Source organism: Streptomyces sp. NPDC054932, assembly GCF_053610205.1.
Window position 1 is genome coordinate 1 of record NZ_JBSGXU010000063.1, and the last position, 40497, is coordinate 40497.

The window sequence follows — 40497 nt, forward strand, 5'->3', positions numbered from 1 at the left end:
CTGCTGGGCAGGTTGCTGGGCCTGCCGCTGAACCCCTTCCGCCGGCCGCACGCACGGCCGGCGGAAGCGGGGACGAGGTGGTCACGCCCGGCGCAGCACCGTCGAGAGGACCTTGCGCAGTGTCGCCGGGGCGTCGGCCACGGCGCCCTCCGAGCGCCAGGCCACGAACCCGTCCGGCCGTACCAGCACGGCGCCCTCGGCGCTCATCGCGTGGACCTCGGCCCAGTCGGACCGCCCGTCCTGGACCAGGTCCACTCCTGGTCCGGAGCCGATGGTGTAGGCGTCCAGGCGCATCGACAGCTGGTCGGCGACCCGCTTGGCGGCCTCCTGCCAGGGCGTTTCCGCGCCGCTGAGCAGCACGAAGGAGCGCTCGTACAGGTCCAGGGTGGAGATCCGCTCACCGGCCCTGGACACCCACATGTGCGGGGCCCTGGTCCCGGTGTCGCCCACCAGTCGCAGTGTCTGCGGGATGACGGGCCGTCCGGGCTCGCCGCCGACGAGCGCGCCCCGGGGGTAGCAGTAGCCCATGGCCGTGGTGAGGACCCCGCTGCCCGGTCCGCCGCCCATGGTGGGCGGCGGTGCGTACCCCGGGTGGCTGTGTTCCGCCGAACGGGCCGACGCCCGCTCGCTCGTGGCCCTGGCCACCGGCAGCCGCTCGGCCTCGTAGGTCTCGAGCAGCTCGATGCCGGCCGAGCCGTCCAGTACCGCCGCGATCTTCCACGCCAGGTTGTGCGCGTCCTGGATGCCCGTGTTGGACCCGAACGCGCCCGTGGGGGACATCTCGTGGGCCGCGTCGCCGGCCAGGAACACCCGACCGGACGAATAGTGCTCCGCCACCCGTTCGGCGGCATGCCACGGTGCCTTGCCGCCGATCTTCACGTCCAGGTCGGGTACGCCGATCGCGTCGCGGATCTGATCCACGCACCGCTCGTCGGTGAAGTCCTCCAGCGTCTCGCCCTGCTCCGGGTGCCACGGCGCGTGGAAGACCCACTGCGTCTTGTTGTCCACCGGCAGCAGCGCCCCGTCCGCACCCGGGCGCGTCAGATAGCAGACGATGAAGCGCAGGTCGCCCAGCACCTCGACGAGCTTCTCCGAGCGGAAGGTGACGCTCACGTTGTGGAAGAGCTCGCCATTGCCCGTCTGGGGGATCCGCAGCTGTTCCCTGACGGGGCTGCGCGGTCCGTCCGCCGCGATCAGGAAGTCGGCGCGCACCGTGATGTGCTCGCCCGTCTCCCGGTCCTTCACCACGGCGTTCACCCCCGTGGCGTCCTGGTCGAAACTCATCAGCTCGGTGGCGAACCGGACGTCTGCGCCCAGGTCACGGCTCTGTTCGGCCAGCACCGGCTCAATGTTGTTCTGGCTGCACAGACACCAGCCGGTCGGACTGAACCGGGCCAGCGCCCCGGCCGGGTCGATCGACTTGACCAGCCAGTTGTGGTCGCCGTCGGTCAGCGACCGGGCCTGCAGAATGCCCTGATTTCCCTCCAGTACGGACGCCGCCCGGCGGATCGCGCGCTCCGCCCCTGCCGTGCGGAACAGCTCCATCGTCCGGGCGTTGATGCCACGGCCCCGCGGGTGTGCGGAGGTACCGGAGTGCTTCTCGACCAGCAGGTGCCTCACTCCGTGGCGGCTCAGGAAAAGCGAGGTGGACAGGCCCACGAGGGAGCCGCCCACGACGAGAACCGGTACGCGAACATCGGCGTTGTCTTCCATCAGCTGCGGGCTCCTGTTTTCTGTGTGGGGGAGTGGAGTCTTTATGCCCCCGATCCGCGATGAGGCCCAGTTGATTCGCCGGTTGTCACCCGCTTGATCCGGACATGTAGCGGTACGTCCCCACCCGGATGACGATGAGCGACAGCGGCTCCCCCTGAGACGCGCCGGCCTGCCGTTCCCCACCGAGGCGGCCGCCGGCCCGGGCGGACGCCACCGGTGACGGACGAGGGGTCCGTACGCGATGGATCTCCACCCCCTCATGAAGGAGTGAGTAGATGACAACCACCCTGTCCGAACGGGTGTCGCAGTCAGCCTTCGACGGCTCCATGCTCCGGGTCGTCCTGCTGATGGATCTCCACGAGGGGACCCAGCAGCAGTTCTTCGAGGCGTACGAACAGCTCCGCCACGACATCGCGTCGGTTCCGGGCCACATCAGCGACCAGCTGTGCCAGTCCTTCGAGAATCCCTCCCAATGGCTCATCACCAGCGAGTGGGAGAGCGCCCCGCAGTACCTCGCATGGGTCAACAGCGAGCACCACGCCGAACAGGTGAAGCCGCTCGGCGCGTGCGCCCGCGCCATGCGGCCGCTCAAGTTCACCGTTCTGCGGGAGACCGGCCGGGGCTACGACCAGGCGGCCCGCCCGGCCACGGCGCGCCTGCAGAGCACACCCCGGCTGGGCGCCGGCATCGTGCGCCACGCCCTCACCTTCACCGTCAAGCCGGGCAGTGAGAAGGACGTCGCGTCGATCCTCTCGAGCTACTCCTCCCCGGCGGCCCGGGTCGACGACCACACCCGTCTCTGCCGCACCTCGCTGTTCATGCACGGCAACCGCGTCGTGCGGACGGTCGAGGTCCAGGGCGACCTGATGGCGGCCCTGCGGCACGTGTCCGAGCAGCCCGAGGTGCGCGCCGTCGAGGAGGCCATCAACCCCTACCTCGAAAAGGACCGGAACCTGAACGACCCGGAATCCGCGCGCATGTTCTTCATGCGCGCCGCGCTTCCGGCGGTCCACCACATCGCCGCACCCGAGCCCGAATCCGCCGAGGTGGAGCGGCACGCGCTCTTCTACCCGGCCAAGCCCGGCTGCGGGGCGGCGCTCGCCAAGTTCCTGGCCCGCCAGGACGAGGCGGCCGCACACCACCCGGGCAGCCCCGTTCGGAGCAGCAGCATCTTCCAGCGTGACGACATCGTCGTCCGCCTCATCGACGTGCGGGGCCCGCTCGACGCCGAGCCCGAGACGACCTTCGGCGTCCGGGGACCGCGCAAGGCGGCGGTGCTCGACCGGCTGACGGCCCGCTTCGGCAGGCGGGTCCGGGCCGCGGACCACACCATGAAGCTGATCACCGACCGCCGGGCATCCGCGGAGTCCTGACCTCCCCGGCCCACCGGCCCGCCCGTTCCACCCCCACCCCATCCGCAGCTCGGCTCTGCCCACACGCAGGAGGAACCCGCCATGACCCAACAGCGCCCACGCATCGTGGACCTCAGCGAGACGCCCCCCAACCGCCGGCGCGGCGGAGACCTGAGGGCGGTGCTCACCCCGACCTCGGTGGGTTCCACCAGCGGCTTCATGGGCCTGGCGATCATGGCTCCCGGGGAGTCGATCGCCGAGCACTACCACCCGTACTCCGAGGAGTTCGTGTACGTGGTCAGCGGCCGCCTCGAAGTGGACCTCGACGGTGAGGCCCACCCGCTGCGGACCGACCAGGGGCTGCTGGTCCCGCTGAACGTGCGCCACCGCTTCCGGAACGTGGGGGACACCGAGGCCCGCATGGTCTTCCACCTCGGACCGCTGGCCCCGCGACCCGAGCTCGGGCACGTGGACACCGAGCAGGCCCCGCACCCGGAGAGCACCGCCTGGGAGCAGCCGCCGGACCGTACCGGAGCGGTCTCGTGACCCCCCGGCGGGTGGCCGTCACCGGAGTCGGCGTCGTCGCGCCCGGCGGGATCGGCGTCCGCGACTTCTGGGACCTGCTCTCCAACGGCCGAACGGCGACACGCGGAATCAGCCTCTTCGACCCGACCGGATTCCGCTCCCGGATAGCCGCGGAGGTCGACTTCGACCCTGCCGCGCACGGCCTCGAACCGGGCGATGCGGACCGGGCGGACCGGTACATCCAGTTCGCCCTGGTCGCCGCCCGGGAGGCGGTGAAGGACGCGGGGCTCGACCTCACCACCGACGAGGCCTGGCGGACCGGTGTCTCCCTCGGCACGGCCGTCGGCGGCACCACCCGTCTGGAGCACGACTACGTCGCCGTGAGCCAGTCCGGCTCCTGGTGGGACGTGGACCACAAGCGGGCCGGCCCGTTCCTGCACCGGGCGTTCACCCCCGCCACCCTGGCCTCCGCCGTCGCGGAGCAGACGGGTGCGAGGGGCCCGGTCCAGACGGTGTCCACCGGCTGCACCTCAGGGCTCGACGCCATCGGGTACGCCGTCCACTCCATCGCCGAGGGCCGGATGGACGTGTGCATCGCCGGCGCGTCCGACTCACCCATATCGCCGATCACGGTGGCCTGTTTCGACGCCATCAAGGCGACCTCGCCGAACAACGACGACGCGGCCCACGCCTCCCGGCCGTTCGACGCCGACCGCGACGGGTTCGTCCTCGGCGAGGGCGGCGCCGTCCTCGTACTCGAAGAGCTGGAACACGCCCGCGCCCGCGGTGCGACCGTCTACTGCGAGATCGGCGGCTACGCCACCTTCGGCAACGCCCACCACATGACCGGGCTGACCGCCGAGGGCCTGGAGATGGCCCGGGCCATCGAAACCGCCCTCGCCCAGGCCGGCGTCGCCGCCGACGAGATCGACTACGTCAACGCGCACGGCTCCGGCACCAAGCAGAACGACCGCCACGAGACGGCGGCGGTCAAGCGGGTCCTGGGCGACCACGCCTACAAGACGCCGATGACCTCCATCAAATCCATGGTGGGGCACTCCCTCGGCGCGATCGGCGCGATCGAACTCGCGGCCTGCGTGCTCGCCATGACCCATCAGGTGGTACCGCCGACCGCGAACTACGAGACGCCCGACCCCGAGTGCGACCTGGACTACGTACCGCGCGTCGCACGCGGCCGGAAACTGCGCAACGTGCTCTCGGTCGGCAGCGGCTTCGGCGGCTTCCAGTCCGCCGTGGTCATGACCCGGCCGAAGGAGGAGGTCTCGTGACCAGCCGTACGGTCATCACGGGCATCGGGGTCGTCGCGCCCAACGGCGTGGGCGCCGATGCCTTCTGGAAGGCGACCCAGTCCGGCCTCAGCGTGCTGGACCGCGTCACCCGGGCGGGCTGCGAGCACCTGCCGCTGCGCGTCGCCGGCGAGGTCCGGGGCTTCGACCCGGGCGCCATGGTCGAGGACCGCTTCCTCGTCCAGACCGACCGCTTCACCCACCACGCCCTGGTCGCGGCCGACCTCGCCCTGGAGGACGCCCGGCTCGGCCGGGCCGACTACGAGGGCGACCCCTTCTCCGTGGGCGTCGTCACGGCCGCCGGGTCCGGCGGCGGCGAATTCGGGCAGCGCGAGCTGCAGCACCTCTGGGAGCAGGGACCGCGCTTCGTGGGCCCCTACCAGTCGATCGCCTGGTTCTACGCCGCGAGCACCGGCCAGATCTCCATCCGGCGCGGGCTGAAGGGCCCTTGCGGGGTCGTGGCCAGCGACGAGGCGGGCGGACTGGACGCCTTCGCGTACGCCGTCCGGGCGATCCGCCAGGGCAGCCGGGCCATGCTGGTCGGGGCGACGGAGGCGCCCCTCGCGCCGTACTCCATCGTCTGCCAGCTGGAGTACGAGGGACTGAGCACCCAGGACGACCCCGAGCGCGCCTACCGGCCGTTCACCGACAAGGCCTGCGGGTTCGTCCCCGCCGAGGGCGGCGCGATGTTCGTCGTCGAGGACGAGGACGAGGCCCGCCGCCGCGGCGCCACCGTACGGGCCGTCCTGGCCGGCCACGCCGCGACCTTCAGCGGCACCCGGCGGCGGGACGAGTCCGGCGAAGGGCTGGCCCACGCCATCCGCGGCGCCCTGCGGGAGGCCGACTGCGCGCCGGAGGAGATCGACGTGGTCTTCGCCGACGCCATGGGGACCCCGGCGGCCGACGCCGCCGAGGCGGCCGCCCTCGCCGACGCCCTCGGCGCGTACGGGCAGAAGGTGCCGGTCACGGCGCCCAAGTCCGGTACCGGCAGGGCCTACTGCGCGGCACCCGCCCTCGACACGGCGGCCGCGGTACTGGCCCTGGAGCACGGCATCGTCCCGCCGACCCCGAACGTCTACGAGGTCTGCCACGACCTCGACGTGGTGACCGGCAGCGCCCGGACCGCGGAGCTGCGCACCGCGCTGGTGCTGAGCCGCGGCCGGATGGGATCGAACTCCGCGCTCGTCGTCCGCAAGGCCTCGTAGAGGAAAGGGAGAAGGACCCCCGGGGAATCCCCCGACACCGTCAACCACAGCCTGATGAACGGAGCTTGAGATGCCAGGACACACCGAGAACGAGATCACCGTCAACGCGCCCGTCGACGTCGTGTGGGAGATGACCAACGATCTCCCCAGCTGGCCGCAGCTGTTCAGCGAATACGCGTCCCTCGAGATCCTCGAGGAGCAGGGCGACACCACCCGCTTCCGCCTGACCATGCACCCCGACGAGAACGGCAAGGTGTGGAGCTGGGTGTCGGAGCGGACCGTCGACCGCAAGGGCCTCACGGTCCGGGCCCGGCGGGTGGAAACCGGCCCGTTCGCGCACATGGACATCCACTGGCAGTACTTCAAGGTGCCCGGCGGCACCCGGATGAAGTGGACCCAGGACTTCGCGATGAAGCCGGACGCGCCGGTGGACGACGCGTGGATGACCGACAACATCAACCGCAACTCCCCGATCCAGATGGCGCTCATCCGGGACAAGATCGAGAAGCGTCAGCGCGAGGGCCGCGCCCCCGCCGTCAGCCGAGTCTGAGACGAAAGGCGAGCACCCGGATGAACCAGACCCACCGCGCTCTCATCGTCGCCCGGATGGCGCCGGGATCGGCGCCGGACATCGCGGACCTCTTCGCCGGCTCGGACGCGGGTGAACTCCCGCACCTGGTGGGCGTCACGCGCCGCAGCCTGTTCCAGTTCGGCGACGTCTACCTGCACCTGATCGAGTCGGACCGGCCGCCCGGCCCGGCCATCGCGAAGGTCACCGACCACCCGGAATTCCGGGATCTCAGCGACCGGCTGACGGCCTACATCAGCCCGCACAACCCGGACACCTGGCGCAGCCCGAAGGACGCCATGGCCCACGAGTTCTACCGCTGGGAGAACCCCGGCGCGAAGTGACCCGCGGCCCGGACGGGACCCGCACACCGAGTGTGCGGGTCCCGCCGTGCGTGGCCGGTCCGCAGCCGGAGCCGAAGCGGGCAGAGAGCAGGAAGAGAGCAGGAGAAGACGGCATGAACCCGACCGACACCGACCACTTCCCCGCGGATCCGGCCCGCCCGCACGACGGCGACCCGGCCCGCAACTCCCTGCGCGTGCTCGTCCTGTCCGGGTCCTCCCGCACCGGATCGGTCAACACGCGCCTCGGCTCCCTGGTCGCCGCCCTGGTGGCCCGGGCCGGCGCCACCGCGCAGGCCGTGACGCTCGGCGACTTCCCCATGCCGCCGTACGACGGCGACGCCGAGGCCGACGAGGGGCTGCCCGCGGGGGCCCTTGACCTGTGCGGGCGGATCGAGGCCGCGCAGGCCCTGATCATCGCCTCGCCCGAGTACAACGCCTCCGTCCCGGGGGTGCTGAAGAACGCCATCGACTGGGTGTCCCGCTACCGCCCGCAGCCGTTCAAGGACAAGCAGACCCTGCTGGTCTCTGCCTCGCCCTCGATGGTCGGCGGCAACCGCGGACTGTGGGCCCTGCGCGTACCGCTGGAGCACCTCGGCGCACGCGTCTACCCCGACATGTTCAGTCTGGCGGGCGCGCACCAGGCGTTCACCGAGGACGGCGCCCTCGCCGACCGGGGCCTCGGCGAGCGGCTCACCACGACGATCGGTTCCTTCCTCGACCTCGTCGAGGCCGACACCCGCTACCTGTGCCTGCAGCGCCGCTGGTACGAGTTCCTGGGCGACCGCACCGACGCCCCGGTGACCTCCCGCGCCCAGGACTGATCATCATCGGCCACAGGGCGTGAGCTATGTTGGAGCGTGAGTGACATGAGCTAGGGAGGCCCTCGAGTGTCATCGGGGCAGCAGGCACGCGCACAAGCGGCTGCGATCACACGCGGGAGTCAGTCGTCCGAAGAGGTCCGTCCTCCGGCCGACCGGCTCCTCGCGCTCTTCGACGGCCGCCGCCTGTCACCGGGCCAGCGCCGCATCGCCCAGTACCTGATCGACCACCTCACCGAGGCCGCGTTCCTCTCGATCACCGAACTCGCCGAACGGGTGGGCGTGAGCCAGCCCTCCGTGACCCGCTTCGCCTCCTCCCTGGGCTTCAGCGGCTACCCGGCCCTGCGCGACGTGCTGCAGCCGATCGCGCTCAGCGCGGTCGCCGGCGCCACCGACACCCGCGCGCAGATCCGCCGCAACGAGCTGCAGGAAGCCGTCGACGCCGAGATCCAGAACCTGGAGAACGTCCGCAGGCTGCTCGCCGACACCGACCAGGTGCTGGACATCGGCCGCGAGCTGGCCGCCTCGGTGCCGCTGACCATCCTGGGCCTGCGGATCTCGGTCTCGCTCGCCGAGTACTTCGCCTACGCGGCCCGGCGCATCCACCCCGACGTGCGCCTGGTGACCCGCGGCGGCAGCGTCGCCTTCGACGCGCTGCTGCAGTCCAGGGCGGCCGGTGGGACCTGGGTGCTGGCCTTCGCCATGCCGCGGCACGCCAAGGAGACGCTGGCCGCCATCCGCGCCGCCCGCAGTACGGGGCTGCGCGTGGTCCTGATCACGGATCCGACCCTGGGGCCGCTGGTGGACGAGGCGGACGTGGCCCTGACGGCGGGTACCGGGTCGCGGCTGGTCTTCGACTCGTACGCGGCGCCCGGGATGCTCTCCGCGGCCCTGCTGCAGGCGATGGCCGATGCGGACCCGGAACGGACCCAGGCGCGTCTGGAGGGCTACGAGCACGTGGCCGACCAGCACGGTTTCTTCCTTTAGTCCCGTTCTGCGCGCTCCACCAGGCGATATTCAGCCTTCGCGGTGCATGAAATTTTTCATACGCTTGCTTACTCGACGGTATATATGTTTACTGGCGACGGCGCTCCGGATCCACCAGATGCCAAGGAGGACCCCCATGTCCTCCCGAACGCACGCGCGGCACGACGAACCTCCTCACGTCGCGACCGCGTGTCGGGTCCAGGCTTTGGATCCCTGCAGAGCGCCCATGGCGGCCTCGGTCAACCCCTGGGCCGAGGCCGCCCCCCAGAACGTCTCGATCAGAGTTCGACACCACTCGGAAGTGACGAGAATGCCTCAGACGGCCACGTTTACCCTCAGCCCTGACTGGCCCATGCAGGTCAAGGCGCCCGGTACGCACGACTGGGAGCGCACGGCCACGCGCTGGCTGCGGGACCTGCTCCCGGCCCGCTACGGCGGCTACCTGACGCTCACCCGTCACCACGCACTGCTGGCCCGGCACGTCCAGCTCCAGCTGCAGCACGAGATGCGCGCGGTGCGGACGGCCCTGCAGACCAGCCGCGCCGAGCTGCCCACCATGGGCATCGCCGAGTCGGTCATCGAGAACTCCATCAGGATGTACGCCGTCGAGCTGGAGCAGCTGGGCCGGCTCGCCCGCGGCGCGCGCCTGGTGTCCGACGCGCTCCTCGTCGGCACCCCCGCCCAGCGCAGGCGCTGACCGGGCCCGGACGCGCTCCTCAGGGCTTCCACGAGCGGAGCCTGGCGGCTACGTCGAAGACGGTGGCGCGCAGCATGCGGATATCGGTGATGAGGTCGCGCCACTGGGCGTAAGTGGCGTCCACCGTCTCGCCGGAGGCCTCGATGTAGGCGACGGCGACCCCGTAGGCGAAGTACTCGTTGGAGTCGGGGAGCGGCCGGAGCAGCACGATCGCGTCCAGCAGGGCGGCCGCACGCCAATAGGCGTCGGGGTCGTCCACTTCCAGACTGGGCGTGTTCACCCGGTGCCGGGCCACGGCGGCGACCAGCGCGGAGTGGTCGGCCACCGCCACGTCCTTGAACAGCGCCTCCTGCCGCTCCAGCAGCCAGCGGTGATCGATGTGCAGTTCCACGTGTCCGAGTATCCCCGCCCGAGGCCCGGCCGTGGGGCTTTTCGGGTCGGGCGGGGACGCGCTCGGGGCTACGGCTTGGGCAGCGTGCAGCCGGGGCGGTTCAGGTCGATCTTGTTGCCGGGGGCTATGCAGGGGACGACGATGTACGTCTGCTGTGCGTAGTTGATGCCCCGGCGGACCGTCACGTTGCCGTTCTGGTCGACCTCGCAGGGGTTGTTCACCGTGCAGCGGCCGCCGTCCTCGTTGCCCGTGTTGTTGACGGCGACGACCTTGCCGGTCGCCGTGTCGATCACCGGCGAGCCGGAGGTGCCACCGATGGTGTTGCAGGCGGAGGTGTAGCGGACCGAGTCCTTCCAGGTCCAGTCGCCCTCCTGGAGGCGGTAGGCGAAGCCGTCCACGTTGCAGCTGTAGATCCGCTTCCAGTAGCCGGAGACCACCTTGATCGCCGAGCCCTGGGCCGGGCGCACGTCGTTGAGGGTCAGCGCGGTGATGCCGTACTGGCTCTGGATCTGGGCGTAGGTCCGGGTCAGCTGGTAGATGGAGATGTCGGTGTCGGTCATCGTCGCGTACGCGATCTTGTTGGCCCGGAGCGTACCGACCTTCGATCCGGCGGAGTTGAGCAGCGAGAACGAGCGGGTGGACGCGCGGTCCTCGATGACCTCGCCGGCCGCCGGGAAGCCCGATTCCAGGCAGTGCCCGTTGGACAGGACGAGCGCGGGGTCGTTCGGCCGGGAGCCGGGCGCGCGGACGACGGAGCCGGAACAGTTGCTGAGGGCGACGGTGCCTGCGAAGTCGACCGCGGCGGCGGCCTCGGGGGTGGTGGGTGCGGTGGGTGCGGTGGGTGCGGTGGGTGTCACGGGTGCGGCGGGCGCGGCCACGGCGGGGGTGACCGCCGCTCCCAGCAGGAGCAGGGAGAGTAACGCGCCGACGAGAGGCTTGTTCATGTGGGGGTCCCCTCTGATGACCATGCGACCGGAGGTCTTCCGGTTGTCATGTGCATTGTTGGGAGGCCCGCGTCAAGTCGCAAGGGTGCATGGGCAGTTGGTGCCAGGCTCGGCAGGGGGGTCCCGAGTCCGGTGCAGGGCCCCGGATCCGACCCCCGCACAGGTGTTCCGCCCCGGTGGCTTTGCCTCCTACGGTCTGTGCAGCACAGTTCCGGACCAGGAGGCAGCGTGAAGCGCGACATCGACATCGACATCGACCAGCTCGTGACGGCGATGAAGGCGGTCGACGAGGCGGGGCGGCTCTTCGAGGAGGCGCGCGCCGTGTACGAGGCGCGCGGCCTCAAGAGGGTCAGTGACGACTTCAAAGTGGCGGGCGGGTCGGTCCAGACCCTGCAGGGAGCCGAGGAGATGGCCCTCGGGGCCCGCAAGTACCTCGCCGAACTCGCGACCGTCGCCGGCTATGCCGCCGCCGGTCTTCAGGAGCGCGCGGGAGAGAGACCTGTGACCGCCCGGGCCGGTTTCCCGGGCATCGCGGGCGGCGGCGCCCGGATGGCCCGCCCGCTGCTCGATCCGACCCTGGAGGGGCTGCGGCTGCTGCTGGCCGTCGACTTCTTCGAGTCGGAGTTCAAGGCGGCGATCGAGGACGTCGTGCGGGCGGAGAAGGCGACCTACCCCGATCCCGCCACGTTCCGCATCCCCACGAGGGGCGGCCGCCCCGCCAAGGCCGGCCGTACTCCCTGAGGCCCTGTGGGGGGCCGATCGGGCCCGGCCGGCGTCGCCCGGGGTGCCGGGCCGGCCCGACGGGGTGAGGCTGGGGGTATGCATCATGCACCCGTCGTCGTGCACCGGATCTTCCCGTCGGGAGGCCGTCAGGTGACCCTGCGGACCTCGAACAGGGAGGAGTCCCTGGGCCTCGCCCGCTCCGACGAGGACGTCATCGAGTTCCTGCGCCGGGCCGGCATGCCGGACCCCGACGACGTGGTCCTCGGCGGCACCGAGCTGCTGGACTGGGAGGGTGACACCCCCCACGTGTACGAGGCCGACCCGCCGACCGACGACCTGCCCTGAGCGCCCGGGCGCCCGGTGCCGGAGCGCCGGGTGCCGGGTGCCGGGTGCCGGTGGGACGGAGGGCCGACCGGACCGGTCAGCCGTGGTGCAGGGCCTCCAGTACGGCCAGCTCCTTCCCGGACAGACGCAGAGCGCCGGCGGCCACGTTCGCCTCCAGGTGCTCCGGATCGCCCGTACCGGGAATGGCCAGCACGTGCGGCCCCCGCTGGAGCGTCCATGCCAGCCGTACCTGCGCCGGGCTCGCCAGGTGCGCCAGGGCGACGGCGAGCACCTCTTCGCTCTCGGTGCCGCCCGCGCCGCCCTCCCGCCGGGTGCCCGCGATGGAGTAGAAGGGCACGAAGGCGATTCCCAGCTCACCGCAGGCACGCACCAGGGCGTCCTGCTCGGGCCGCACCCCGATCCCGTACATGTTCTGCACGCAGACCACCGGTGCGATGGTGCGGGCCTCGGCAAGGTGCTCGGGGGTGACGTTGGAGATGCCCAGGTGGCGGATGAGTCCGGCGTCGCGGAGCTCGGCCAGCGCGCCGAAGCGCTCGGCGATGGAACCGGTGCCGACGATGCGCAGGTTCACCACGTCGAGGTGGTCCCGGCCGAGCTGGCGCAGGTTCTCCTCGACCTGGCCGCGCAGCTGCCCGGGGGTGGCGTGGCTCCACACCCCGGACGGGTCGCGGCCCGGTCCGACCTTGGTGGTGATCACGAGGTCCTCCGGGTAGGGGCGGAGCGCCGCATTGACCAGTTCGTTGGCGGAGCGCAGCGGCGAGAAGTAGAACGCCGCGGTGTCGATGTGGTTCACCCCGAGCTCGACCGCCCGGCGCAGCACGCCGATCGCCTGCTCGCGGTCCCTCGGTGCGGCGTCCTCCGCGAACGCCGCGCCGGTCTGGGGCAGGCGCATCGTGCCGAATCCGATCCGGTTGACCGTCAGGTCGCCGAGGTTCCAAGTGCCCGCAGCTGCCGCGGACATCGTCTGTGAGGTCATGCCCGGATGATCTCCACAGGGTAGGCTGCCAGGCCATTGATTAGGGCATGACTGAATCCTCGGGGTGGCCGTGCTGGCGGAACTGGCGTTCTCCGTGAGCGACCTGGCGCAGATGCGCTTCGCCGTCGCCCCGATGTGGGAGGTCGGGCCCAGCTACCGGCTGCTGGCCTCCGGATCCACGCCCCTCGTGCACCGGCCCTGGATCGAGCAGGTGCGGCCACGGCTGACGGCGGCCGGCCTCGACCGGGGCTGGCTCGCCGAGCTGATCCCGCCCTCGGGATACGTACCCGACTTCCTCAACCCGGCGCCGACCGGGCCGGCTCCCTCCCTGGACGAGGAACTGGCCAGGATCCGGGCCGCGTCCCCCGCCCGGATCCGCCAGGACCTCGACCGCCTGGGGCAGGAGCAGGGAGGTCTCGGTCCGCGCTCACGGACCCTGTACGCCGAGCCGCAGGCCAGGCTGGTCCGGGTCGTGGAAGAGATCGAGACCTACTGGGGGCTGGCCCTGGCCCCGTACTGGGCACGGATCCGCGCGGTACTCGACGCCGACGTCTTCCACCGGGCCCGGCAGGCCGCCGAGCACGGAGCGGGCCGTCTCTTCAACGACCTGCACCCCTCGGTGAGCTGGGGCGACAGCGCGCTCCGACTGGCACACCGGCACCGCCCCCTGTCCCGCGGGACGGCGGGCTCCGGGCTGCTGCTGATCCCCTCGGTCTTCGTCCGGCCCGTCCCGTTCACCCGCGTGACGCCCCCGGAGCCGCCCCAGCTCGCCTACCCCGCACGGGGCACCGGCTCGCTGTGGGAGCCGCGGCCCAGGGCCAGGACCGAGGCCCTGGCCGCCGTACTCGGCCGCTCCCGGACCCGGCTGCTGACCGAACTGGAAACCCCCGCCTCCACCACCGAACTGGCCCGCCGGACGGGGCTCTCGGCCGCCGGAGTGTCCCAGTACCTCACCGCGCTGCGCGACGCGGGCCTGGTCAGCGCCCACCGGGCCGGCCGCTCCGTGCTCTACGCCCGCACCTCCGTCGCCGAGTCCCTCCTCGTTGCCTACACTCCAGGCGTCGAGCGGAGACGATCACCGGGAGGGGCACCGTGAACGAGCGCCAATGGAGCCTGGAGGAGCACATCGTGGTGGACGCCGCTCCGGCGGACGTCCACCGGATGGTGTCCGACCTGCGGAACATGGGCCGTTGGAGCCCGGAATGCCGCCGAGTGTGGGTGCCCCGGCCGCCGGCCCGCCCCGGCAGCCGTTTCGTGGGGCTCAACCGGAGAGGACCGTTCATCTGGGTCACCGTGGGCCGGATCAAGGCCCTGCGCGCACCGGCGACATCGCCGGACGGGTCGGGCGGGTTCACCTTCGACGTCGGCATCTTCGGCCTGCCGATCGCGCGGTGGGGCTACCGGTTCGAGCCGGAGGGTGCGGGCACGCGCGTCACGGAGACCTGGCAGGACCTGCGCGCCGGGCGCGGTGCCCGCCTGACCGTGCTGCTCGGCACGGTGTTCGCCGGCACCGGCCCGGAACACCGCATCGCGGTCAACCGCGCCGGGATGCGCACGACCCTGGACCGCCTGGCGGCCGCATGCGCCGGGCGCGGCGGCCGAAGCGCGGCCTGAGGATCAGGCCGCGCCGTCCTTGCGGGAACGGCCGAACTGTTCGTCCAGGACGGACAGCCGCCGCCAGTACTCGTCCTCGTCGATCTCCCCGGCGGCGAAGCGCCGCCCCAGGATCGCGATCGGCGACCGCTCGCCGTACGCCACCGCCCCGCGGCGCCCGCGCCACACGGTACGGCGCAGCAGGGTGACGACGCCGACGACGACCGCGGCCCAGATCAGCGGAAGGAACAGGATCCACGGGCCGGGCCCGTCGTGGGCGAGGGTGGTGAAGGTATCCATCGCGGTTCATCTCCTCGGAAGCACGGACGTTTCGTCTCACCCCGAGACTCCCTCCGAGGGGCACCCCACGTCGTCGTACGGAGGGCTGCGCCCCGTGTACTTCCGCGGTAGTACGGCCGGACCGTCCGCAAGGGAAGGGGCGCACGCCGGCGGAGTGTTCGGTCGCGGGTGTCACCCGCACCCTGCAAAAGAATTGGTGCTGCTCCGAGACGTCTGCCAGGCTTTCCGGCATGCCGGATGATCTTGAGATGGGCGAGGACGAGGTGGCGGTCGCGGAGCGCTGTTGGCTCGAGGCCGACCCACTGATCCTGGCCGGTCGGACGCTGCCGGCCATGGTGAAGATCCGGAACGCCTTCGGCGTCGACATCCGCGACGGGCTGGACCTTCTGAACGAGCGGTACGACAAGCTCCAGCGCGAACAGCCGGAGAACTTCGCATCGGGCCCCTGGGCGTACTACCGCGGCCGCTAGGCCGTCTCTTTCGGACCTTGCCGGGCCCGGCCTGCCCGGCCCGCCCTGCACGGCGCCCCGCCGCGTTGTCGAAGCGCTCTCCGGATCACCCCGACGGGGCGCGACCGGTGCATGCCGGGGCGGCGGTGGTGTCAGGCGCGGGCGATGACCAGCAGGGTGAACGCGGCGACGATGACGGCGACGCGGATGTAGTGGTAGCGGCCCCAGCGGTGCAGCTGCTCCTTCCAGTCGGCGGGGCGGTTCTCCGGGGTCCAGGTCTTGTTTCGGTTGTTGATCGGGACGAGCAGCAGGATCGACATGACCACGCTGAGGATCAGCAGTCCGGCGGCGGTGACGACGAGTCCGGCGCCGTGGTGGTCCCATCCGGCGACGGCCCAGATCGCGCTGAGGACGAGCGAGCCCACGTACCAGAACGGCATCAGGGCACCGAGCATCCGGCCGCCGTGGGCGTGGCCGAGCTGGCCGCTGTCCTCGGGAAGGGCGTCCAGGATCCGGTTCATGATGAAGGCGACGGAGAACTCCACCCCCACCATCAGGCCGACCACGACGACGGTGACGACCTCGAGTGCATTGAGCATGGCGATCCCTCCGGTCTAGCGTTGCTAGATGATGGGGCAACGCTAGTACTGCTAACGCTCGAATGTCTAGCGATGCTAGGATCAATTCATGTCGGTACAGGAACGCAAGCAGCGCGAAAGGGCGGACCGCGAGCGCCTCATCGTGGCGACGGCCCGCGAACTCGCCGAGCAGCAGGGCTGGGACGCAGTCACCACCCGCCGGCTCGCCGAGCGCATCGAATACAGCCAGCCCGTCCTCTACAGCCACTTCCGCGGCAAGCGCGAGATCATCGGCGCCGTCGCCCTGGAAGGCGCCGCCGAGCTGGCCGCAGCGGTGCGTGCCGCGGCCTCCGGAGCGAACAGCCCGCGCGAGCGGGTCGCCGCCCTCGCCCGCTCGTACCTCGACTTCGCCGAGCACAACCCGGCGGTCTACGACGCCTTGTTCCAGCTCGACGGCGGCCTGGCGTACGCGCAGGAGGACACCCCCGAGCCGCTGAAGGACGCCTTCGCCGCCCTGCTCGAGTGCCTCGCCGAGGTCGCCGGCGACGGCGTCCACCCGGGGCTGTTCACCGAGGTGTTCTGGGCGGCGCTGCACGGCCTGGCCACCCTGACCCGAGCGGGCCGTCTGCTGCCCGAGGAAGCCGGGTCGAGGGTGGAGCTGCTGGTGGACCGGCTCGCCATGGTCTGACACACCGTCCCGCCGCTGCCCGCCTGAGGCAACGCTTCCGGTCACTCGCACCCACACGGCGCAGCCGCAGACCGCGGGGCCCCGCACCCCGGACGGGGCACACACCCCGAAGGCTGCGATGATCGTCGATCACGACCCGCTGCACGCCCAGGACCGCATGCGTTCGCGGAGGGGCCGTCAGCTGAGCCAGCCGGGGCGGACCAGGCCGGACTCGTAGGCGAGGACGACCAGTTGGGCGCGGTCGCGGGCGCCGAGTTTGACCATGGTGCGGCTGACATGTGTCTTCGCGGTGAGCGGGCTGACGACCAGGCGCCGGGCGATCTCCTCATTGGACAGGCCCATGCCCACCAGGGCCATCACCTCCCGTTCCCGGTCGGTGAGCCGGCCCGGACCGGCCGCCGCGGCGGGCTGCTTCGAGCGGGCCGCGAACTCCGCGATCAGGCGCCGGGTGACCCCCGGGGACAGCAGGGCGTCGCCCGCGACCACCGCCCGGACCGCGCGCAGCAGTTCCTCCGGCTCGGTGTCCTTGACCAGGAAGCCGGAGGCGCCCGACCGGATCGCCTCGAAGACGTACTCGTCGAGCTCGAAGGTGGTCAGCATGACCACCCGCACGGCGGCCAGGGACTCGTCCTCGCCGATCCGGCGGGTCGCGGCGAGCCCGTCCAGCACCGGCATCCGGATGTCCATGAGCACGACGTCGGGGTGCAGCTCCCGCACCCGTCGCACGGCCTCCTCGCCGTCGGCGGCCTCGCCCACCACCTCGATGTCGGGCTGGGCGTCGAGCAGCGCCCGGAACCCGGCCCGGACCAGCAGCTGGTCGTCGGCCAGCAGGACGCGGATCACTGGTCCTCCGGATATGGATCGGCCCTCAGCGGGAGTACGGCGATGACCCGGTATCCGCCGTCCGGCCGGGGTCCGGCCTGCACGGCGCCGCCCAGGGCCGTGGCCCGTTCGCGCATTCCGACGAGACCGTTGCCGCTGCCGTCCGAGGCGCCGCCCGTGGCCGGACCGTCGTCGTCCACCCGCAGCTCCAGGGCGTTCGGCTGCCATGCGAGGCGGATACGGGCGCCGCGCGAAGCGGAGTGCCGCATCACGTTGGTCAGCGCCTCCTGCAGGATGCGGAAGGCGGCGAGGTCGATGCCGGGAGCCAGCGCCCTGGCCTCCCCCTCGGCCGAGACGTCCACGCTCAGCCCTGCTGCCGCCGCCTGTTCCACGAGCTCGGGGAGGCGGCCCAGACCGGGTGCGGGGGAGCGAGGTGCCTCGCCGGGGGAGCGAAGGGTGTCGAGGACCTGCCGCACTTCGCCCAGTGCCTCCTTGCTCGCCGCCTTGATGGTGGCGAGCGCCGTACGGGCCTGCTCGGGATCGGAGTCGAGCAGGGCCAGCCCGACCCCCGCCTGGACATTGATCACCGAGATGCTGTGGGCGAGGACGTCGTGCAGTTCGCGCGCGATCCGCAGCCGCTCCTCGCCCACCCGCCGTCTCTCGGCCGCCGCCCGCTCGGCCCGGTCCCTGGCCCACTGCTCCCGGCGTACGCGGACCAACTCGGCCACGGCCAGCACCGCGAGCACCCATGCGGTGGCGCCCAACTCCTGCGCCCAGGGCGTCGGGCCGTCCCCGGAGGGCGGAAGCCAACGGTAGAGCCAGTGCCCGATGAGCAGGTGCCCGGCCCAGAGCAGGCCGACGGCTCCCCAGGCGGCCCGGCGGTGTCCGGCGACGACGGCGGCGAAGCAGGCCAGGGCCAGGCTGAGGAACACCGGGCCGTACGGGTATCCGGCGCCCAGGTAGACCAGGGTGACGACACTGACCCCGTACGCCACGGCCACCGGATACCGGTGCCGCACCACGAGCAGAGCCGGCCCGAGCAGGAGCAGGAGCCGGGCGAAGCCGTCGAGCGGCACCCGCCCGCCCTGCGCATGCGCGGCCCACCCCGCCCCGATCTGCGCGAAGACCGCGACGAGCAGCGCGGAGCGCCAGGCCGGGCCCCGCCCGGTCCGCTCCACCCATCGCCGCCACGGGGGACCCGGGCGCTCGTGCAGCTCTTCCATGCGGCCACGCTAGACCTCGCCCCACATCACCCGCGTCACCCCGGCGTAGCGTTTCAGGCGTACTCCCCACGTAGTACACGTTTCCGGCTTCCCGTCCGGCCGGACGACCTCCCGACCGGTGCCGGGACCTGATCGACAGCCGGTGGTGAAGGCGGACCGATCAGGCTAGGTTGCACGGAACCGGAGGGTGCGCGAAGGTCCGCCCCCGGGACCGACCGGCCGCCGCACTGCCGTAAATTGTCCCACGGCCCGCCCGGTAAGGCCGGGCAAAACGGACGAGTTGGGGCAGGTGTGGGCAGGACATGGTGCGACGCGGACGTGCGGAAGCGGACCGAGGTGCCCCCTCCGCCGTACCCACGGTCCTGGGCGCCGGGATAGCCGCGGCGGCCGACGGCGGGAGTGCGGCACGGGGCTGGCTCCGCCTCGGGCGCGACGGCCGGCTCACCGCCTACGCGAGCTGCGCCGAGGGCCTGGTGCGCTGGACCGAGTCCGCGCCCGGCTCCGACGTCTGGCAGGGGCCGGACCTGTTCCCCGTGGAGGGGTGGGCGGGCCGGTTCACCCTCGCCCAGGACGCCAACGGCTTCGTCTGGTTCGCCGGCACCCGCTACCGGGACGGGGCCCGGGGCGGCCGCGAGCTCATCATGGCCGCCCAGTACCAGACCGGTCGCCCGCTCGGCGACTGGCGCGCGGTGGGCAACCCGTTCCCGGAGCCCGAGCAGGAGGGCGGTGAGCCCCTGCCCCCGCCCGGGGACCCGATCGTGCTCCCCGACGGCACCGGGTCGCTCCACATCCTCACCACCCGGTTCGGTGCCGGAGTGTGCGGCCGGACCCGACGCACCGACGGTAAATGGGGCAATTGGGTTGACTATCAGGGCAAATGGGTCCGAGGGGCCGTGGTTCCCCTGGTGACGGCCCAAGGCCGGGCCGAATTCCTGGCCCCCTTCCGGGGCGGGGCCTCGTACTGGGGTCAGGACTCGCCGGGGAGCGACTTCAGGTGGCTCGGTCGCATCGAGGCCGATGCCGTCGAGGGAACGTACAGCTCCTGCGAAACGGGCCCCGGCACCGGCACCTATTTCTGGCGCCACCCGGCGGACGGCGGTGTCGTCGCCTACCGCCCGCAGGCGCCCGCCGGTGCGTCTCCCGCGCTCATGCCGCTGGGGGGCGCGGGCGGGGTCGGCCCGGTGGGCGTGGCCCGTACCCGTATCGACGGTTATGACTGCACCGTCCTGCTGCAGCGGGGGGCCGAGGGTTACCCGGAAATCGCCGCATACCCGACGGAGGGTGAGCAGTACGGCACTTGGTGGGCCCCCGTGGGGGGTCGCTGCGCGGGGTTGCCGGCCATCTCGCTCGACGCCCGGGGCTCGGTCGCGATCGCGATGATCGACATGGACGGCGGGCTGCTCATCGCCCGGCAGGATCTGACGGATCAGGGTCTGGCGTTCCACCCCTGGCGCCGCGTGGGGTGACCTACCTCACCAGAGTGCCGGTCCGATGCCGACAGAAGCGTCATGTCTGCGCACGTCACCCCGGACCGGCGGGGAGTTGGGCTCCTCGGTGAATGCCGAGTGTGGTCATTCATTCGCATACGTGAAGCCTTGAGCAGGTGAAGCGTTCGTGAATACTTGCTCGCCATTAAGTGATTGCCCTACGCTGCCCACACGCTGTCAAGGTCGCATAAGTGTGCGGCCGGGGACGGTGGGGCGGGTCGAGTGTTCGGGGAGCGGTGGGTGACCAGATTCAGGGGCGGGTCTGGCGGCGTGCCTCGGCAACTCCCGGTGCGCCCCGAGAAGTGTGACGATCGAGGAGCTTTCTGAGTGGCAGGTATGCCCCGCCTGAGCGTTGTCGTGCCCTTCCAGGACGTTGAGATATACCTCCAGGAATGTCTGGAATCGATAGCCAGGCAGACGTTTTCCGACCTCGAAGTGATCATGGTCGACGACGGCTCGACCGACTCCTCGACCGCGATCGCCGCCGACTTCGCCCGCCGCGACCCCAGGTTCAAGCTCCTGCGACAGGAGTCCATGGGGCCGGGTCATGCCCGTAATGTCGGCATTCGCGCCGCTCATTCGCAGGCCGAATTCCTCGCGTTCGTGGACGGCGACGACGTCATACCCGAGTACGCCTACGAGCTGCTCGTGCAGACCCTCGAAGGTTCCGGTTCCGATTTCGTGTCGGGCAACGTGCAGATGATGAACTCCACCAAGAGGTGGCAGTCCCCGCTGCACAAGGCGCCCATGCAGAAGAGCAAGCGCGGCACGCACATCACGAAGCTGCCCGACCTCATCTATGACCGCACGGTGTGGAACAAGCTGTTCCGGCGGTCCTTCTGGGACTACCACTACATCGCGTTTCCCGAGGGGGTCATGTACGAGGACTCCTGGGTCAACATGTTCGCCCACTTCCGGGCCGCCAAGGTCGACATCCTCACGGACATCGTCTACTTCTGGCGTCGGCGCGAGGGCGGCGCCGCGCCCTCCATCACCCAGCGGCACACCGAATTCAGCAACCTCCAGGACCGGGTCTCCGCGGTCCAGTCGGTCAGTCGCTTCCTGGCCGGACACCGTGCCCGGTCCTACTCGGACCACAAGCGCAAGTACGACCTGGCCTGCCTGAAATCGGACCTGATGCTGCACCTGAAGGTGCTGCCGGACGCCGACGAGGAGTACCAGGACGCCTTCATGCAGTGGGCGAACGAGTTCCTGGACGAGGCCGACGCGGACATCATCCAGGAGCTTCCCGCCGACGCCCGCGTCAAGTGGCTGCTGGTGCGCGAGGGTCGGCTGAAGGAGCTGCTCGACGTCGTCGAGTTCGAGCGCAAGGGCGGGCCGCTGCCCGTCCAGCGCCGCTTCCACCGCTACCTCAACTACCCCTATCTCGGCGACCGGTCGATCGGCCTCGACAAGAGCGCCTACCGGCTCGACAAGGAACTCTCGCTGCACGGGTCGCTCGCCCGGGCGCAGTGGGACGACTCCGACCATCTCATCCTGGAGGGGTCCGCCTACGTCCGCTTCATCAACGTGCACAAGCGGCACATGTCGATGAAGGCGATCGCGCTGCGCAACAAGAAGCAGAGCCGCGTGGTGGTGGCCAAGGCGAAGACCACCTACTACCCCCAGGCCACCGAGTACTCGCAGCAGAACCGCTATTGCTACGACTGGTCCGGATTCCAGGTCAGCTTCGACACTTCCCGTCTCAAGCACAAGGGTCAGTGGGTCGAGGGAACTTGGGACGTGGCCGCCGGTGTGCTGAGCCGCGGGCTGTTCCGCTACAAGGGCATAGCCAGGGGAGGTGCGGGCAGTGCGGCCAACCCGCCCTACCGGTACGTGGAGAAGAACACCCGAGTGGTGCCGCTCTTCATGCAGGGCAAGCTCAAGCTCCGCGTGGAGCGGGTCCGTTGCCGCATCACCCGGCACCGGGTCGTCGGCGACCACCTCGAACTCGGCGGCGTCTACCTGGGTGACAAGGCTCCCGAGTGGGGCAAGTTCCGGGTCACCAGCATGGGCGGTGCCGGCCGCCACGACTCCTGGGTCCACTTCAAGTACGGCGGCGAGGGCTGGTTCACCTTCGTCACCAGGATCCCGCTCAAGGCCCTGGTGCCTGGGCACCGCGGAGCGGACGACAGCGGAATCCCGCAGACCTGGAACACCGGCAGCAACGGCTGGAAGACCACCCTCCACGTCGAGGGCCGCAAGGCGGCCATCTATCCGGTCATGGCGGAGGAAGCCGAGGACGGCCACTACCGGCTCCCCGCCGCGCTGCAGACCGACGATGCGGACCGCGAGGTCTTCGTGCACCGCAACGGTTCCGGATACGTGGTGCTGTTCGAGCGGGACACGCTGCCGATGGCCACGTCGACGCAGTGGCTCCAGGACGGTTCCCTCGAGGTCACCGTCAGCTACGCGGCAGAGGACCGGCTGAGCGCTGCCGAGTTCGCCGCGGCGCACATCGTCGTACGCTCCCGGGCCCATGGCGCCGAGCGCGTCGTGCCCATCACCTGGCACGGACGGGAGTTCCGCTTCGTCGTTTCGCCGGCAGGCATGCGGACCCTCGCCGGAGACATCCCGCTGGCGGCCGGCCGCTGGGACTTCTTCCTGCGCCGCCAGGACCCCTCCGCGGTCACCCCGGAGAACCGCTCCAGCGACCTCATGGTCAAGATGACGCAGGGTCTGATCCCCACCCTGCCGAGCGAGATGAACAGCAACGAGCGCCGGTACGAGCTGCAGTCCGAGGCGTACGACCGGCTCTCGCTCCTGGTCCACTCGGCGATGCCGGACGAGGCCCGCGGCCCGTACCGGCAGAAGCTGATGCGCACCAAGACGTACCCGGCGGCCCGCCGCAAGCCCGTGATGCAGGCCGTGCTCTTCGACGCCTTCAAGGGGACCCAGTACTCCGACAGCCCGCGCGCGCTGCACGAGGAGATGGTCGGCCGGGGCCTGAACGTCGAGCACCTGTGGGTGGTGCGCGACGACCAGGTGGAGGTGCCCCCCACCGCGCGACCCGTCCGCATGTGGTCCCCCGACTGGTACGAGGCCATGGGCCGGGCTAAGTACGTCGTGGCCAACAACCACCTTCCGGACTGGTTCGAGAAGCGCGACGGCCAGGTCGTCGTGCAGACCTGGCACGGCACCCCGCTCAAGAAGATCGGGCACGACATCGAAGCCGTGCACTTCGCGGACAAGCGGTACCTGGAGCGCGTGGAGAAGGAGGTGCAGAACTGGGACATGCTGGTGTCCCCGAACAGTTTCAGCACCCCGATCCTCAAGCGGGCCTTCCAGTTCCCGGGCGAGATGGTCGAGAGCGGCTATCCGCGCAACGACGTCCTGCGCCGCGCGGACTCCGGGCAGCGGGCGGCCGAAGTGCGCCGCCGCATCGGTCTGCCGCCGGGCAAGAAGGCCATCATGTACGCGCCCACCTGGCGCGACGACCAGTTCTACGCACCCGGAAAGTACAAGCTCGACTTCCGTATCGACCTCGACGAGGCCAAGGCGCAGCTGGGCCACGACCACGTCCTGCTCGTGCGGCGCCACCCCAACGTCGTGGACCCCGTACCGGGCGCCGGCGACGGCTTCGTCTTCGACGTCTCCGACTACCCGGACATGGCGGACCTCTCGCTCATCGCGGACGTGATGATCACGGACTACTCCTCCCTGATGTTCGACTTCGTCAACACCGGGCGGCCGATCCTGTTCTTCACCTACGACCTGGACCACTACCGCGACACCCTGCGCGGCTTCTACTTCGACTTCGAGCAGTCCGCCCCCGGTCCGCTGGTCTACACCTCCCCGGAGCTGATCGGGGCGATCCGCAACATCGACCGCATCCAGCACGGCTACGCCGCCCGCTACCGCTGGTTCCAGCAGGAATTCTGCGACCTCGACGACGGCTACGCCTCGGCACGACTGACCGACCGCATCCTGATCGCCGGGGGGGACCTCGACCCCGCGCAGGCCCATGCGCCGGCCGTCGGCACGGCCGACAGTCACATCGGGCGCCAGTCCGTCCCCTGGCAGGCGAACACCCTCGGCCGGATGCCGGGCCAGCCGGTGAGAAGAATGGATTCCGAGCATGTCTGAGGCAGCCCAGAAAGCGCGCCGCGTCTTCACGGGCGTGGAGTCCTCCGGGCCGGTGCCCATCGAGTACCGCTTCTCGCACGCGAAGAACGGCAACCGTCATCTGATCGTGGTCTTCGCCAACCACGCCGTGCCCGGTGAATACGGCGGAGCGAACGGACCGCTCCACGACCTCCGGGCCAACATCCTCTGGGTCCGCGACCTGTTCGACGGGGACAACAGCCACTACCTGTGCAACGGGATGGACTTCGCGCTCGACGAATCCGTCGCCGGTCTCATCTCACGCGTCATGAACGCGCTGTCCCTGACTCAGGACGACTGCACCCTGTTCGGCACCTCCAAGGGAGCCGGCGCAGCTCTGTACTTCGGCCTGAAGTACGGGTTCAAGAACATCGTCGCCAGCATGCCCCGCTTCCTGACCGGCACGTACGTCGGGCAGGACATGCCGGGCGCCGCCCGGGTGACCCCGGGGGAGCGGGCGCAGGCGAACCTGCGCACCCTCGACATGGTCCTGCCGGAAGTGGTGCGCGGCGGCGTGCACCGCCCGGCCAACGTCTACCTCGTCTCCTCGCCCAGGGACGAGCACTACGCACGCCAGGTGGAACCGCTCCTCGCGCTGTTCCAGGGGTACGACAACTTCAACTTCGTCTACAACGAGTCCCCCCTGGTCGCCCCGCACGGGAGGGTGCCCCTGCGCAGCCTTCCGGCCGTCCTGGGTCTGCTCAACCTCCTCGTCGACGGAATCACGCCCCGCATCGGCATGGTCCGCAACGGCTACGAACAGCCGGACCGCAACACCTCCGCCATCGACGCCTATCTCGCCGACACCTCGCAGGTGAAGGGGGATTCCTTCCCCCGCCCGGTGGTCGTCGCCCCGGCGGCGAACACGCAGATGCCCCGGAACGCGATCCGTTTCGTGGGGACCGCTCCGGTGGGCGCGGTCCGGGTCAGCGTCTGGGAGGACGGCAAGTACCAGGGCGCCGCACCCGTTGCCGCAGACGGCAGTTGGACGTGGCAGCGGGAGAAGCCCTGGGCCCGGGGACGGCACGTGGTCAGACTCTTCGCGGCGGACGCGAACAACTATCACTCCAAGCGCACCGAAGTGATCTTCACGGCCCTGGAGGCGAGCAGCGCGCAGGAACCCGCACCGGTGCCGGTGCCGGTGCCGACGCCGGGACCGGCCCAGGTGCCCGTGCCGACGCAGCCCGTGGTGCTGACGGTGACGGCGCCGTCCCCGCAGCAGCAGGTACCCGGTCCCGCGGTCGGCTTCATGGGCTATGCGCCCGGCGCCGTGCGCGTGGAGTTCCACAAGGACGGTAACGGCCTCGGGGCGACCGCGGTGATGGCCGACGGCAGCTGGAGCTGGGACGCGGGCTGGGCCTGGCCCGAGGGCCCGCACTTCATCGAGGCCGTCGCGGTGGACGCCATGGGCGGCGCAGCCGCATGGACCACGGTGGCCTTCACCGTCGTCAACACCTACACCGTCCCCGCCCAGGGCGTCTACTTCAACGCGCGGTACTGACCCCGGCCGGATCCTCGGGGCGGCTCACCCACATCACCAGCGGCCGGTGGTCGGACGCCTTGGTGTCCACCACCTTGCAGCCGGTGCGGGGGAGCCGGGTGAACAGATAGTCGATCTTCGTGCCGTCCTTGAGGGTGGCGCGCCCCGCCCGTGAGCTGCCCTTCTGGTCGCACTCGCGGTAGGTGGTGTACGTCTCCGACGGCCAGATCCAGGCGGAGGTTTCCCGTTCGCCCACCGGCGGCGGCGAGTTGAAGTCCCCGCCGAAGACCGTGGCGGCGTCGGTCGACGCGGCGGCGACCAGCGAGCTCAGCTGGTCGTCGCGGAAGTCCCAGTCCGGGTGCTTGTCGTCGCTCTCCCGCAGCGAGAGGTGCGCGTTGCACACCCGCAGCCCCTGGGCGGGGACCCGGGCGCAGAGGATCCCGCGGTGCAGCCCCACCGTCGGCTGCTCGGTCGGGATCAGCTCCACGTCGGTGAGCCGGGAGGCTGCCAGCAGGCCGTAGCCGGCCTGCCCCCGCCCCTGCCCGGTGCAGTCGACGGGAGTCCTGAGCCCCTTGGCGTCCACCTCGGCGTACGGTTCGAAGACGGACTGCCACTCCGGGCCGAGGCTCCGGGCCGAGGAGAGCAGGTCCTCCGAACACACCTCCTGCAGGAGCAGGACGCGGACGTCGGAGTCGTCGATCAGTTCGCGCAGCTGCTGGAGCTTCTCCTTCGGGCTCCCGGTCTTCTCGCAGCTCCACTGCCGCACCCCGCACATGTTCCACGTCGCGACGGAGACCCCGTCGGCCGCCCGGCCGCCCGCACCCACACCCGTGACCGCATCGGGTGTCTGCGCCGACGCGCACGCGACCGTGGTCAACAGGCTCAGGGTCGTCGCCGTGCGGCCGAACCGGCGGCGAAGCGACCGCTGCCGCGACCACCGCTCGGTCTCCATGTGTCTCTGCATGCGGACATCATTGGGTATGCGCCGGTCAGACCGTGCATCGGGCCCGGCACGAACGGTTCCGCATCCCGTTCGGGTGCCGTGAAGCACCCGCCGGACACCGCCTAGGCTGGGGCGGTGACGAACGCGAGTACGAGCTTGAGCGGCGACCGGGTGCTGTACGGATGCATGGGCCTGGGCGGGAGCTGGGACCCCGATCCCTACGGGCCCGCCGACATCGACGCCGCCGAGGCGGCCGTCGGGGCGGCCCTCGACAGCGGGATCACCACCTTCGACCACGCCGACATCTACCGGCACGGGAAGTCCGAGGCCGTCTTCGGCGAGGTGCTCGCGCGCACGCCCGGGCTGCGCGAGCGCATCACCCTCCAGACCAAGTGCGGGATCCGCCTGGGCGACAAGGACCGCCCGGGCATCTACGACCTGCGCGGGGAGAGCATCACGCGGCGCGTCGAGGAGAGCCTGACCCGGCTGCGGACCGATGTGATCGACGTCCTGCTGCTGCACCGTCCCGATCCACTGGCGGACGCCGACTCCATCGCCTCGGCGCTGAACTCCCTGCACCGCCAGGGCCTCGTACGGAGCTTCGGCGTGTCCAACATGGGCGCCGCGCAGATCGCCCACCTCCAGGCCCGCCTCGACGTCCCGCTGGTGGCGAACCAGCTGGAGATGAGCCTGCACAGCCGTGACTGGGTCGAGGCCGGAGTACTGCTCAACACGCCGCAGTCCGCGCAGTGCGGGTTCCCCTTCGGAACGCTGGAGCACTGCCGCGACCACGGCATCCGCCTCCAGGCCTGGGGCGCGCTGGCACAGGGCCGGTTCACCGGAAGCGAGCAGACGCCCGCCGAACGGGCCACCGCGGCGCTGCTGGCCGAGCTGGCCCGGCAGAAGGACACCACGCCCGAGTCCGTCCTGCTGTGGTGGCTGATGCGGCACCCCGCCGCCGTCGCCCCGGTCATCGGCAGCGCGCGCCCCGAGCGGATCCGTGCCTGCCGCGACGCGGCGCTGCGGGAGCCCGAGCTCACGCACGAGGAGTGGTACGAGCTCTGGATCACGGCCCGCGGTGTGCCGCTGCCCTGACCGCGCGCCGCCACCGGCCGCCCTAACCCCTCCCGCGCGCGTGCGCAAGCGGACGGCGCCACGATGGAGTGAGGACCCGTACCTCGCACAGCTGTGGAGATCGCCATGGGCACGCACAAGCTGGGACCCGACACCACCGTCCTCGCGGACTGCCTGGAGGTTCCCGGCATCGGATTCCTCCCGGTCAACGCCTTCGTCCTGCACGCCGAGCAGCCGGTGGTCGTCGACACCGGCCTCGGCCTGCCGGACCGGGACTTCCTCGACACGCTCGGCTCGGTGATCGACCCGGCCGACGTGCGGTGGATCTGGCTGACCCACCCGGATCGCGACCACACGGGAGGACTCTTCGCGCTGCTCGAAGCCGCACCCGGGGCGCGGCTGGTCACCACGTTCCTGGGCGCCGGGATCATGTCCACCGAGCGGCCGCTGCCCATGGACCGGGTGTACTTCCTCAATCCGGGCCAGAGTCTGGACGTGGGGGACCGGACGCTGCACGCCTTCCGGCCGCCCCTGTTCGACAACCCGGCCACTGTCGGTTTCTACGACGACCGCTCGCGGACCTGTTTCAGTTCCGACTGCTTCGGCGGTGCCATGCCCACCGCGGACATCGCCATGAGCACCGACGTCGCCCAGGTGCCGGCCGAGGACCTGAGGGCCGCCCAGCGGCTGTGGGCGAGCGTGGACAGCCCCTGGGTGCAGATCGTGGACCCGGACCGGTTCCTGACCACCGTGGACCCCCTGCGCGCGATGGACCCGCAGACCGTCCTGTGCACGCACCTGCCGCCCGCGGTGGGCCTGACCGCGCAGCTCATCGACACCATCGCCGCGGTGCCGGGCATCGATCCCTTCACGGGGCCGGATCAGGCCGCGCTCGAACAGATGCTCGCGGGTTTCGAGCCCGGAGGTCCCGCGTAGTCTGTCCTCCACCCCGGCCGGCGTTCCCGTCAGCGCCCCGGCCGCCCGCAACCCGTACGGCGTCACCCGCCTCGCCGGAGTGACGGCCGGTCCGGCCGTCGGCGCCCCGCGGGAGACCGAACTCCGCTCCGCCGCAAGGGTTCCCGGTGGCGCGGTCGGCGCCCCGGGATGCCTCCGGCACCCCGTCCCACCGCACTTCCCGCTCGGTCAAAGCCCCTAATGTCATCCGTACTTGTGGGTACTGCGGCCGAATGGCGCCGGATTTGATAGTTCTGGACTGGTCCGGTGTGAGAAACCTGCGGGAAGGACACGGCATGTTCGATCTACTGCGCCCGGAGACCGTCGTGTGCCCCTTCTGCAAGGCCACTGCCGCCGACGGCGCGGTGCGGACCCTGAGGACCGGGGCCAGGTCGCTTTCGGTGACCTGGCACGCCCTCAATTGCCCGCACTACGCGGCCGACCGGATCCTCGCCGAGAACGAGAGCTGACGGCCTCAGGCCGGGGCGCCGCTCGGCTCCGCCTCCCGGGCCGCCCGGCGGCGCAGCGCGTCCTCGTCGGTGTCGGCATCGTAGGAGATCAGCTTCGGCAGCAGTGCGGCCAGCACCGCCACCGACGCCACACAGGCCAGCCCGCCGCCCCAGAACGCCGAACGGGTGCCGGTCCAGCCGGCCATGGTGCCGGCCCGGACCTGGCCGAGCTGCGGGCCGACGCTGTACGAGAGCACCTCGATGCCCGCGAGCCGGCCCCGCAGCTCCTCGGGGATCGTCTGGTTCCAGATCGTGGCCCGGCCCAGCCCGCTCACCATGTCGCCCGCGCCCGCCACCGCCAGGAACAGCAGCACGAGCCAGATGCCGGGGGCCGCACCGGCCCCCGCGATCGCCAGGCCCCACACCGCGGCCCCGCACACCACCAGCAGCCCGTGCCGGCGCCCCCGGGACATCCAGCCGCTGGTCATGCCCAGCACCAGCGAGCCCACCGCACCCGCCGCGTACATCAGACCCAGCGCCCAGACCGCGTCGAGCTCGTCCGCGAGGAAGGGGTAGATCGCGTTGGGGAAGGCGAAGAACATCGCCGCCAGGTCGACGGCGTACGTCCCCAGCAGCACGGGCCGGCTCCACGCGTACCGCGCGCCCTCGGCGATCCCGCGCAGCGAGGGGCGCTCGGCCCCCTTCGCGGGCGGCGCCGGACTGAGCCGCAGGCACAGCAGCACGGAGACGAGGAACCCGACGACGGTGACGCAATAGGCCGCCGCGTGACCCGCGTACGCCACGACCAGACCGGCCAGCGCCGGTCCGGCGATCGCACCGAACTGGTAGCGCAGCCCGTTGAGCGCGGCGGCGGCCGTGAGCTGGTCGTGCGGCACGATCCGCGCCATCAGCGATTCCAGGGCCGGCCGCTGGAGCCCGGCCAGCGCCGACACACCCGCTGCGACCACGTACAGCGGCCACAGCAGAGGATCCGGCAGCAGCGCGTTCACCAGCAGCACCAGAGCGAGCACCCCGAGACCGGCCTCGGTCAGCAGGATCATCCGCCGCCGGTCGACCGCATCGGCGAGCGCGCCCCCGTACAGCCCGAAGACCACCAGCGGCACCAGCTCCACCGCGCCCATCGCGCCGACCGCCAGGGGCGAGTCGGTCAGGTGCTTGATCTGCAGCGGCAGCGCGATCATCGCCATGAAAGAGCCGAAGTACGTCACCGTCCCCTGGTAGAACAACAGCCGGAAGTCACGGCTGGAGCGGAACGGGGTGGTGTCGGGCAGTAGGGCGGTCCATCGGGAAGTGCTCACGAGATGCCATAGTCCGCAAACGGACCGGCCGCGGCAACGGATTTTCTTCGCATTTGCTGCACACCGGGCCCGGGACACCGCACCCGGGGCCGGATCCGCACCCGCCACGGACGGGCGAATCCGGAACCCGGCGCGTGGCATGGCGGGCCCGCGGTGGCATCCATGCGTCATGCCGCCCGTGTCAGCGTTCCTGCGTACGGCCGCGTCGTACGCCTGGCGCCTGCTGGTGGTCGGCGCCGCCGTCTACGCGCTCTTCGCCCTGCTGGGCCGGTTCCACGAGATCGCCGTGGCACTCTTCCTCGGCCTCGTCGTCGCCGCCCTGCTGGGGTGGCCCACCCGGCGCCTCGGGCGGGTCCTGCCCCGCTCGGTCGCGGTCGCCGTCATCCTGCTGGGCAGCACCCTGATCCTGCTGGGCGTGCTGACCCTGGTCGGCGAGGCGGTGGCCGGGGAGAGCACCACCCTGGCCCGGGAGTTCCGCCAGGGACTCGCCAGCATCGAGGAGTACCTGGAGCGACCGCCCTTCCGGCTGAACCCGCACGCGCTCTCCGACCTCCAGGCCCGCCTCGGCGAGTACCTGTCGAGCCACCGCTCCACCGTGCTCAGTACGGCGGTCAGCGGGGCCGGGCGCCTGGTGCACGTCCTGACCGTCCTCGCCCTCGCCGCCTTCTGCTCGTTCTTCTTCCTGCACGGCGGCGACCGGCAGTGGTCGTGGTTCTGCGCGCAGCTGCCCCCGTCGGTGCGCGCTCGCGTGGGGATCGCCGGGAGCGCGGCCTGGCGCACGTTCACCGGGTACACCCGCGGGATCCTCCTGGTCGCGGCGACCAACGCGGTCCTGGTGGGGGTGGCGCTGTACTTCCTCGGGGTCCCGCTGGCCGTTCCGCTGGCGGTGCTGGAATTCTTCGCGGCCTTCATCCCCCTCATCGGATCGCCGGTCGCTCTGGCGGTCGCCGCGGTGGTCGCGCTGGCCGCGAAGGGGCCGCTCGTCGCGGGCCTGGTGGTCGCGCTGATCGTGGTCATCGGCCAGATCGAGGGTCATCTGCTGCATCCGCTGGTGATGAGCCGGGCGGTCCGGCTGCACCCGCTGGTGGTGGCGATCTCGGTGGTCGCGGGGGCCATCGCGGCCGGGGTCGTCGGAGCGGTGGTCGCGGTCCCGCTCGTCTCGGTGACCTGGTCGGTGCACACGGCGCTGCGCGACGCCCGCCTCGCGGCCGAGGACTGACGGAGTGAACGACGGCCGGTGACCGACGGCCGGGGTCCGCGGGCTCCGGGTCCGCGGGCTCCGGGGTCCGGACGGCGGACACCCGCCGTCGCTTCCTGCACAATCGCCTGATGAGCGATGAAGACCCCTACCTGTGGTTGGAAGACGTATCCGGCGATGCCGCCCTCGCCTGGGTCCGCGAGCGCAATGCCGAGACCGTGGACGCGCTGACCGGCTCCCCCGGGTTCAAGGTGCTCGAACAGGAGATGCGCGAGGTACTGGACGACGACGGCCGGATCCCCTACGCCGTCCGTCGGGGCCGCCACCTCTACAACTTCTGGCAGGACGCCGACCACGTGCGCGGCCTGTGGCGGCGGACCACGCTGGAGGAGTACCGGACGGACCGGCCGGCCTGGGAGGTGCTCCTGGACCTCGACGCACTCGCCCTGGCCGAGGGGGAGAAGTGGGCCTGGGCGGGCAGCCGGGTCCTGGGCCCCGAGCACCGGCACGCCCTCGTCCTGCTGTCCCGGGACGGCGCGGACGCCTGCGTGGTGCGCGAGTTCGACCTGGAGACCCTGGAATTCGTCGAGGACGGGTTCACCGTCGCCGAGGCCAAGACCCGGATCGGGTGGATCGACCACGACCGCGTCTGGATCGGCACGGACTTCGGAGCCGGCTCGATGTCCGCCTCCGGATACCCGCTCCAGGCACGCCGCTGGCGCCGCGGCACTCCCCTCGCGGACGCCGAGCTGGTCTACGAGGGCCGGCCGACGGACATGACCGCGTCCGGATGGCACGACGACACCCCCGGCTTCGAGCGGGACTTCGTCCACCGCCAGATCGACTTCTGGAACCAGGAGTTCTTCCTGCTCCAGGAGGACCCCGCCGCCCCGCCGCTGAAGATCGACGTGCCGGACGACGCGAGCGCCTGCGTCCACCGCGAGTGGCTGACCGTCACCACCAAGTCGCCGTGGCTCGGCCACCCCGCGGGCAGCCTGCTCGCCTTCGACCTCGGCGCCTTCCTGGCCGGGGAGCGCGAGGCCGAAGTGCTGTTCACCCCGGACGAGCGCACCGCCCTCTCCGGATACAGCTGGACCCGCCACCACCTCATCCTCAGCACCCGCGCCGATGTCTCCTCCCGGATGGAGCTCCTCACCCCGGGCGAGGGCGGCTGGCACCGCGCCCCGCTGCCGGGCCTGCCGCCGCTGTCCACCGCCTCGGTCACCGACACGGACCCGGACGTCGGCGACGAGTACTTCCACCAGGTCTCCGGCTTCCTCCAGCCCTCCACCCTCTACCGGGGCACGGCCGGCGACGACAGCGAGAGCGAGAGCCTCAAGCAGAGCCCGGCGCTCTTCGACACGGCCGGTCTCGCCGTACGCCAGTACTTCGCGACCTCCGCCGACGGCACGCGGGTGCCGTACTTCGTCGTCGGACCCGTGGACCGCCCGGGCCCCGGCCCCACCCTGCTCTACGGGTACGGCGGCTTCGAGATCTCCATGGTCCCGCAGTACAGCGCGGTCACCGGACGCGCCTGGCTCGCGCGCGGCGGCACGTACGTCGTCGCGGGCATCCGCGGCGGCCACGAGTACGGGCCCGGCTGGCACAAGGCGGCCCTCGGCGCGAACCGGGTCCGGGCGTACGAGGACTTCGCGGCCGTCGCCCGGGACCTCACCGCCCGGGACATCACCACCCCCGCCCAGCTGGGCATCGAGGGCGGCAGCAACGGCGGGCTGCTCATGGGCGCGATGCTCACCCGCGACCCGGAACTGTTCGGCGCGGTCGTCGCGCACGTGCCCCTGCTGGACATGCTGCGCTTCCACAAGCTGCTGGCCGGGGCCAGCTGGATCGCCGAGTACGGCGACCCCGACAGCCCGGCCGACCGGCCGCACCTGGAGGGGATCTCCCCCTACCACCGGATCCGGGCGGACGGGCCCGCGTACCCGCCGCTGCTCCTGCTCACCTCGACCCGCGACGACCGGGTCCATCCCGGTCATGCCCGCAAGATGGCGGCCCGGCTGCGCGAGTACGGGCATCCCGTCCTCTTCCACGAGCACCTCGGGGGCGGTCACTCGGGCGCCACCGACCACCGGCAGACCGCCTTCAACGAGGCCCTCGTCCACACCTTCCTGTGGGAGCGGCTGACCCCGCATAACTGATCGGACTGCGGGTCGTACGTGAACGGCAGGCATCCGTACGGGGGATTTGCGGGGTCAGTTGCTGCCGAGGGCCGGGTTGTGCTCCACCATCGGCGGATGCGACCCCGGCCAGGGAGGACCCCATGAGCACCCCGTACGCGTCCGCCGCCCCGTACTACGCCCGCCACCGGCCCCCGTACCCGGCCGAGTTCCACACGCTCCTCGCGGACCGGTTCGCGCTCGACGGCTCCCAGACCGTACTGGACCTCGGCGCCGGACCGGGCACGATCGCCCTGCCGCTGGCCCCGCTGGCCGAGCAGGTCTACGCCGTCGACCCGGAGCCGGCCATGCTCGCCGAGGGGGCCAGGCTCGCCGGGGAGCACGGGAGCACGAACATCGCCTGGCTGCGCGGCGACGCCGCCCGCATCGGCCGGCTGTGCCTGCCCCGGATCGACCTCTGCGTCATCGGCGGGGCCTTCCACCTGATGGACCGGGTCCGGGTGCCGGACGACCTGGACGCCGTGCTCGCGCCGCGCGGCGGGATCGTCGTCGTCACCTCCCTGGCGGCGGCCGGGCGGCACGGCCGACGTCCGTCCTGGCCGGCCGTCGTCGACGAGGTGTGCGCACGCTTCCTCGGGCCCGGTCACCGCACCGCGCACGGCCCGGCGGAGCCGGACGAACTGGCGCGGCCGGAGGGCCTGAAGGTCCTTCAGGACGTGGAGGACCATCTCGCGAAGTCGGCGTTCTCCCGTGTCGGGACCACCACGTGGGAGCAGTCCACCCGCTGCACGCTGGACCGGCTGGTCGGTCTGCAGTTCTCCCGCCCCTGCTCCGGCCCGGACCTGTTCGGCGACCGGAAGGACGCGTTCGAGTCCGAGCTGCGCCGCGCCCTGCTGGACCACGACCCGAGCGGTGTCTACGAACGGCCCGTCACCGTCGCGGCGACCATCGCGACCAGGCCCCGGCGGTGACCGCGGGCCGGGCCCACTGGGCGGACCGCCTCACCGGGCGGACCCTCACCGGGCCGGTCCGCCGACCGGGGCCGTCGGCGGCGCGTCCGGCCTACTCGCAGCCGACGCCGTCGCCGTCGCGGTCGAGGTGACGGCCGTAGCCGGGGTCTCCGCGGCGGACCGGGGCCGCCCCGGCCGCCCTGGCCGCCGTGCAGTTCCTGTAGTAGGCGCTGCCGCCCCCGCCGGACGAGGAGGAGTCCTCGGGCTGCTCGGTCGTGCGCTTCGGTGCCGGTGCGGGGGCGGATTCCGGCTGGGCGGCGGGCGTGGTCGGCGGCGCGGGAGCGGGGGTCGTGGGGGAGGGCTCGGCGGTCGGCGTGGCCGCGACCGTGGGTGTCGCGGTGGGTGTCGCGGTCGCCGTCACGGTGACCGTGACCGTGACCGTCGGCGCGGGCTGGAGCTGGGCGGCCGCCGGCTGGGGCTTCGGGTCCGAGGCCGAGGCGACCAGGACGATGAACCAGATCGAGGCGAGCGCGACCGTCACGATCCGGCCGGTCCTGCCCCAGCGGGCGAGGAAGGCCAGGGCGGCGCCCACCGGGGGCACGAGGAGCGTGGCGACGGCGACGGCCGGGACGGCCAGCGCCGGGTGCCAGCGCGGCGTCGGGGGCTCGGCGGGCGCGTAGGGGTGCGGCTGCGGAGGGTTCGGGTACAAGGATCTCCTGCCATGGACATGAAGAAGGCTGGGCGCCCAGTTAAGCAAGCCAGCCGAATCCAGCCATGTGGAATGGAGAAATTGAGCCATCTCGATCGAGGGTCAGGAAGCCGGACCCCCGTCCGGGGGCGGGACCTCCGCGGGAAGCGGCGGCCGGACCCGGTCGGCTCGCCGCCGCTCGCTGGCGCCGAAGGCCCGGTAGTTCTCCCGGGCCCCGCGCAGCGTCACGTGGTTGGGGCCGCCCACGTAGCGGTCGGGGTCCCGGTAGTCCCCGCCGTCGTCCTGCCAGCCGCAGACGGGGCAGATCTCGTGGTGCCCCGGCACCCCGACGGTCAGGTTCCCGCAGACGATGCACGGGAACGGGCCCGCGGCCGGTCCGTCGGCGAGTGCCGTGAGCAGCTCCTGCTCGCGGGCCGTGCTCAGGCCGGCCCGGCGGGGGCGCTCCAGCCCCTCGGAGCGTTCCCACCGCAGGATGTCCTCCAGCAGCTCCGCGCGCGGGCGGTGGCTCAGCCCGGCCGCGCGCGCCGCGGCTCCGCTGCGCGCGGAGAATCCGGCCCACGCCGGATCGGGCATCCACATGGCCATCGACTCGGGGCCCATGAACGGGCCGACCCCCTGGTCCAGGAGCCACTGCGGATCCGCGGGCGCCACCGGTCCGTCGTATCCGCCGACCCGCAGCGACAGTTCGACCCAGTCGTCGAAGGGCACGACGGGCCCGACGGCGTCGAAGGTTCCGGTCGTGCCCTCCTGCGCGAGGTCCAGCAGCCAGCCCGCAAGATCGCGCACGTCGATCACCTGGGTCGGCGGGTGGGGGGAGCGGGGTACGAGCACGGGCTGGTCCACCTCGCGTGCGGAGCGCGCGACCCAGTACCCCGACCGTCCGCTGCCGTCGCCCGGCCCTCCGATCAGGCCCGCCCGGGCGACGACGAGCCGGTCTCCCACCGCGGCGCGCGAAGCGGCCTCGCAGGCGGCCTTGGCCTCCCCGTACTCCTCCCGTCCCACGTGCTGCCCCTCGGTCGGCGCCAGCAGTGCGGCCGACTCGTCGGCGCCGACCGTGCGGTGGTCGGCGTAGGCGCTGATGGACGAGACGTAGGTCCAGTGCCGGGCCCGTCCCGCCAGGGCCGCGAGTGCGCCGCGGACGAAGGCAGGCTGCCAGGACACCTCCATCACGGCGTCCCAGTCGCGACCGAGGAGCTCCGCGTAGGCGGATCCGTGGTTGCGGTCCGCCGCCACCAGCCGTGCACCGGGGGCGACGCCGCCGCTCTCGCCGCGCGCGAGGCAGGTCACGGTGTGGCCCCGCTCCAGTGCCTGGCGTGTGATCTCACGCCCCAGCCATGCGGTCCCGCCCAGTACAAGAAGATCCATCCGGCCACCTCAGCACATCGTGTGCGTACCGGCGACACCGGTTCGCGCTCGGCGAAGAGGACGGTGCACCGGTACGCACGGAAAGGGATCGGCCATGTCCTCCCGGGCGCCGTTGACCGCGTGCCGGGGCCATGGAAATCTCAACGGCCGGTTCCGGCACGGGACTTCCGGTTACAGGGGAGGGGCGGACATGATGGTGCGTTCACTCAGGCTTTCGGCGGTCGCGCTGATCGCGGCGGGGGCTCTGCTGGCGGTGGGCGCCGCGGGGCCGGCGCAGGCGGCGGCCGGAGTCGTCGGCGGTCACCCGGTCACGGCGGGCAGCTCCGCGGTCCGGAGCGACCCGACCCCCGAGGAACAGGAACGGCTGCGGGAGATCGCCGGATCCATCTGGACCCCGGAACTGGCCGCGGGCTGGAACATGAACGCCGATGTGGCGGACGTCCTGTCGGAGGTGACCGGCGGGATCCTGAAGTGCTCCGAGGCCTTCGCCCTGGTGCCGAGGCCCCCGGGGTTCATGCCGGGCCTCGGCTACCTGCGCCAGTATTGGAAGCAGATCAGGGACTACTTCCTGGTGGTCAGGGACAACCGCACGTACCGCGCCTGTGTCGTGTCCGCAGCCGCCCACTACCGGTCGATCATCGAAATGGCCTCGGCCGGCGTCTGAGCCGGTCGGGATGGTCGGAAACGAGCAGGATCGATCGAGATCGATCGAAGTCGCTCGTCACAGGTCCCGTCGCATACAGGCGCGCGGCCACCGGTCCAGGCCGTGCGCCGCCTCGCGGTCGCGGATCTCCCGCAGCCCGGGTGTGAGCCCGGCGTCGTCCAGGATCCGGAACCCGCAGCGCGCGTAGTAGGGGGCGTTCCAGGGGACCTCGGTGAAGGTGGTGAGGGTCAGTGCGGGCGCACCCTCGCGCCTCGCGAAATCCGCCAGGTGCTCCAGCAGGCCCCGGCCGAGCCCGCGGCGCGCACGGTCCGGATGGACGGACACCTGCTCGACGTGCAGGCCGCCCTCGACGCGCTCGGCGATCAGGTAGGCGCCCGGGGCATCCGCCCCGTCGACCGAGACCCAGGCCAGCCCGGCCTGTTGGTGGGCTGCGAGCTCGTCGAGCGTCAGCGGCTCGTCGTCGGCGATCTCCGGCATGCCGATGTCGCGGAAACAGCGCCCGGCAGCCCTCTCGATGTCCTGGAGGAGGGGCAGTTCATCCAGCCGTGCTGTACGGATAACCATGGCCGCATTGTCACGCGGGGCGCGGCCGGGGGCACCCGAGTATCGGGTACGTGGCCGTTCCCCGCTCGTCGCGGGCCGGTTTCTGTGCTCCGTCCGAGTTCTCTTGAGTGCCCGTTCGGCCGCAGGGCCGGGTCATGATCATCATTTTGGCTCCCCATCGGTTTGATACGGCTATGCCACGAATGCGACGGAGACAACCGACCAAGGCGTGGGGCGCCGTGGCTGCGGTGACGGGGGCCATGCTGGTCGTCGCCGCAGCACCGGGCCGGGCGCCCGACACGGACCCCTCGGAGGGCGCCCTCGCGGGCCCCCCGCGGGAGGCCGCGGTCACGCTGCTGGTCGGGAGGGTGCTGGACGAGGGCCGCGGGTCCGGCGACGGGCCGTGCGCGGTGCGCATGTTCCGGCCCGGGCTGTGCAGCGGCTGGCAGGAGCAGCGGGTACGGGCCACCGCGCGCGGAGTGGGATCCGTACTGAAGGAGCCCTCCCTCGGCGAGACGGCTCGCGCCGCCCGGGCGGCGCAGGTGCTCCCGACGGACCCCGGCGGGCCGCTCCAGATCGCCCTCGCGGATCCGGGCCGCCTCACGGACGTGACCGTACGCGACGCGCACGGCCGGCACCTGGCCGGTGAGCTCGCCCCGCACAGCGAACGCTGGCTGAACAGCGAGCCGCTGCGGGCGGGGGAGACCTACACCGTGCAGGTCGGCGCCCAGGACGCGGCCGGCAGCCCGGTCGGCGTGACCATGGCGTTCCGGACCGCGCCGCCCGCGGACGGAGGCAGGCTGACCGTCGAGTTCGGGCCGCGCCCGGGCACGTACGGTGCGGGCGAGATCGTCACGGCCAGCCTCAGCCGCCCGGTGCCCGCCGACGACCTGCCGGCCCGCGCCCGGCTGGAGCAGGCCCTGGAAGTGACCTCGGAACCCCAGGTCGAGGGCGCCTGGCACTGGGTCGACGAATCCACCCTGCACTTCCGGCCGCGAACGTACTGGCCCGCCCACACCGTCGTCCGCGTCCGCAGCGGGCTCGACGGGGTCGAGGTCGGGGACGGGGGCTACGGCGGCCCCTCCGACGCGGTGCAGTTCACCATCGCCGACCGGATCGAGGCGGTCACCGACTCCGCCACCCACCGGATGACCGTACGCCGCAACGGGCGGGTCATCAGGACGATCCCGGTCACCACCGGCAAGGCGGGCTTCAGGACGCGCAGCGGCATCAAGGTCGTGCTGCGCAAGGAGCCCAAGGTCCGGATGCGCGGCGACACCGTCGGGATCAAGCGCGGCACCAGCGAGTTCTACGACCTGCCCGTCTCCTACGCGACCCGGGTGACCTGGAGCGGCGAGTACATCCACGCCGCGCCCTGGTCGGTCGAGGCGCAGGGCGAGGAGAACGTCAGCCACGGCTGCACGGGCATGAGCACCGAGGACGCCGCCTGGTTCTTCGACACCGTCCGCGAAGGGGACATCGTGGAGGTGGTCAACAGCGGCGGAGCGAAGATGGCCCCCTTCGACAACGGTTTCGGCGACTGGAATGTGGACTGGCGGACCTGGCTGGCAGGCAGCGCCCTGGCGAACGTCGACGGGAGCCCGCAGAGTTCACCGACCACCCCGTCCAGGCTGCACCCCACCACCTGACCCCGCCCGGCCGACCATGGGCGGCCCGGGCCTGACCTACGATCACCACATGATCAAAGGAGTGATGTTCGACTTCTCCGGCACGCTGCTGCGCGTCGAGTCCACCGAGGAGTGGCTCGGCGCCGCCCTCGCGGAGACCGGCGTCCAGTTGGCCGAGGAGGAGTTCGGCGAGACGGTGCGGCGGCTGACCGAGTACGGCGCGCTGCCCGGCGGGCCGTCGCCCCGGCACATGCCGGAGCACCTCGAAGCCCTCTGGGACCGGCGGGACATCAGCGTGGAGCAGCACCGGGCCGCCTACGGCGGTCTGATCCGCGCGGCCGGTGTCACGGACCCGGAGCTGGCGGGCGCGCTCTACGACCGCCACATGACCCCCGCCGCCTGGCGCCCCTACCCGGACACCGCACCGACCCTGCGCGAACTGCGTCGGCGGGGGCTCCCGGTGGCCGTGGTCAGCAACATCGGATGGGACCTGCGGCCCGTCTTCCGCACCCACGGGCTCGACAAGCTGGTCGACGCCTACGTGCTCTCCTTCGAGCTGGGCGCCCAGAAGCCCGATCCGCTGATCTTCCGGGCCGCCTGCGAGCGTCTGGGCCTGGCCCCCGCCGATGTGCTCATGGTCGGGGACGACCGCCGCGCGGACGGCGGCGCCGGGGCGCTCGGCTGCCCGGTGCACTTCGTCGACCACCTCCCGGTCGATCAACGGCCCGCGGGCCTGACCCCGCTCCTGAACCTGCTCGGGCCGGGCTAGTACTCCAGCCGTAGATCGTGATCTTCATGGCTGGGCGGCTGCTTGCCGTCGGTAGTGGCAGTCGCGGGCGCGGGCCTGGTGTCGGCGTCGCCAGTGTGACCAGCGGAGTCGGTGCGCGAGGTCGTGGGCCCGGCTGGTCAGGGTGGTGAACAGGCGTTGGATCTCGGTGCAGGTC

40 protein-coding genes and 2 pseudogenes are annotated in these 40497 nt (G+C 71.6%); 27 read left to right on the top strand and 15 right to left on the bottom strand.

Translation table 11 applies throughout. From position 1 onward, the window contains the following. Window positions 1-81: 81 nt before the first annotated feature. Window positions 82-1713: an FAD-dependent oxidoreductase gene (locus tag ACWGE1_RS18930; RefSeq protein ID WP_453421635.1), complete on the bottom strand. Its 1632-nt coding sequence runs from the start codon at window positions 1711-1713 to the stop codon at window positions 82-84. Between the two features lie 275 nt (window positions 1714-1988). On the opposite strand from ACWGE1_RS18930, the gene ACWGE1_RS18935 reads away from it, so the two are divergent. The 9 genes from ACWGE1_RS18935 to ACWGE1_RS18975 all read left to right on the top strand — a co-directional run bounded on the left by ACWGE1_RS18935 (window position 1989) and on the right by ACWGE1_RS18975 (window position 9516). Further along, complete coding sequence (locus tag ACWGE1_RS18935; protein ID WP_453421636.1) at window positions 1989-3086, top strand: SchA/CurD-like domain-containing protein; 1098 nt, start codon at window positions 1989-1991, stop codon at window positions 3084-3086. A gap of 81 nt (window positions 3087-3167) precedes the next feature. Next, window positions 3168-3611 carry a cupin domain-containing protein gene (locus ACWGE1_RS18940; RefSeq protein ID WP_150255520.1) on the top strand — a complete coding sequence of 148 codons (444 nt, stop codon included), beginning with the start codon at window positions 3168-3170 and terminating at the stop codon, window positions 3609-3611. Continuing rightward, on the top strand, window positions 3608-4879 hold the full coding sequence (locus ACWGE1_RS18945; RefSeq protein WP_453421637.1) for a beta-ketoacyl-[acyl-carrier-protein] synthase family protein: 1272 nt from the start codon (window positions 3608-3610) through the stop codon (window positions 4877-4879). The genes ACWGE1_RS18940 and ACWGE1_RS18945 overlap by 4 nt, the downstream gene beginning before the upstream one ends. Next, window positions 4876-6102, top strand: a complete 1227-nt coding sequence (locus ACWGE1_RS18950) for a beta-ketoacyl synthase N-terminal-like domain-containing protein (protein WP_453421638.1) — start codon at window positions 4876-4878, stop codon at window positions 6100-6102. Before ACWGE1_RS18945 ends, ACWGE1_RS18950 begins: the two co-directional genes overlap by 4 nt. 70 nt (window positions 6103-6172) lie before the next feature. Further along, entirely contained in the window at window positions 6173-6652 is a 480-nt protein-coding gene (locus tag ACWGE1_RS18955; protein ID WP_453421639.1) for an SRPBCC family protein, read from the top strand. Window positions 6653-6672: 20 nt separating this feature from the next. Then, window positions 6673-7014: a TcmI family type II polyketide cyclase gene (locus ACWGE1_RS18960; RefSeq protein ID WP_453421640.1), complete on the top strand. Its 342-nt coding sequence runs from the start codon at window positions 6673-6675 to the stop codon at window positions 7012-7014. Window positions 7015-7202: 188 nt separating this feature from the next. After that, a complete protein-coding gene (locus ACWGE1_RS18965) occupies window positions 7203-7835 on the top strand; it encodes an NADPH-dependent FMN reductase (protein WP_453421668.1) in 633 nt (210 codons plus the stop codon). 66 nt (window positions 7836-7901) lie between these two features. Further along, on the top strand, window positions 7902-8819 hold the full coding sequence (locus tag ACWGE1_RS18970; RefSeq protein WP_453421641.1) for a MurR/RpiR family transcriptional regulator: 918 nt from the start codon (window positions 7902-7904) through the stop codon (window positions 8817-8819). Window positions 8820-9129: 310 nt separating this feature from the next. Then, a complete protein-coding gene (locus ACWGE1_RS18975; protein WP_189742770.1) occupies window positions 9130-9516 on the top strand; it encodes a hypothetical protein in 387 nt (128 codons plus the stop codon). 19 nt (window positions 9517-9535) lie between these two features. On the opposite strand, the gene ACWGE1_RS18980 is transcribed toward ACWGE1_RS18975, so the two are convergent. Together ACWGE1_RS18980 and ACWGE1_RS18985 are read right to left on the bottom strand one after the other, a co-directional pair. Beyond that, window positions 9536-9907, bottom strand: coding sequence for a toxin Doc (locus ACWGE1_RS18980; protein WP_453421642.1), 372 nt, complete (start codon window positions 9905-9907; stop codon window positions 9536-9538). Between the two features lie 68 nt (window positions 9908-9975). Beyond that, window positions 9976-10851 (bottom strand): S1 family peptidase, encoded by an 876-nt coding sequence (locus ACWGE1_RS18985; RefSeq protein WP_453421643.1) that lies wholly within the window; start codon window positions 10849-10851, stop codon window positions 9976-9978. 228 nt (window positions 10852-11079) lie between these two features. On the opposite strand from ACWGE1_RS18985, the gene ACWGE1_RS18990 reads away from it, so the two are divergent. Then, window positions 11080-11592 carry a hypothetical protein gene (locus tag ACWGE1_RS18990; protein WP_453421644.1) on the top strand — a complete coding sequence of 171 codons (513 nt, stop codon included), beginning with the start codon at window positions 11080-11082 and terminating at the stop codon, window positions 11590-11592. 78 nt (window positions 11593-11670) lie between these two features. Then, entirely contained in the window at window positions 11671-11919 is a 249-nt protein-coding gene (locus ACWGE1_RS18995; RefSeq protein WP_453421645.1) for a hypothetical protein, read from the top strand. A 76-nt stretch (window positions 11920-11995) separates the two neighbouring features. On the opposite strand, the gene ACWGE1_RS19000 is transcribed toward ACWGE1_RS18995, so the two are convergent. Beyond that, complete coding sequence (locus ACWGE1_RS19000) at window positions 11996-12895, bottom strand: aldo/keto reductase (RefSeq protein WP_453421646.1); 900 nt, start codon at window positions 12893-12895, stop codon at window positions 11996-11998. A gap of 70 nt (window positions 12896-12965) precedes the next feature. Here ACWGE1_RS19000 and ACWGE1_RS19005 point away from each other — a divergent pair, with 70 nt between their 5' ends. Both ACWGE1_RS19005 and ACWGE1_RS19010 read left to right on the top strand, forming a co-directional pair. Next, window positions 12966-13991: an ArsR/SmtB family transcription factor gene (locus ACWGE1_RS19005; RefSeq protein WP_453421669.1), complete on the top strand. Its 1026-nt coding sequence runs from the start codon at window positions 12966-12968 to the stop codon at window positions 13989-13991. Continuing rightward, window positions 13988-14509 carry an SRPBCC family protein gene (locus ACWGE1_RS19010; protein ID WP_453421647.1) on the top strand — a complete coding sequence of 174 codons (522 nt, stop codon included), beginning with the start codon at window positions 13988-13990 and terminating at the stop codon, window positions 14507-14509. Before ACWGE1_RS19005 ends, ACWGE1_RS19010 begins: the two co-directional genes overlap by 4 nt. Before the next feature lie 3 nt (window positions 14510-14512). Here ACWGE1_RS19010 and ACWGE1_RS19015 read toward each other — a convergent pair whose 3' ends face one another. Beyond that, window positions 14513-14788 carry an SHOCT domain-containing protein gene (locus tag ACWGE1_RS19015; RefSeq protein ID WP_453421648.1) on the bottom strand — a complete coding sequence of 92 codons (276 nt, stop codon included), beginning with the start codon at window positions 14786-14788 and terminating at the stop codon, window positions 14513-14515. A 230-nt stretch (window positions 14789-15018) separates the two neighbouring features. Between ACWGE1_RS19015 and ACWGE1_RS19020 the strand changes: the two genes are divergently transcribed. Next, window positions 15019-15258, top strand: coding sequence for a hypothetical protein (locus ACWGE1_RS19020; RefSeq protein WP_453421649.1), 240 nt, complete (start codon window positions 15019-15021; stop codon window positions 15256-15258). A 131-nt stretch (window positions 15259-15389) separates the two neighbouring features. Here the strand turns inward: ACWGE1_RS19020 and ACWGE1_RS19025 are convergent, their stop codons facing one another. After that, window positions 15390-15836 (bottom strand): anthrone oxygenase family protein, encoded by a 447-nt coding sequence (locus ACWGE1_RS19025; protein ID WP_453421650.1) that lies wholly within the window; start codon window positions 15834-15836, stop codon window positions 15390-15392. Window positions 15837-15924: 88 nt separating this feature from the next. Between ACWGE1_RS19025 and ACWGE1_RS19030 the strand changes: the two genes are divergently transcribed. Beyond that, window positions 15925-16503, top strand: a complete 579-nt coding sequence (locus ACWGE1_RS19030) for a TetR/AcrR family transcriptional regulator (RefSeq protein WP_453421651.1) — start codon at window positions 15925-15927, stop codon at window positions 16501-16503. Between the two features lie 177 nt (window positions 16504-16680). On the opposite strand, the gene ACWGE1_RS19035 is transcribed toward ACWGE1_RS19030, so the two are convergent. Both ACWGE1_RS19035 and ACWGE1_RS19040 read right to left on the bottom strand, forming a co-directional pair. Continuing rightward, window positions 16681-17346 (bottom strand): response regulator, encoded by a 666-nt coding sequence (locus ACWGE1_RS19035; RefSeq protein ID WP_453421652.1) that lies wholly within the window; start codon window positions 17344-17346, stop codon window positions 16681-16683. After that, window positions 17343-18548, bottom strand: coding sequence for a sensor histidine kinase (locus tag ACWGE1_RS19040; RefSeq protein ID WP_453421653.1), 1206 nt, complete (start codon window positions 18546-18548; stop codon window positions 17343-17345). Before ACWGE1_RS19040 ends, ACWGE1_RS19035 begins: the two co-directional genes overlap by 4 nt. Window positions 18549-18850: 302 nt before the next feature. Here ACWGE1_RS19040 and ACWGE1_RS19045 point away from each other — a divergent pair, with 302 nt between their 5' ends. The 3 genes from ACWGE1_RS19045 to ACWGE1_RS19055 all read left to right on the top strand — a co-directional run bounded on the left by ACWGE1_RS19045 (window position 18851) and on the right by ACWGE1_RS19055 (window position 25640). Further along, on the top strand, window positions 18851-20014 hold the full coding sequence (locus ACWGE1_RS19045; RefSeq protein WP_453421654.1) for a hypothetical protein: 1164 nt from the start codon (window positions 18851-18853) through the stop codon (window positions 20012-20014). Between the two features lie 357 nt (window positions 20015-20371). Then, the gene (locus tag ACWGE1_RS19050; protein ID WP_453421670.1) at window positions 20372-24121 is read left to right on the top strand and encodes a bifunctional glycosyltransferase/CDP-glycerol:glycerophosphate glycerophosphotransferase; all 3750 of its coding nucleotides are present in this window, start codon (window positions 20372-20374) and stop codon (window positions 24119-24121) included. Continuing rightward, on the top strand, window positions 24114-25640 hold the full coding sequence (locus ACWGE1_RS19055; RefSeq protein ID WP_453421655.1) for a hypothetical protein: 1527 nt from the start codon (window positions 24114-24116) through the stop codon (window positions 25638-25640). Before ACWGE1_RS19050 ends, ACWGE1_RS19055 begins: the two co-directional genes overlap by 8 nt. Here ACWGE1_RS19055 and ACWGE1_RS19060 read toward each other — a convergent pair. Next, window positions 25624-26583, bottom strand: coding sequence for an endonuclease/exonuclease/phosphatase family protein (locus tag ACWGE1_RS19060; protein WP_453421656.1), 960 nt, complete (start codon window positions 26581-26583; stop codon window positions 25624-25626). The genes ACWGE1_RS19055 and ACWGE1_RS19060 overlap by 17 nt on opposite strands. A gap of 114 nt (window positions 26584-26697) precedes the next feature. On the opposite strand from ACWGE1_RS19060, the gene ACWGE1_RS19065 reads away from it, so the two are divergent. The 3 genes from ACWGE1_RS19065 to ACWGE1_RS19075 all read left to right on the top strand — a co-directional run bounded on the left by ACWGE1_RS19065 (window position 26698) and on the right by ACWGE1_RS19075 (window position 29060). After that, the gene (locus ACWGE1_RS19065) at window positions 26698-27657 is read left to right on the top strand and encodes an aldo/keto reductase (RefSeq protein ID WP_453421657.1); all 960 of its coding nucleotides are present in this window, start codon (window positions 26698-26700) and stop codon (window positions 27655-27657) included. Between the two features lie 105 nt (window positions 27658-27762). Further along, on the top strand, window positions 27763-28572 hold the full coding sequence (locus ACWGE1_RS19070; RefSeq protein WP_453421658.1) for an MBL fold metallo-hydrolase: 810 nt from the start codon (window positions 27763-27765) through the stop codon (window positions 28570-28572). Window positions 28573-28886: 314 nt separating this feature from the next. Then, window positions 28887-29060 (top strand): hypothetical protein, encoded by a 174-nt coding sequence (locus tag ACWGE1_RS19075; protein ID WP_453421659.1) that lies wholly within the window; start codon window positions 28887-28889, stop codon window positions 29058-29060. A 5-nt stretch (window positions 29061-29065) separates the two neighbouring features. Here ACWGE1_RS19075 and ACWGE1_RS19080 read toward each other — a convergent pair whose 3' ends face one another. Beyond that, entirely contained in the window at window positions 29066-30358 is a 1293-nt protein-coding gene (locus ACWGE1_RS19080) for an MFS transporter (protein ID WP_453421660.1), read from the bottom strand. A 169-nt stretch (window positions 30359-30527) separates the two neighbouring features. On the opposite strand from ACWGE1_RS19080, the gene ACWGE1_RS19085 reads away from it, so the two are divergent. The 3 genes from ACWGE1_RS19085 to ACWGE1_RS19095 all read left to right on the top strand — a co-directional run bounded on the left by ACWGE1_RS19085 (window position 30528) and on the right by ACWGE1_RS19095 (window position 34665). Beyond that, on the top strand, window positions 30528-31577 hold the full coding sequence (locus ACWGE1_RS19085; RefSeq protein ID WP_453421661.1) for an AI-2E family transporter: 1050 nt from the start codon (window positions 30528-30530) through the stop codon (window positions 31575-31577). A 95-nt stretch (window positions 31578-31672) separates the two neighbouring features. Further along, on the top strand, window positions 31673-33715 hold the full coding sequence (locus ACWGE1_RS19090) for a prolyl oligopeptidase family serine peptidase (protein ID WP_453421671.1): 2043 nt from the start codon (window positions 31673-31675) through the stop codon (window positions 33713-33715). Between the two features lie 122 nt (window positions 33716-33837). Next, complete coding sequence (locus tag ACWGE1_RS19095; RefSeq protein WP_453421662.1) at window positions 33838-34665, top strand: class I SAM-dependent methyltransferase; 828 nt, start codon at window positions 33838-33840, stop codon at window positions 34663-34665. Between the two features lie 91 nt (window positions 34666-34756). Here the strand turns inward: ACWGE1_RS19095 and ACWGE1_RS19100 are convergent, their stop codons facing one another. The 3 genes and pseudogenes from ACWGE1_RS19100 to ACWGE1_RS19110 form a co-directional block, all read right to left on the bottom strand. Then, complete coding sequence (locus ACWGE1_RS19100) at window positions 34757-35353, bottom strand: excalibur calcium-binding domain-containing protein (protein WP_453421663.1); 597 nt, start codon at window positions 35351-35353, stop codon at window positions 34757-34759. 102 nt (window positions 35354-35455) lie between these two features. Beyond that, window positions 35456-35752: a CPCC family cysteine-rich protein gene (locus tag ACWGE1_RS19105; RefSeq protein WP_453421672.1), complete on the bottom strand. Its 297-nt coding sequence runs from the start codon at window positions 35750-35752 to the stop codon at window positions 35456-35458. Continuing rightward, window positions 35738-36718: pseudogene (locus tag ACWGE1_RS19110) on the bottom strand (NAD-dependent epimerase/dehydratase family protein); the annotation flags it as partial. The pseudogene ACWGE1_RS19110 and the gene ACWGE1_RS19105, both read right to left, overlap by 15 nt. 190 nt (window positions 36719-36908) lie before the next feature. Here ACWGE1_RS19110 and ACWGE1_RS19115 point away from each other — a divergent pair. Further along, window positions 36909-37382, top strand: coding sequence for a hypothetical protein (locus ACWGE1_RS19115; protein ID WP_453421664.1), 474 nt, complete (start codon window positions 36909-36911; stop codon window positions 37380-37382). A gap of 57 nt (window positions 37383-37439) precedes the next feature. On the opposite strand, the gene ACWGE1_RS19120 is transcribed toward ACWGE1_RS19115, so the two are convergent. Further along, window positions 37440-37946, bottom strand: a complete 507-nt coding sequence (locus ACWGE1_RS19120; protein ID WP_453421665.1) for a GNAT family N-acetyltransferase — start codon at window positions 37944-37946, stop codon at window positions 37440-37442. Window positions 37947-38164: 218 nt separating this feature from the next. Between ACWGE1_RS19120 and ACWGE1_RS19125 the strand changes: the two genes are divergently transcribed. Beyond that, window positions 38165-39574, top strand: coding sequence for an Ig-like domain-containing protein (locus ACWGE1_RS19125; protein ID WP_453421666.1), 1410 nt, complete (start codon window positions 38165-38167; stop codon window positions 39572-39574). A gap of 49 nt (window positions 39575-39623) precedes the next feature. Continuing rightward, a complete protein-coding gene (locus ACWGE1_RS19130; RefSeq protein ID WP_453421667.1) occupies window positions 39624-40322 on the top strand; it encodes an HAD family hydrolase in 699 nt (232 codons plus the stop codon). Between the two features lie 24 nt (window positions 40323-40346). Here ACWGE1_RS19130 and ACWGE1_RS19135 read toward each other — a convergent pair. Beyond that, a pseudogene (locus ACWGE1_RS19135) lies at window positions 40347-40497 on the bottom strand (IS701 family transposase); the annotation flags it as partial.

Excerpts from the sequence above, each read along its gene's own strand:
- ACWGE1_RS19115 (WP_453421664.1), top strand. The coding sequence starts at position 36,909 with ATGATGGTGCGTTCACTCAGGCTTTCGGCGGTCGCGCTGATCGCGGCG.
- ACWGE1_RS19025 (WP_453421650.1), bottom strand. The coding sequence starts at position 15,836 with ATGCTCAATGCACTCGAGGTCGTCACCGTCGTCGTGGTCGGCCTGATG.
- ACWGE1_RS19015 (WP_453421648.1), bottom strand. The coding sequence starts at position 14,788 with ATGGATACCTTCACCACCCTCGCCCACGACGGGCCCGGCCCGTGGATC.
- ACWGE1_RS19045 (WP_453421654.1), top strand. The coding sequence starts at position 18,851 with ATGGTGCGACGCGGACGTGCGGAAGCGGACCGAGGTGCCCCCTCCGCC.
- ACWGE1_RS19050 (WP_453421670.1), top strand. The coding sequence starts at position 20,372 with ATGCCCCGCCTGAGCGTTGTCGTGCCCTTCCAGGACGTTGAGATATAC.
- ACWGE1_RS19020 (WP_453421649.1), top strand. The coding sequence starts at position 15,019 with ATGCCGGATGATCTTGAGATGGGCGAGGACGAGGTGGCGGTCGCGGAG.
- ACWGE1_RS18940 (WP_150255520.1), top strand. The coding sequence starts at position 3,168 with ATGACCCAACAGCGCCCACGCATCGTGGACCTCAGCGAGACGCCCCCC.
- ACWGE1_RS18960 (WP_453421640.1), top strand. The coding sequence starts at position 6,673 with ATGAACCAGACCCACCGCGCTCTCATCGTCGCCCGGATGGCGCCGGGA.
- ACWGE1_RS19000 (WP_453421646.1), bottom strand. The coding sequence starts at position 12,895 with ATGACCTCACAGACGATGTCCGCGGCAGCTGCGGGCACTTGGAACCTC.
- ACWGE1_RS19075 (WP_453421659.1), top strand. The coding sequence starts at position 28,887 with ATGTTCGATCTACTGCGCCCGGAGACCGTCGTGTGCCCCTTCTGCAAG.
- ACWGE1_RS19070 (WP_453421658.1), top strand. The coding sequence starts at position 27,763 with ATGGGCACGCACAAGCTGGGACCCGACACCACCGTCCTCGCGGACTGC.
- ACWGE1_RS19055 (WP_453421655.1), top strand. The coding sequence starts at position 24,114 with ATGTCTGAGGCAGCCCAGAAAGCGCGCCGCGTCTTCACGGGCGTGGAG.
- ACWGE1_RS18930 (WP_453421635.1), bottom strand. The coding sequence starts at position 1,713 with ATGGAAGACAACGCCGATGTTCGCGTACCGGTTCTCGTCGTGGGCGGC.
- ACWGE1_RS19095 (WP_453421662.1), top strand. The coding sequence starts at position 33,838 with ATGAGCACCCCGTACGCGTCCGCCGCCCCGTACTACGCCCGCCACCGG.
- ACWGE1_RS19030 (WP_453421651.1), top strand. The coding sequence starts at position 15,925 with ATGTCGGTACAGGAACGCAAGCAGCGCGAAAGGGCGGACCGCGAGCGC.
- ACWGE1_RS18975 (WP_189742770.1), top strand. The coding sequence starts at position 9,130 with ATGCCTCAGACGGCCACGTTTACCCTCAGCCCTGACTGGCCCATGCAG.
- ACWGE1_RS18935 (WP_453421636.1), top strand. The coding sequence starts at position 1,989 with ATGACAACCACCCTGTCCGAACGGGTGTCGCAGTCAGCCTTCGACGGC.
- ACWGE1_RS19040 (WP_453421653.1), bottom strand. The coding sequence starts at position 18,548 with ATGGAAGAGCTGCACGAGCGCCCGGGTCCCCCGTGGCGGCGATGGGTG.
- ACWGE1_RS18995 (WP_453421645.1), top strand. The coding sequence starts at position 11,671 with ATGCATCATGCACCCGTCGTCGTGCACCGGATCTTCCCGTCGGGAGGC.
- ACWGE1_RS19085 (WP_453421661.1), top strand. The coding sequence starts at position 30,528 with ATGCCGCCCGTGTCAGCGTTCCTGCGTACGGCCGCGTCGTACGCCTGG.
- ACWGE1_RS19120 (WP_453421665.1), bottom strand. The coding sequence starts at position 37,946 with ATGGTTATCCGTACAGCACGGCTGGATGAACTGCCCCTCCTCCAGGAC.
- ACWGE1_RS19130 (WP_453421667.1), top strand. The coding sequence starts at position 39,624 with ATGATCAAAGGAGTGATGTTCGACTTCTCCGGCACGCTGCTGCGCGTC.
- ACWGE1_RS19060 (WP_453421656.1), bottom strand. The coding sequence starts at position 26,583 with ATGCAGAGACACATGGAGACCGAGCGGTGGTCGCGGCAGCGGTCGCTT.
- ACWGE1_RS18955 (WP_453421639.1), top strand. The coding sequence starts at position 6,173 with ATGCCAGGACACACCGAGAACGAGATCACCGTCAACGCGCCCGTCGAC.
- ACWGE1_RS18985 (WP_453421643.1), bottom strand. The coding sequence starts at position 10,851 with ATGAACAAGCCTCTCGTCGGCGCGTTACTCTCCCTGCTCCTGCTGGGA.